This is a genomic window from Methylobacterium sp. JK268 (assembly GCF_054052225.1).
The window spans coordinates 55,146-108,157 of the sequence record NZ_JBSVZN010000006.1 but is presented as its reverse complement, the minus strand read 5'-3'; the positions used below and the strand labels follow the sequence as shown (position 1 = coordinate 108,157).

Here is a 53,012-nt window from a genome sequence, read left to right as displayed (position 1 = left end):
AGCCTGGCCTCATGTCTGCGCCGGCGCAACTCGAGTGAGGTGGTCATGAGCACCGTCATCGCACGGCTCGTCGCGAAGGCGATCCGCGACCTCGACCTCCGCCTCGACGTCCCGTACGGCCTGGAGCCGGCCGACGCGGAGGCCTTCGCCCGCGCGGCGATCGCCGCCTACGGGGATGCTCTGGCCTCCGCCGGCCTGGCGATCGTCCCCCTCGCCGCCGCCGAGCGCCTGCGCGCGCAAGACGGCCGGCCGCACGACGACCGCCCGGCCGTCCGCGACGAGCGGCAGGTCTCCGGCCGCAAGATCCTGAACGCGCGGCTGCGGCCCTATCGCGCGGTCGGCGGCCGGCGTGGGTGAGGATCCAGGTGAATGAGCCGGAGCGGGAACCGGCGCAGACCGGTCCGCAGGGAGAAAAGGCCGAGTAGGGGGCACGCCGTCACCGCCCTGAAGGAACGTCCATGCGCGTCCTCCTCCGATGCGTCGCCGTCTCGGTCCTGATCCTCGCCGCGGCGCTGGTCCTCACCGGCCGTCCCGGTCCCGCGCCGGCGCAAACCGGCTCCTGTCCGCCCGGCACGAAGTTCGCGGCCGGCGCCTGCGTGCGGTCCTGTCCGGGCGGCTACGAGGATACCGGCCGCAGCTGCGTCTACCGCAACGAGGGGCACTGAGGCCTCCGATCCTTGCGCCCACGCAACACGGGAACCGCCGGACGCAATCCTGCTGAAACGCCGGATGGGCAGGGATGGACGGCCGGCGGATGGGCCGGCTGCTTGCGACGGAGGGCGCGGATGACCGGCACCGAGGCTCCCACGCTGGCCGACCTGTTCAAGGCCCGCTCGCTGACCGACCAAGATCTGAGCGCGGCCGTGACGGCCTACTTCTCCGATCCGCGGCCCGGCCCGCGGGAGATCGCCCGCGGGATCCGGCTCGACATCGCGGCGGCGATCGCGGCGCACGACTGGGCGCGGACCGTCGTCGCGGACGAGACGATCATCGCCACGGCGCGCCGGAACGCCGTGCGCGCGGCGATCCTCCGGGCGCGCCCGCTCTGATCCGTCAGGGCGCCTCTCCCTCGCCGTCGATCACCCGGCGCGCGAGGCTTGGCGCGAACCCCGCCCGTGCCAGCGCGGCGACGTCCCGCTCGCGGGCCTCGGCCCGCGCCTCGGCGCGTCGCCAGGGGCCGAGGCGGCGCCGACGGGCCAGCGCCCGCGCGGCCGCCTCCTCGTCGTCGCTCCCGGCCTCCTCGCCGTGGGCGGCAAGCGCCGCCCGGACCGTGTCGCGGTCGACACCCTTCGCGGCGAGCCGCGCCTCGATCGCCCGGGCGGAGCCGCCGCGGCGGCGCAGGCTGCGCACCTTGGCATCCGCGAAGGCCGCGTCGTCCACGAGGCCGGCCCGGACGGCCTTGGCCACGACCTCCTCGACGAGCGGGGCGTAGGCGGCCGGGTCCTCCTGCCGCAGGCGGCAGCGGGACTCGACCCGGCGCAGCAGCACCCGCCGCAGCATCGCGGTCGAGGCGCCGTAGCGCTCGAGATAGGCCAGGGCCGACCGCTCCAGCGCGGCGGCGGTCGGGGCCCGCGCCGTCTTTCCGCCATCCCGGTCGGCATTGTCTCTCGTCGCCGGGATCGCGGACGGGTCCTCCGGGGTTCTGGTCCGCATCCGGTGCGAGGCGCGATGTCCGGGATATTCCACAGGCGCGACACCTTTCTGCTGGCCGGCTGCCTGGTGATGGCGGCGCTCGCGGCCCTGGTCTTCGTGATGACCCGCCCGACCACCCTGCGGGTGGCGGTGGGGCCGCGGGACGGCGTCGAGGCGCGGCTGATCGAAGCCTACGCGGAGGCGCTCGCCCGGGGTCAGGAGGATATACGCCTCAAGGTCGTGCCCTACGACGACGTGCGCGACAGCGCCGCGGCCCTGCAGGAGGGCCGCACCGACCTCGCGGTGGTGCGGCCGGACGTCAAGCTCCCGGAGAACGGCCTGACCCTGGCGATCCTCCACGACGAGGCGCTCGTGGTGGCCGCGCCGAAAGCCGCCGGCATCACCGATGTCCCGGGCCTGACGGGCAAGCGACTCGGCCTCGTCGGGCGGCACGGGGCGGACCTGCCCTTCGTGACCAGCCTCCTGACCTACTACGACCTCGCGGCCGCGCCGGCCGATCGGGCCGGGACGCCCGGGACCGTGGCCCTGGTGCCGCTGCGGGCCGAGGAGGTGACGGCGGCGGTGGCGAGCGGGCGCGTCGACGCGGTGGCGGTGATCGCCGCCCCCTCCTCCCGCTGGGCCGGGCACGTGGTGCGCGCCGTCGAGGCCGCGGCGCCCGAGCACAGCGCCGACCTCGTGGCGGTGCCCGACGGCGACGCGATCCTCCAGCGGCTGCCCGAGCTCCAGACCGTGACGATCCCGGCCGGCACCTTCGGGGGCCGTCCCAAGCGCCCGGCCGAGGAGGTGCACACGGTGGGAGCCTCCTACCGGCTGATGGCCCGCGCCTCCCTCGACCGCGACACCGCCGCGCGGGTGACCCAGCACCTGTTCGAGCTGCGCTCGCGGCTCGCCGCCCGCACCACCGCGGCCAATCTCGTCAAGGCGCCCGACTTCGACAGCTCGGTGGCCGCGACCAGCGCCCGGCTCCCCAACCACCCGGGCGCCGTCGACTATTACGAGCGCGAGCAGCAGACCTTCCTGCAGCGCTACGAGGACTGGATCTACCTCGTGGCCTTCTTCGGCGGCGGCCTCGGCTCGGCCGGCGCCTGGATCGGCCAGCGCCTCGCCCGCGAGAAGCGCGCCCGCATCGACGGGGTGCTCGACCGGCTGCTCGGCATCCTGTCGGAGGCCCGGGCGGCGTCCGACCTCGCGACCCTCGATGCGCTCGCGGTCGAGATCGACGGCCTCGTGGTCGACGTCGTCGGCCACGCAAGGGCGCACGACACGGACATCCGCACGATGAGCGCGCTGATCCTGGCGGTCGATGCCGCCCGCGCGGCCATCGCCGATTGCCGCCGCGGCCGCGATGACGCACCGTCGCGGGAGCGCTCGGCGCAGCTGCTGACGCTGCACGCGCCGGGCGCCTGATCCCGCGCCCTCCCTCCGCAGGTCTCCCACGCAATGGCCGATTCCCTCGACTGGACGGGGCCGCCGCTCGTCGCCCTCTACGGCGCGCTCGCCTGTGCGGCGCTGGTCCTCGTCCTCGTCCTGCGCAGCGCCTGCCGAGGCTCCGCCGAGCTCCCGGCCGGCCCCGGGATCGGGCTCCTCGACCTCGCCTACCTGGCAGCGGGCCCGCAGCGGGCAGCCGACCTCGTGGCGCTCGCCCTGGTGGCGCGCGGGGGCGCGTCGGTGGCGCCGGCCGGGCAGCGGCTCCTGGTCTGGCCCCACCGGCCGCCGCTCCCGGCACAGCTCGAACCGCTTCGGCCCGGGCCCGGGGACCGCAGCCGGGCGGAGCTGACCGCGTCCCTCGGCGATCCGCTGGCGCGGCTCGCTGCGGAACTCGCGGCGCGCGGGGTCGCGCCGGCGCCGGCGCGGCTGCAACGGACCCGCCTCGCCGGGATCGCGATCCTCGGGGCGGTCGTGGCCCTCGGGGCGGCCGGGACGGCCCTCGCCCTCGCCCGCGGCCGCCCGGCCGGTCCCCTGGCTCTCCTCACGGTCGCGACCGGTCTCCTCGGCGGCACGGCGCTGCTGCGCCCGCTCCGGCGCACCCGGGCGGGCGACCGGGTCGTCCGCGCCTACCGCGCGCGGCAGGCGCGCGCCGCGCGGGCGCCGCGCCCCGACGAGGTGCTGTTCGCCTTCGCAGTGTCCGGGGTGCTGGCGCTCGCGGGCACCGACCTCGCGGGCTTCGCCGCCTTTCTGCGCGGGGGTGACGGGAGCGGCTGACCGCCGGCGCCGGCTCAGGGCGGGCCGGCCCAGAGCCAGATCGCCAGCAGGGCGGGGGCCAGGAGGGCTCCGAAGGGAATCTTGTCGGTCCGCCGCAGGGGTCGCGCCCGCAGGCGGCCGATCCCCACGAGGGCGAGGCCCGCGAGGCTCGCGAGCAGGAGGGCCCAGGCGAAGCCTTCCGGGCCGACGAGCAGGCCCCCGGCCGCGGAGAGCTTCACATCGCCGAGACCGATCCCGTCGTGGCCGCGGCGCCGGTAATAGGCCTCGCGCACGAGCCAGATCGCGCCGCCGCCGAGCAGGGCGTCGAGGAGGAGCGCCGCCCCCTCCCCGGCGGTCCCGCCCGCGGGCAGCCGGGCGACCGCGCCGGCAAGGCCGATCGCCAGGACCGCGCCGTCCGCGATGGTCAGGCTCGCCACGTCCTGCCAGACCACCTGCGCCGTCGCCAGGAGCAGCGCCAGGACGAGGGCCGCGGCCGGCACCGGGGCGGGGCCGAGCCAGAGGGCCGGACCGATGAGGAGCAGGCAGAGCGGCAGGATCCAGCGTCCCGCCCGGCGGGCGGGCGGGAGGGTCGCCACGGGTTCGGCGGCGGGCGGAATCATCCTCGAAGCCGGGTCGCGGCAGAGGCCGGAGCGTGACGGATCGGGGTCAAGCGCGGATCCCCGCGGTGCCGGCGGGAGCTCCGACTCAGTGCCGGGCGCCGGCCAAAGCCGCGACCGCGTCGTCCTGCCTCCGGATCCGGCGCGGGATTCCGACGCTGCGTCCGAGATCCTCCGGCCGCGGCAGGCGGGCGTGACAGGCCTTCATCACCGCGAGGTTCGTCAGGATGTCGGGCGGGAAGGGCGCCACCCGGCGGGTGGTCGCATCCACGTGAAGCGACAGCGTCTCGGAGGCCGCCGCCACCCAGCCCTCCTGGGCGTGCCGGATCTCGGAGTAGAAGTGGATCCGCTTCTCGTCGAAATCGACCAGTTGCAGGGTGACCCGCACGCGGTCCTCCAGCACCAGCTCCCGCCGGTAGCGCACGTGGACCTCCGCGGCGAAGATGGTGGCCCGCCGCTCCTCGATGTATTCGGGTCCCAGGCCGACGATCTCGAAGGCCTCGTCGACCGCTCGGTCGAAGAGAACATGGTAATAGGCCATGTTGAGATGGCCGTTATAGTCGATCCAGCCAGGTTCGATCGGCATCGTCGAGGAGACGAACGGCGCGAAGAAGAACACCGAGGCGTGACGCTCGTCTGCCATGGGGGGCCTCCGGGCAGGCGCGGGGGGATCTCAGGTCAACGGCATCCGGGGTAGCACGCTCATCCGAAAGGTCTACCCCCCGGGAAGACCGGTCCTATGCGGCCAAGCTGGCTGGCCAAGGCTTGACCGTGATATTTGCACAACAATCCGGCACCGGCGACATTGTGCCGCAAGTGGTGTGACAGGCGGGTGAAGGGCGCGTAGGAGGCGTGGGAGACGAGCCGGACGCCGCAACGCGCCGGACGCGGACCGGGAGGAGAGTGAGGAAACATGAACGCACCGAGCCCTGCCCCCTCCCGCGAGCGCGCGAGCCCGGAGACCGTGGCGGCGGTCACGGCCGCGCTGGCCGCGCAGTTCGGGAACCGCCTCGTCACGTCGCAGGCCGTGCGCGAGCAGCACGGCAGCACGCTCACCTGGGTGCCGAACCAGCCGCCGGACGCGGTGGTCTTCGCGCAATCCACCGAGGACGTGCAGGCGATCGTCCGGATCTGCGCGGCGCACCGGATGCCGGTGGTCGCCTTCGGCACCGGCACCTCGCTCGAGGGCCACGTGAACGCGCCCTACGGCGGCGTCTCGATCGACCTCTCGGAGATGAACCGGGTGCTCGCCGTGCACGCGGAGGACCTGGACTGCGTGGTGCAGCCGGGCGTGACCCGCAAGGCCGTGAACGAGCACCTGCGGGACCAGGGGCTGTTCTTCCCCATCGATCCGGGCGCGGATGCCTCGCTCGGCGGCATGGCGGCAACGCGGGCCTCGGGCACCAACGCGGTGCGCTACGGCACCATGAAGGACAACGTGCTGGCGCTCACCGCCGTGCTGCCGAACGGCGAGATCGTCCGCACCGGCTCGCGCGCGCGCAAATCCTCGGCGGGCTACGACCTGACGCGGCTCCTCGTCGGCTCGGAGGGCACGCTCGGGATCATCACGGAGCTGACGCTGCGCCTCGCCGGGATCCCGGAGGCGATCTCGGCGGGCGTCTGCCCCTTCCCGACCATCAAGGCCGCCGCCGACGCGGTGATCATGACCATCCAGTCGGGTCTGCCGGTGGCGCGGATCGAGCTCCTCGACGAGGTGCAGGTCGCGGCCTGCAATGCCTACTCGAAGCTCACCCTGCCCGAGACGCCGCTGCTGCTGGTCGAGTTCCACGGCTCGGAGGCCGGCGTCGCCGAGCAGGCGGAGCGGTTCGGCGAGATCGCCGCGGAATTCGGGGGCGGCCCCTACGAGTGGGCCACGAAGGCGGAGGAGCGCTCGCGCCTCTGGCAGGCCCGCCACGACGTCTACTGGGCCGCGAGCGGGATGCGGCCCGGCGCCAAGGTGATCGCCACCGACGTCTGCGTGCCGATCTCGCGGCTCGCCGAGTGCGTGGACGCGACCAAGCGCGACATCGTGGAGAGCGGGATCATCGCGCCGATCGCCGGCCATGTCGGGGACGGCAATTTCCACACCTCGCCGCTGGTGATGATGGACGACCCCGACGAGATCGCCCGGGTCACCGGCTTCATCGAGCGCCTCGTCGCCCGGGCGATCGCCATGGAGGGGACCTGCACGGGCGAGCACGGCATCGGCCAGAAGAAGATGCGCTTCATGGAGATCGAGCACGGCCCCGCCGCCCTCGACCTGATGCGCAGCCTCAAGCGGACGATCGACCCGGACAACATCATGAATCCGGGGAAGGTCGTGGCGTTCTGACGGCAAGGGGCGCCATCACCCTCCCCCGCAGAGGGGGGAGGGGTCGCGGCGCGCTCACCTCACCGCGCGCCGCCCCCACCGGCCGTCGGAGGTCGACAGGGCGCCCTGGCGGCGATCGATCATCGCGACGAGGAAGCGATGGACGGGATCGCCGCGCCTTGCACGCGAGCGATCGTCGTAGCCGTGCAGCACGGCCTCAAGCGCCACGATGCACTCCGCGGGACGGCCGAAGGCCGATTCGAGCTCGTCCAGGGCGTCGGCGATGAGGGCCGTCACGCCCGTATCCGTGAGGAAAGAGGCGTGGTCGAGCCTGCGCAGGCAATGGGTCACCGGATCCGTCACAGCCGTTACCTGAGTGGCCGCCCCCAACAAAGGTAAATAGCCCTAGACGCCGATCGAATCCACCCGCGTCCGGGCCTGACGGCCCGGCCCAGCGGGCGCGCGGGCGCGGGCTCCCCGGCCGCATCCTTATGCGTCCTTTATAAGATCGTCCCCCGGTTCGTCTCGATTCCTAACGGGCTCCCGCACCATCTTCCGCGACGGCCAACCCGCCGGACGCAGTCGTCCGGAGTGCAAGGGCCGACCTGATCGGACAACAACCATGCTCGACATCGTCTTCGTCGCGGCGGGACTGGCGTTCTTCGCCGTCTCGGCGGGCTTCGTCGCCCTCTGCGACCGTCTCTGAGGGCGCGCGATGACCCTCGATCTCGCGCTCGGCGCCCTCGTGACGGCGGGGCTCCTCGTCTACCTCACCTACGCCCTCCTCCGCCCCGAGCGGTTCTGAGGGACGAGAGACTTGCCATGACCCTCAACGGTTGGATCCAGATCGCGCTCTATTGCGCGGTCGTCCTGGCGCTCGTCAGGCCCCTCGGCCTCTACATGACGCGCGTCTTCACGGGAGAGCGGACCTTCCTGTCCCCGCTCCTCGCGCCCATCGAGCGCGTCCTCTATCGGGCCGCCGGTCTCGACGCCCGCCAGGAACAGACCTGGCTCGGCTACGCGGGCGCCCTGGTGCTGTTCCACGTCTTCGGCTTCCTGGTGCTGTACGGCATCCTGCGCCTGCAGGGCGCGCTGCCCTGGAACCCGGCCGAGCAGGGGGCGGTGGCGCCCGACCTCGCCTTCAACACGGCGACGAGCTTCATCACCAACACCAACTGGCAGAATTACGGGGGCGAGAGCACGCTCTCCTACCTCTCCCAGATGCTGGGGCTCACCCATCAGAACTTCCTCTCGGCGGCGGCCGGCATCGCCGCCGCGGTGGCCCTGATCCGCGGCTTCGCCCGGGCCTCGACGCGCACGCTGGGCTCCTTCTGGGTCGACCTCACCCGGGCCACCCTCTACGTGCTGCTGCCGCTCTGCATTCCCTACACGCTGTTCCTGGTCTGGCAGGGGATGCCGCAGACGCTCAGCGCCTACGCGGACGCCACCACGCTGGAGGGCGCCAAGCAGACGATCGCGCTCGGGCCGGTGGCGAGTCAGGTGGCGATCAAGATGCTCGGGACCAACGGCGGCGGCTTCTTCAACGCCAACGCGGCGCATCCGTTCGAGAACCCGACCGCCCTGTCGAACTTCGTCCAGATGGTCTCGATCTTCGCGATCGGGGCGGCGCTCACCAACGTCTTCGGGCGCATGGTCGGCGACGAGCGCCAGGGCTGGGCGCTGCTCGCCGCCATGGGCGTGCTGTTCCTCGCCGGCACCGCACTGACCTACTGGGCAGAGGCGAATGGCAGCCCCGTCCTCTCCGCGCTCGGCCTGTCGGGCGGCAACATGGAGGGCAAGGAGGTCCGCTTCGGCATCGCCGCCTCGGCCCTGTTCGCGGTGGTCACCACCGCGGCCTCCTGCGGCGCCGTCAACGCCATGCACGATTCCTTCACGGCGCTCGGCGGCCTCGTCCCGCTCGTCAACATGCAGCTCGGCGAGATCATCGTCGGCGGCGTCGGCGCGGGCCTCTACGGCATGCTGATCTTCGTGGTGGTGGCGATCTTCGTCGCCGGACTGATGGTCGGCCGCACTCCCGAGTACCTCGGCAAGAAGATCGAGGCCAAGGAGGTGAAGATGGCGATGCTCGGCATCCTCTGTCTGCCGCTGATGATGCTGGGCTTCACCGCGCTCGCCACCGTGCTGTCGGCCGGGCTCGCGGGGCCCGCCAATGCCGGCCCGCACGGCTTCACGGAGATCCTCTACGCCTACACCTCGGCGGCGGCGAACAACGGCTCGGCCTTCGCGGGCCTCTCCGGCAACACCCTGTTCTACAACACCACGCTGGCGATCGGCATGCTGGTCGGGCGCTTCTTCGTGAAGATCCCGGCGCTCGCCATCGCGGGCTCGCTCGCGGCCAAGAAGACGGTGCCCGCCTCCGCCGGCACCTTCCCGACCCACGGCGGCCTCTTCGTCGGCCTCCTCGTCGGCGTGATCCTGATCATCGGCGGCCTGACCTTCTTCCCGGCCCTGGCGCTCGGCCCGATCGTCGAGCACCTCGCCGGCGCGGCCGGCCAGACCTTCGCCACGGGAGGCTGAGATGGCGGACATCGTCACGCTGAGGGCGGCGCGCCGGCGCGCCGCCCTGCGCCGGGGCCTCGCCCTGCACCGGCCGCGAGCCGGGACGGCCCCGCCCCGCACGCTCGACGTGGTGCTGGCGATGGTGGGGGTCAGCCTGCTCGGCGCCCTCGCGCTCTCCGCCGCCATCCTGCTCGCCGGGCGCGGCCTCGCGCCCTGACCGCGCGGCCTCACCCATCAAGTATCGGGACAGAATCTTCAGGCTTCCATGTCCGCCTCCTCCCCTGTTCCGGACGACTGAAGCGACAGCAGAAGGAGATCCGGAAACCAGCGCAAGGACTCGCCGCGAAGCGGCTCCTGATCGACCAGGGCGCTCAAAGCAGTCGCCTCGCGGAGTCTTGTGCTGGTTTCCGGGTCGCATTCCGCTGGCGCTGCATGCGCCCGGAAAAGGGGGAGAAGGATGTGAACTTTCCAAAAGCCTCTTCCAGGCCTTCACCCCTTTCCCTTTCGGACAACCCTCATGCCCCGCCAGACCTCCTCCCTCCTCAGCGCCGCCCTCGTCGGCCCAGCGCTCATCGGCGCGGTCCGCAAGCTCGACCCACGCCTCCTGATCAAGAACCCGGTGATGTTCGTGGTCGAGGCGGTCGCCGCGCTCACCACGATCCTGTTCGTCCGCGACCTCGCCGCGGGCGCGCCGAACCTCCTGTTCACCGGCCAGATCATCCTCTGGCTGTGGTTCACGGTGCTGTTCGCCAACTTCGCCGAGGCGATCGCGGAGGGCCGCGGCAAGGCGCAGGCCGAGTCCCTGCGGCGCACCCGCACGGAGACGACTGCCAAGCTCCTGACCGGCCCCGCCGCCCTGCCGGGCGGCCCCCGCGGCGTGTCCCGGGTCGTGCCCGGCACCGGCCTCAAAGTCGGCGACGTGGTGCTGGTCGAGGCGGGCGACCTCATCCCCTCCGACGGCGAGGTGATCGAGGGCGTCGCCTCGGTCAACGAGGCGGCGATCACGGGCGAGTCGGCGCCCGTCATCCGCGAATCCGGCGGTGACCGCTCGGCGGTCACGGGCGGCACGCAGGTGCTCTCGGACTGGATCCGGGTGCGCATCACCGCGGCGGCGGGCTCGACCTTCGTCGACCGGATGATCGCCCTCGTCGAGGGTGCCGCGCGCCAGAAGACCCCGAACGAGATCGCGCTGAACATCCTGCTCGCCGGGCTCACGCTCATCTTCGTGTTCGCGGTGGCCTCGATCCCGAGCTTCGCCGCCTATGCGGGCGGGGCGATCCCGGTCGTGGTGCTGGTCGCGCTGTTCGTGACCCTGATCCCGACCACGATCGGGGCGCTCCTGTCGGCGATCGGCATCGCCGGCATGGACCGGCTGGTGCGCTTCAACGTTCTCGCCATGTCCGGCCGGGCGGTCGAGGCGGCGGGCGACGTCGACACGCTCCTCCTCGACAAGACCGGCACGATCACGCTCGGTAACCGGCAGGCCACCGCCTTCCACCCGGTGCGGGGCGTCTCGGCGCAGGACCTCGCCGACGCGGCCCAGCTCGCCTCGCTGGCCGACGAGACCCCGGAGGGCCGCTCCATCGTGGTCCTCGCCAAGGAGATCCACGGGATCCGCGCCCGCGACATGAGCGGCCTCAACGCCACCTTCGTGCCCTTCACCGCGCAGACGCGGATGTCGGGGGTCGACCTCGACGGGTCCTCGATCCGCAAGGGGGCGGTCGATGCCATCATCGCCTCCCTGGCCGGCCCCCCCGCGGCGAGCCGGGGCTCGAACGCGGCGCTGGCGTTCCGGCCGGAGGTCGAGGGCACGGCGGTGGCGGAGATCCGCGCGATCGCGGAGGAGATCGCCAAGGCCGGCGGCACGCCGCTCGCGGTGGCCCGGGACGGGCGGCTCCTCGGCGTCGTGGCCCTGAAGGACATCGTGAAGGGCGGCATCCGCGAGCGCTTCGCGGAGCTGCGCCGGATGGGCATCCGCACGGTGATGATCACCGGGGACAACCCGATGACCGCGGCCGCCATCGCGGCCGAGGCGGGGGTCGACGACTTCCTCGCCCAGGCGACGCCGGAGGACAAGCTGGCGCTGATCCGCCGGGAGCAGGCCGAGGGCAAGCTCGTCGCCATGTGCGGCGACGGCACCAACGACGCGCCCGCCCTGGCCCAGGCCGATGTCGGCGTCGCCATGAACACCGGCACCGTGGCGGCCCGCGAGGCCGGCAACATGGTCGACCTCGATTCCGACCCGACCAAGCTCATCGAGATCGTCGGCATCGGCAAGCAGCTGCTGATGACCCGCGGCGCACTCACCACCTTCTCGATCGCCAACGACGTGGCGAAGTACTTCGCCATCATCCCGGCGATGTTCGTGGTGCTCTACCCGCAGCTCCAGGCGCTCAACGTGATGGGGCTGGCCTCGCCGCAGAGCGCGATCCTATCGGCGATCATCTTCAACGCCCTGATCATCGTGGCGCTGATCCCGCTGGCGCTGCGGGGCGTGCCCTATCGGGCGATCGGCGCGGCCGCGCTGCTGCGGCGCAACCTGCTGATCTACGGGTTGGGCGGCATCCTGGTGCCCTTCGCGGGGATCAAGCTCATCGACCTCGCGGTCAGCGCCCTGCACCTGGCCTGAACCTCACCCTCCTCACTCTGGCGCCCCTTTTCCGGGCGCATGCAGCGCCAGCGGAATGCGACCCGGAAACCAGCACAGGAAGACGCGAAGCGACCGCCTTAATGCAACGGTGCAAAAGCAGAGCCGCTCCGCGGCAGATTCCCGTGCTGGTTTCCGGATCTCCTTCCGCTGTCGCTTCAGTCGTCCGGAAAAGGGGAGTGTGTGAGGAAGGTTACCTGCCAATCTCTCCGAGACGTCAACACTTCGTCCATCCGAAAGCCACTCCCATGCTGCAGCACCTTCGCCCCACCCTGGTCGTCGGCGTCGCCCTGACGCTCCTCACCGGCCTCGCCTACCCGCTCGCCATGACGGGGCTCGCGGGCCTGCTGTTCCCGGCCCAGGCCGCCGGCAGCCTCGTCGCGCGCGATGGGACGGTTGTCGGCTCCGCCCTGATCGGCCAGTCCTTCGCGAGCGAGCGCTATTTCCAGGGCCGGCCCTCCGCCACCACGGCCCCCGATCCGGCCGACGCGTCGAAGACCGTGCCGGCCCCGTACAACGCGGCGAATTCCGGCGGCTCCAACCTCGGCCCGACGAGCGCCGCCCTCGCCGACCGGGTCAAGGCCGACGTCGCGCGGCTCAAGGCCGAGAATCCCGGCGCGCCGGTCCCGGTCGACCTCGTCACCACCAGCGGCTCGGGCCTCGATCCCGACATCTCCCCCGAGGCCGCCCTGTTCCAGGTGCCGCGCATCGCCCGGGCCCGCAATCTCCCGGAGGATCGCCTGCGCGCCCTCGTGGCGGGGCAGGTGCAGGGCCGCAGCCTCGGCCTTCTCGGCGAGGCCCGGGTGAACGTGCTCGCCCTCAACCTCGCTCTCGACGGGCTTGCCCGCAACTAGGCGCCGCGCCACGCTCCCGGACATGTCCACGCCCCGCGACCCTGCCCGCCCCTCGCCCGACGCGCTGCTCGCCGCCGCGCGCCGGGAGGAGGGCGCGCGCGGGCGCCTCAAGGTCTTCCTCGGGGCGGCGCCCGGCGTCGGCAAGACCTACGAGATGCTGACGATCGGGCGGGCGAAGCGCGCGGCCGGCCTCGACGTGGTGGTGGGCGTGGTCGAGACCCACGGAAGGGCCGAGACCGAGGCCCTCCTCGACGGGTTCGAGGTGATCCCGCGGCGGCGCGTGCCCTATCACGGCGCCGTGCTGGAGGAGATGGACCTCGACGCGCTCCTCGCCCGCGGGCCGCGGATCGCCCTCGTCGACGAACTCGCCCACACCAACGCCCCGGGCTCGCGCCACCCGAAGCGCTACCAGGACGTCGAGGAACTGCTCGATGCCGGCATCGACGTGCTCACCACCCTCAACATCCAGCACGTGGAGAGCCTGAACGACGTCGTCGCCTCCATCACCCGCATCCGCGTGCGCGAGACGGTGCCGGACGGGGTGCTCGACCGGGCCGACGATATCGAGGTGGTGGACCTCAACCCGGACGACCTGATCCAGCGTCTGAAGGACGGCAAGGTCTACGTGCCGGCCAACGCCGAGCGGGCACTGCGCCACTACTTCTCGCGGGGCAACCTGACGGCTCTGCGCGAACTGGCGCTGCGGCGCACCGCCGACCGCGTCGACGACGAACTTCTCAGCCACATGCGGGCCAACGCCATCGCGGGTCCCTGGGGCGCGGGGGAGCGGGTCCTGGTCTGCGTCAGCGAGGATCCGCGCGCGGCCGGGCTGGTGCGCTACGCCAAGCGCCTCGCCGACCGGCTGCACGCGCCCTGGACGGCGCTCGCCGTCGAGGGGCCGCGCAGCCTCGCCCTGAGCGAGGCCGAGCGCGACCGGGTCGCGGACACGCTGCGCCTCGCCGACCGCCTCGGAGGCGACGCGGTGACGGTCCCGGGCGGGCGGCGCATCGCCGACGACATCCTGGCCTATGCGCGCTCGGCCAACGTCAACCACGTGGTGGTGGGCAAGTCGGACCGCTCGCGCCTGTTCGAACTCGTCAACGGCTCGGTGGTGCACGACCTCGTGCGGCGCTCAGGCGTGATCAGCGTCCACGTGGTGGCGGGCGAGGCCGCGGAGGCGCCGCCCGTCCCGCGCAAGACGGTCGCGACGGCCGCCCCCTCCTCCGCCCTCGCGCCGCGCCCCTACGGGATCGCGCTCCTGGCGGTGAGCCTCGCGCTCGGCGCGGCGCTCCTCGGCGAACCCTATCTCGGCGTCGAGAACGCCGACCTGTTCCTGCTCACCTCCGTGGTGGCGGTGGCGGTGCGCTACGGGCTCGGCCCCTCGCTGCTGGCCGTCGTCGCCGCCTCGCTCGCCTACAACTTCTTCTTCCTGCCGCCGGTCTACACCTTCACCATCGCCGACCCGACCAACGTCGCGGCCTTCGTGCTCTTCACCCTGGTGGCGGTGCTGGTCTCGAACCTCGCGTCGCGCTCGCAGCGCATGGCCGCGGTGGCGCAAGGTCGCGCCCGCGCCACCGAGCGGCTCTACGGCTTCTCGCGCAAGCTCGCGGGCTGCGGCACCCTCGACGACGTGCTCTGGGCGACCTGCGCGCAGGTGGCCGCGATGCTGAAGGTTCGGGTCGTGCTGCTCCTGCCGGAGGCCGGGCGCCTCTCGGTTCAGGCCGGCTACCCGCCCGAGGATCGCCTCGACGAGGCGGACGTGGCGGCGGCGAAATGGGCATTCGACAACGATCGGCCGGCGGGACGGGGCGCCGACACGCTCCCGGGCGCCAAGCGCCTGTTCCTGCCGATGCGCACGGGGCGCGGCACGATCGGGGTGATCGGGCTCGACGCGGACGGGGCGGGCCCGATCCTGACGCCGGAAGGCCGCCGCCTCCTCGACGCGCTGGCCGACATGGGGGCGCTCGCCATCGAGCGGGTGCGCCTCGTGCAGGACCTCGACCGGGCCGAGCGCGCCGCCGAGACCGACCGGCTGCGCCAGGCCCTGCTCACCTCGATCTCCCACGACCTGCGCACGCCGCTGGCCTCCGTGCTCGGTGCGGCGACGACCCTGCGCGACCTCGATGCCGCCCTGCCGGCGGAGGCGAAGGGCGACCTCCTGGCGACGGTCATCGCCGAATCGGAGCGGCTCAATCGCTTCATCGCCAACCTCCTCGACATGACGCGGCTGGAGGCCGGCGCGGTGGCGCCGAACCTCGGGCCCCAGGATGTCGGGGAGATCGTGGCGACGGCCCTGCGGCGGAGCGAGGGGGCGCTCGCCGGCCACCGGGTGGCGCTGGATCTCTCCCCCGACCTGCCGCTCCTGCGCCTCGACCCGGTGCTGTTCGAGCAGGTGCTGGTGAACCTCCTCGACAACGCCGCCAAGTACGCCCCCGAGGGCACGACCGTGACGATCCGCGGCCGGGGGGAGGGGGCGATCCTGCGCCTGCAGGTGCTCGACGAGGGCGAGGGCCTCCCCGAGGCCGACATCGAGCGCATCTTCGACAAGTTCTACCGCGTCCGGAAGGGCGACCGGGTGCGGGCCGGGACGGGGCTGGGTCTCGCCATCGCCCGCGGCTTCGTCGAGGCGATGGGCGGCACGCTCACCGCCGCGAACCGCCGCGACCGGGCGGGCGCGGTCTTCACCCTGATGCTCCCGGTCCCGGCCCGGGACGCCGCCCCGACCATCGCCGCGTGAGGTCATGAGCATCCAGATCCTCGTCATCGACGACGAACCGCCGATCCGCAAGTTGCTGCGCACCGGCCTCGCCACCCAGGACTACGCGGTGCTGGAGGCGCCGAACGCCCGCCGGGCGCTCGAGATCCTGGGCGAGGAGCGGGTCGATCTCGTGATCCTCGACCTCGGCCTGCCGGACATCCGCGGCCTCGAGCTGCTGCGGCGCCTGCGCGAGAGCCACCGCGACCTGCCGGTGGTGGTGCTGTCGAGCCGCACCGACGAGTCCGGCAAGGTCGAGGCCCTCGACCTCGGGGCGGACGACTACGTGACCAAACCCTTCGGCATGGGCGAGTTGCTGGCGCGGCTGCGCACGGCGCTCCGCCACCAGCTCGCCCAGCAGGGGGAGCGGCCGGTCTTCGTGGTGGACGGGCTCAGCGTCGACCTCGTGCGCCGCATCGTCCGGGTGAACGGGGCCGAGGTGAAGCTCACCCCGCGCGAGTACGATTTTCTGCGCGTGCTGGTGCAGAATGCCGGCAAGGCCATGACCCACGCGCAGCTGATGGATCAGGTCTGCGTGAATTCCGAGCCGCAATACCTGCGGGTCTACATGCGCCAGCTGCGCCAGAAGCTCGAAGCGGATCCGGAGCGCCCGCGGATCCTGCTCACGGAGACCGGAATCGGCTACCGGCTGCGGGCGCCCGACGACGCGCCCCGGCCGTGAGCGACCGCGTCCCGCCCGACGACGCGGTGGTGGCCCTGCGCGTGGGCGGCCAGGACGCCCTCTTGGAGGAGCTGTCCCGGCGGGCGTCCCGCGCGACCGGACTTGACGCGGAGCGGATCCGCGAAGCGCTCCGGTGTCGCGAGGCGCTCGGCTCGACCGGCATCGGCGGCGGCCTCGCCCTGCCCCACGCGCGGCTCCCCGGCCTCGCCCGCTCCTTCGTGCTCGTCGCCTCCCTGCGCAACGCGATCCCCTACGAGGCGGTGGACGACCGGCCGGTCGACCTGGTCGTGCTGCTGCTCCTGCCGGAGGATGCAGGCCCCGCCGCTCTCGCCGGGGTGGCGCGGCGCCTGCGCGAGCCGGGCGCCGCCGCCGCGATGCGGGCAGCGCGGGACCCGGCGCAGCTCGCGCTGGCCTTCGCGGGCCCGGCGCCGGTCAGGCCGTTGCCAGGGTGAGCGCGCCGAGGCCGCCGAAATCGGCCCGGAGGCGCTGACCGGGCAGCACCTGGACCAGGGCCGTGCAACTGCCGGTCGCGACGACGTCGCCGGCATCGAGGCCGCGGCCCTGCGCGGCGAGGCGTCGGGCGAGCCAGACCAGCGCCGCGAGCGGTCCGCCGAGGCTGTCCGCGCCCCGTCCGGTGGCGAGCACGTTCCCGTCGACGGCGAGCGCGACGGCGGCCCCGGCGAGGTCGCGATCCCGCCCGAGGGCGACGCGCGGACCGAGGACATGGACGACGTCGAGGCCGAGATCGGCGGTGGCGGCCCGCTCGTCGAGGGGCGGGCTGCCCGGCACCCGGCGCCCGAGCAGGTGGAGGTCGAGGTGACAGGAGAGGCAAGCCGCGGCCGCCCTCTCCGTCGTGAGCGGCTCGCCGTCGACCGGGAAGGGCCGGCCGAGCCGGAGGCAGAAGCCCGCGCCGGCGCCGATGAGCCCGAGCGGCAGCCGATACCGCACGCCCTCCGGGAGGAGAGCCTCGCGCAGCAGGGGCGCGGCGACCGGCTCGCGGCAGCCGAGCTGGCGCGCCGCGAGGGGGTTCGTGGCGGCGAGCACGTAGCCGGCGGGCGTGCCGCCGAAGTAGTGCAGGGCCGCCTCCGCCACGGCCTCTGCCTCCTCGAGATTCGCGAGGCGGCCGAGATCGAGGCGGGTGGCGACGGCTCCGGCGCGGCGCGCGGCGGCGAGGTGCAGCCCGAACGCCTCGATGGCGGAGGGAACGAGGGGCATGGGATCCTCCCGGACCTCGCTCAGATTCGGAACTCGATCGGCTCGGCCGAGAGCGCGACCGCGTCGGGACGCCGCCCGGTCTCGCCTTCAGCGTAGTGGAGCGCGTCCCGGCGGCTGCGGAACAGGCCGCCCGCGCGCCCGTGTGTGGCGAGGGCGACCCAGCGCCCGAGATGGTCCTGGCCGATGAGGAAGGCCGGGAGGCTCGCCCGCGGCGACGCGGCGTGGAGGGCGGCGGGTTCGAGGGGGAGAGGCAGCGGTTCGAGCATGGGACGATGGGGTTCGCGCGGTCCTCTCGGGGCCGCCCCTGCAATCTCGTCGCGACCGCATAAGGGATCGAGACGGAGAGGGACCCAACCGCATCAGTCTCTCGTTAGGAGGGCGCGGTCCCGGCGGAACGGCGGCATGCGTCGCCGCGTCGGTGGCCATCAGGGTCGATGCGAGAACGTGAAACCCATGGCGAGCCTTCCCGACATCACGCCCGACCAGATCCGGGAGCGGGCCCACGAACTCTGGGAGCGCAACCACAAGCCCGAAGGGTTCGACCTCGAATTCTGGCTGCTGGCGGAGCGCGAGCTGAAGGCCGAGCGCGCGCGGGCGGCGCGCGAGAGCGAGGCCGCCGCCCAGGAGCGGGTTTCGGAGGGCTGAGGACGGCGCGGGCCGCGTGCGCCAGCGCACACGGTTCGGCCCGCCTCCCGGCACTCAGGCGCATGGGACGGAAACGTCCCCCGTTCCAGCCGGAGCCGGACCATGACCACTCTGACCCACGCCGCCCTGCCCGCCCTCGAGATGCGCCTGCGCGAGGCCGTCGACACGCTGATCGGGGCGGCCGCCCTGCTGGTGCTCGGGCTGATGATGCGGGGCGCGCCCCGCGCCGTGCTGGCGGCGATCCCCGGCGGGCCGGGCCAGGCCGATCTCGGCTTCGGCCTCGGCGAGGCCCGCCGCGGCGTCAGCCGCTGAACACCGAGGTCAGTTGCTGCCCGCCGCGGTTGATCGTCACCTCCCAGGCCGAGAGGCTGTTGCGGGTGACGCGGTCGAGGTCCTTGGTGGTCGTCACCGGGACCCCGTTCACCGCCACGATCACGTCGCCCTTCTGGAAGCCGGCCCTCTGGGCGATGGTGCCCCCGTCCACGTCGGCGATCACCACGCCGTCGCCCGGCAAGTCGAGCTGCAGTTCCTCCGCCACCGCCGGGGACAGGTTCACCGCGGTGGCGCCCAGGAAGGGGGAGCGGGCGCGGACCTTCAGCGTGTCGCGCGGGCGCGTCTCGGGGGCGGGCGCGAGCTTCACCGGCACCGTGACGCGGTTCGTGCCGCGCAAGACGGCGAGCTTCGTCTCCCCGCTGATGCCCTTGAGGGCGAAGCGGTAGCCGAAGGCCTCCGGGTCGTCGACCGGCTGGCCGTCGACGCTGAGGATCAGGTCGCCGCGCTTCAGCCCCGATTCCTCGGCCGGGCTCTTCGCGATCATGCCGGCCACCAGCACCCCGGTCGGGTGGTCGAGGCCGACGCTCTCGGCGATGTCGGGGGTGACGTTCTGGAGTCGCGCCCCGAGCCAGGGCCGGCGCACCAGCTTGCCGCCGCCCTTGGCGGTCTCCACCACCGCCTTGACCATGCTGGCCGGGATCGCGAAGCCGATGCCGTGGCTGCCGCCCGATTGCGAGAAGATCGCCGTGTTGATGCCGACGAGCGCCCCGTTCAGGTCGACGAGGGCGCCGCCCGAATTGCCCGGGTTGATGGCCGCGTCGGTCTGGATGAAGAACTGGTAGTCGGCCGAGCCGACCTGCGTGCGGGCGAGCGCCGAGACGATGCCCTGGGTCACCGTCTGGCCGACGCCGAACGGGTTGCCGATCGCGATCACGAAGTCGCCGACCTGCAGGGACTCGGAATCCCCGAACTCCATCGGCGAGAGGCCGCCCGGGGCCTTGATGCGCAGCACCGCGAGGTCGGTGCGGGGGTCGCGCAGGACGATCTCGGCGGGGAATTCCCGCCGGTCGCTGAGCGCCACCTTCACCTCGTTCATGTTCTCGATGACGTGGTTGTTGGTGACGATCAGGCCCGCCGCGTCGACGATCACGCCCGAGCCGAGGGAGCGCTGCGCCCGCTCCTGCGTGCCGCCCGGCCCGGACTCGCCGAAGAAGCGGCGCAGGAACTCGTCCATGGCGTTGCGGTTGGCCGAGCGCTTCTCGACATGGGCGCCGTAGACGTTGACGACGGAGGGCGCCGCCTTGCGCACCAGCGGCGCGAAGGAGAGCTGCACCTGGCCGCGGCTCTCGGGCAGCGCCCGGGTCGGGGGGGCGGGATCGGCCAGGACCGCCGGGGCGGAGAGCGTGGGGCCGAGGGCGAGCGCGGCGACCAGGGCAAGGCGCGACGGAGGGCGCATCGGGCAGGGCTCCGGAAAGGAAACGGGACGGCGCCGCCCGGGCCGGGACCGGGGCGGGGCTTTCCCCATCCTTCCCTAAACAGCACTGCGCTGAAAAGATGGCGCCCTGGCCGTCGGGTGGGCCGTGCGGGCGCGCTCGATCAGGGCGGCGTAGAGCCGCGAGGCGGCCGTCGCGTGGGCGGCGAGCGTCGTCGGCGCGGCCCAGTAGCGGGCATGGGCGGCCCGGCCCATCCGCCGCACCAGGGCGTCGTCCTGGAGGTCGTGGAACACCCGGGCGAGCAGGCCCGCCTCCGGCCGGGTGACGAAGCCGGTCTCGCCGGACAGGATCCGCTCGGCCGCGCCGGCCCGGCTCGACGCGACGGCCGGAATGCCGCAGGCCAGGGCCTCGTAGACGGTGAGCGGCCCGGTCTCGAGCCAGCGCGAGGGCGCCACCACCGCCCGGGCGCGGGCGCGCAGCAGCGCCTCGACCTCGGCGGGCTCGCGCCAGCCCACCACCTCCACGCCCGGCATCCCGGCGAGGTCCGCCGCGAGCGGCCCGTCGCCGACGAACAGGGCCGGCATCCCGGCCGCCCGCGCCGCCGCGGCGACGAGGTCCGCCCCCTTCTCGCGGGTGAAGCGCCCGACGAAGGCGACCGCGTCGCCCCGCGCCGGATCGGCGGGGTCGCGGCGCTCCACCCGCACCGGGTTGTCGATCCGGTGATGGTGGAAGGTCCCGGCGGGCAGGAGGGGGGCGAGACGCGCGCGGCTGCTCTCGCAGACATGGACGAGGTCGAGGGGCCGGTCGCGGAAACCGCGCAGGGCGAGCCGCGTCGCGGCCTGGCGCAGCACCCGCACCGCCTTGTGCGCCCGCGATTGCGGATCGCAGGGGGCCGCGAGGCAGGCGGCGCTCAGGGGATCGAGGGTGCAGGCCTCGGCCCGGTCGAACCGGTAATAGACCCCGTTCGGGCAGACCAGGAAATAATCGTGCAGCGTCACCGCGACCGGCAGCCGGCTGCGCGCCAGCGCCGCCAGCACGGAGGGGGACAGGCTCCGGCTCCAATTGTGCAGGTGGACGCAATCGGGCCGCAGGTCGGCGAGCGCCGCCGCGAGGCGCCGCCCCGCGGCGCGGTTCCAGATGCCGTCGCGCGCCCCGCGCCAGGCGGGCTCGTCCCAGACATCCGCGAGCCCGAGCCCGACCCGGCGGATCGCCGGGTGGTCGAGCAGCGGATCGGCCGGCCCGTCGGCGCCGTGGATCAGGCTCACCGCGACCCCCGCCTCGGCCAGCCCGCGCGCCGATTCGATCGCGACCTTCTCGCCGCCGCCCCGCGGCAGGCAGAAGTTCGTCAGGATGGCGACGTGCATCGGAGCGGTCCCGCGCCGGCCGAGAGCGGCCGAGATCTGTTTTACCGCCTCTCAACTGCCAGCTCGTAAACAAACGGTTCGGCGGAGACCGATCTCATGGATGTCGTCCTCATCCTCGACCACGGGCACGTCAATGGCGGCCAGGCGAAGGTCGCCATCGATTCCGCCCTCGGGCTCGCCGGGCGCGGCCACCGGGTCACGCTGCTGGCGGCGGTCGGGCCGCTCGATCCGCGCCTCGCCGCGGCCGGGATCCGGGTCGTCGGCCTCGGCCAGACCGACATCGTCTCCGCGACCTCGAAGCTCGCCTTCGCGGGCCAGATGCTGTGGAACCGCCCGGCCGAGCGGGCGCTCGACGCCCTGCTGGCGGGGCGCGATCCCGGCCGGACGCTCGTCCACGTCCACGCCTGGGCGAAGGCGCTCTCCCCCTCGATCTTCGCGGCGATCCGCCGGGCCCGCCTGCCCGCGCTCTACACGATGCACGAGTTCTTCCTCGTGTGCCCGAATGGCGGCTTCTACGATTACCGCCGCCACGCCATCTGCCACCGCACCCCGCTCTCGGCCGCCTGCATCGGCACGAATTGCGACATGCGCAGCTACCCCCGCAAGGCCCTGCGGGTCGCCCGGCAGGTGCTGCTGGAGCGGGTGGCGCGCTGGCCGGAGGCGGTCCGCGACGTGGTCACGATCAGCGACCTGCAGGAATCCGTGGTCGCGCCGCTGCTGCCTTCGGGAATCCGCCTGCACCGGGTCGACAACCCGATCGCGGTGACCGATCCGGGCCCGAAACCCGCGGGCGCCCCGGGACCCGTCACCTATGTGGGCCGGCTCTCCACCGAGAAGGGCGTGCTCCTGTTCGCGGAGGCCGCCCGGCGCGCGGGCGTGACGCCGGTCTTCGTCGGCGACGGGCCGGAGGCCGCCACCCTCGCCGCCCGCTACCCGGAGGCGCGGCTCCTCGGCTGGCGCGACCCGGCGGGGGTCCGGGAGGCGCTGCGGGCCGCCTCCTGCCTCGTCTTCCCGTCGATCTGGTACGAGGGCCAGCCGCTGACGGTCTACGAGGCGCTGGCGCTCGGCACGCCGGTGGTGGTCAGCGACGCCTGCGCGGGCCGCGAGGCGGTGGCGGACGGCGAGACCGGCTACTGGTTCCCCTCCGGCGACGCCGAGGCCCTGGCCGAGCGCCTGAGGCGGCTCGGCGACCCGGCCACGGTGACGCGGATGAGCGCCGAGGCCCATCGCCGCTACTGGGCGAACCCCCTCACCCTGGAGCGCCACTGCGCGCGGCTGGAGGAGGTCTACGGCCTCGTCCTGCGCCGGCACGAAGCGGCCACCGCGGCGGAGGCGGTGCGCCTCGCACCCGTGGTCTGAGGTGCCCGCCACCCGGCGCGCCGAACCCCGGCGGCGACCGGCGCGTTGAGGGGGCAAGCCCGCACGCGATGCGGCCCCGAAACCGGAGATCCGCCATGCCGACGACCGACGACCGGCGCGACGCGCCCGACCTGCGCCAGGACGGCGCCAAGACCGACGACCACCGGCCCGACGACCACCTGCCCGACAACCGCAAGGAGAAGCTCGACCAGCGCCTCGACGACGGCCTAGAGGAGACATTCCCGTCGAGCGACCCGGTCTCGGTGAAGATCACCAAGTAGGCCCGCCCCTCCCCACCCGGGCAGGTGCCGCGCGCGGCCTCGATCCCCATCATCGGGGCACCGACAGGAGCCCCGCCATGCCCGATTCCCCGACCACCTTGCAGGTCTTCTCGCAGGACCTCGCGGCCCTCTCCGCCGCGGCGGCGCCGAGCGTCGTCGCGGTCCACTCGCACCGGCACCGCGCCAGCGGCTTCGCCTGGAAGCCCGGCCTCGTGGTCACCGCCGACGAGGCCCTGGCCGAGGAGGGCGAGATCGCCGTCCAGGCGCCCGACGGCGCCACGCTGGCCGCGACCCTCGTGGGGCGCGATCCCGCGACCGACATCGCGCTGCTGCGTATTCCCCGCACCGACCTGCCGCCCGCCCCCCTCGATCCCGCGCCCGTCGCCCTCGGCCAGCTCGCCGTGGTCGTCGGCGCGGCCGAGGCGACGCCGACCGTGGCGCTCGGCCTCGTCTCGCGGGCCGGGCCGGCCTGGCGCAGCCTGCGCGGGGGTGAGATCGATGCCCGGATCGAACTCGACGCGGCCTTGCGCCGCTCCGCCGAGGGCGGCCTCGTCCTCGACCCCGGCGGCCGGGCGATCGGCATGGCGGCGTTCGGGCCCCGCCGCCGGGCGCTGGTCATCCCGGCCGCCACGATCGCCCGCGTGGCGCCCCTCCTCGAATCCCGCGGGCGCATCCCGCTCGGCTATCTGGGCCTCGGCCTGCAGCCGGTGCGCCGGGAGGATCGCAGCCCCGGCCTGATGGTGATGAGCGTCGAGCCGGACGGCCCAGGCGCGCGGGCGGATCTGCGGCAGGGCGACGTGATCACGGCCTGGAACGGCGAGCCGGTGCGCGGCCTCGGGATGCTGCAGGCGGCGCTGGGCCCCGGCAGCGTCGGCACCAGCGTGGCGCTGACGGTGAGCCGGGCGGGGGCGCCGCTCGCCGTGTCCCTCACGGTCGGCGAGAGGCCGTGAGCGAGGTCGTCATCGGCCTCAGCGTCGCCACGCCCGATCTCGCCGACCGACTGGTGGCGCTCCTCGCGGACGTGCCGGGCCTGCGCCTCGCCCGGCCCGGCGAGGCGGCGGACGCGGTGCTGACCCTGCCGCCCGGGAGCGCGGTGCCGGAAGCCGGGCTCACGCCGCGGGAGGTCGAGGTGCTGGGGCTCCTCGCCGAGGGTGCCTCCAACAAGGCGATCGCGCGGCGGCTCGGGATCTCGGTCCACACGGCCAAGTTCCACGTCGGATCGCTTCTCGACAAGCTCGACGCGACCGGCCGCACCGACGCCGTCGCGCAGGCGGCGCGGATCGGCGTGATCCATCTGTAGGGCGGAGCGTCAGTCCAGGATGCGCTGGCGCAGGCCCATCAGGCCGGGCTCGACCGGCGCCAGGGGTGGCGGCGCGGGAACCGGGCGCACCGGCATCATCGCCCGGAACTGGTCCCGGAACTCGCCGGCGATGCGGTCGGCCTCCCCCGTCCCGCGGATCACCTTGGGGCGCAGGAAGACGATCAGTTCGGTGCGGGTGCGCGTGTCGGCCCGGTTGCGGAAGGCGGAGCCGATCAGCGGCAATTGCCCGAGCACCGGCACGGCCTGGTTCTCGAGCTGAGCCTTCTCCTGCACCATGCCGCCGATCGCCAGGCTGTGCCCGTCCGAGACCGCCACCGAGGTCGCCACGCGCCGCTGGCGGATGGTCGGCGAATTGATGGTGGAGGTCGTGGTCGGCACGACGTCGCTGACCTCCTGGTTGATGTCGAGGACGACGAGCCCGTTCTTGTTCACCCGCGGAGTGACCGACAGGATCACGCCCGTGTCCTTGAGCTCGATCTGGTTGAGGATCGGCGCGTTGGCGCTGAGCGCGCTCTGCCCGGTCTGTTTCACGATCGGCACCTGGTCGCCGATCTGGAGCTTCGCCGTGCGGTTGTCGAGCACGGTGATGTTGGGCGAGGAGATCACGTTGACCCGCGTCACGCCCTGGAGGGCGTTGAGCACGACGTGGAAATCCGCGTCGTTGAGGAGGTAGTTGAACCCCGGCACACCGCGCATGGCGGCGGTCACCAGGGCGGCCGGGCCGCTGGTGGCGCCCGTCGTCGCGCTCTGCATGGCCCCGACCGTGTCCGATTGGGCGAGGTTGAGCCGCGAGCCGCCGTTCTTCAGGAACCACTGCACGCCGAACTGGAGGGCGTCGTTGAGGGTCACCTCGGCGATCACCGTCTCCAGCAGCACCTGGGTCGGGCGCGCGTCGAGACGGCCGAGGATGCGCAAGATCTTCTCGTACTGGGCCTGCGTCGCCGAGATCACGAGGCTGTTGTTGGTGTCGTCGGCGACGATCCCGATCCCGCCGCGGCGCGTTCCGCCCGCGCCGTAGCCGCCGCCATAGCCGCCGAGATCGGCCCCCCCGTAGCCCATGCCACCGGCGGACCCGGCATCGGCGAAACCGCCGCCGAGGCCGGAGCCATACCCGGAGCCTTGCCCGGCCGCGCCCCCGAAGCCGGCGCCCTGGCCCGCGGCTCCGGACGAGGCCCAGCCTCCCGTGCCCGAGGCCGCGCCCATCGGCCCGCCGCCAGAGCCTCCCATCGCACCGCCCCCGCCCGTGCCGCCGCCGGACGGGCCGGTCGACGTCCCGCCGAAGGCGGATCCCGCGCCGCCGAGCCCGCCCCCCGCGCCGCCGAAGCCGCTCGCGGCGGAGAGTCCCCCGCCGCCGAACCCGGCCGTGCCGTCGCTCCCGGTGCCCGACACGCCGCCATAACCGGATTGGGCCCCGTAGCCGGAGGCGCCCATGGCGTTCGACGAGCCCATGGTCGGGTCCGACGCCACCACGCCCTGCAGCACCGCGGCCAGTTCCTTGGCCGAGCGGTTCTGGATCCGATAGACGAAGAGCTGGCGCTCGCGCTCGGCCGCCACGTCCTCCAGGCGGGTGATCCATTCCCGCGCCCGGTCGAGGTAGATCGCGCGCGAACTCACCACCAGGATGGCGCCGAGCGCCTCGTTGGGCATGAAGCGGATCATCGCGCCGGTGCCCGCGGCCTCGCCGCCGAACACCTCCGTCAGGTCGCGCGCGATGGCCGAGGGATTGGCGCGCTTCACCGGCACCATCGCCACCGAGAGCCCGCGCATCCAGTCGACGTCGAAGACCGCGATCGTCTGGCGCAGGGCCGCGATCTGCGCCTTGTCGCCGGAGACGATCAGCAGGTTGCGGGTGCGATCGGCCCGCAGCACGACCTCCCGCGGCGCCACCGCGGAGAGGATGCCCTGCATCTCGCTCGCCGAGATCCAACGCAAGGGAATGACCTGCGCGCCGGGCTCCAGCCGCCCCTCGGCCGGGTTGCGCACGGGCTCGGGGAGCGGAGGAGCGCCAGCAGGCAGGATCTGCGCGGTGGTTCCGCGCCGCCGGAGGGTCATGCCGCGGGCCGCCAGGGCATCCTCGAACATCCCGAGGAGCGCCGGACGGCTCACCGGGCCGGGCGTCTGGAGGGTGACGGTGCCGCCGACGCGCTCGTCGAGGGTGAAGCTCCAGTGGAGGGCGTCGACCAGCACGGCGCGGGCCGCGACAGCAACCGGTGCCTCGACCAGGTTGAGCGAGACGGTGCCCTCCGGGATCGGGGCGGCCGCGCCAGTCTCCTCGCGCACGAAGACGTCGCTGCCGCGGCGCAGCACGGTCGGGGCGCGGCTGCCGGCCCAGGATTCGAACGGGTCGGGATCGGCGGCGTGCGCCTGACCGCCGGCCAGGATCTCACCGGCGATGCCGACGGCGACGAGGATGGCGCGGACAGACGCCGCCTTGCCCCGCATCCCCGTCTCCATCGTCCTCGGACTCGTAGGGCATCATTGGCGGTCAGTATACTTAACCAACAGTAAAGATGCGGATATCGTCGCCCATCATTCGTCCGAACAGCCCCCGCGCGCCGGCGTGTCTCGGCTCACCCTACGAGACCATCCGAAGGTTCGGCCGCCCTCCCCTTGGGGCGGCCGTCGTTAGGGGAGCCGGGGCGCCGCGGCCGCCCGGAGGCGTCGCGCGTGGCGTCAGGCGTTCATGCCGCCATCCACCGTGATGCCGGTCCCGGTGATCTGCCGGGCAGCGGGACTCGCCAGGAAGGCGACGGCCGCCGCCACGTCCTCGGCCGTGCCGTAGCGGCCGAGCGCCATCCCGGCCCGCTGCCCGTCCGCCCGCTCGCCGTCGGCCGGATTCATATCCGTGTCAGTGGGGCCCGGATGGACGAGGTTGACGGTGATCCCCCGCGGCCCGAGTTCGCGCGCGAGGCCGCGGGTGAAGGCGAGGAGTGCGGACTTCGACATGGAATAGACGGTCACGCCGCCGAAGGCGACGCGCTCGGCCAGGCAGGAGCCGATCGAGACGATTCGCCCGCCTTCCGGGAGGTGCGGAATCGCAGCTTGGGCCGCGAGCACCACCGCGCGAATGTTCACCGCCAGGATGGCGTCGAGATCTGCGAGACTCATCGTCTCGACGGGGCCGTTCCGGACGATCCCGGCATTGTTGACCAGGATGTCGAGCCCGCCGAGCTGCTCGGCCGCCGCCTCGACGGAGGCGGTCACCGCTGCGGCGTCGGCACTGTCCGCCCGCAGGGCGACGCCGCGCCGGCCCGTCGCTGTGATCCGGCGCACGACCTCTGCGGCGCGTTCCTCGGAGCGTTCGTAGGTGATGGCCACGTCCGCACCGCGCTCGGCAAGGGTGCGGGCGATCGCCGCTCCGATGCCGCGTGAGCCGCCCGTCACCAGAGCACGCCGTCCCGTCAGATCACTCATCGCTCGTCTCTTCTGTATCGATCGACACAAAAATGGGTACCGGCGTAGCGACGACGGGTCAACGGATTTATATATCGATCGATGCAGAATCATCGGCCGGGCGCGCCGCCGCCTCCCTGCGTCCCGGGTCGGTCCCGAGGACGCCCGCGCGCCTTCGACCGGGACGAGGCCCTCGCTCGGGCGATGCGCCTGTTCTGGCGCAAGGGCTACGCCGCCACATCGATCGCCGACCTCACCGCCGAGATGGGCATCGGCTCCCCGAGCCTCTACGCGGCCTTCGGCTCCAAGGAGGCGCTCTACGCGGAGGCGCTGCGGCGCTACCGGGACGAGATCGAGCCCCTGATCTGGGGTCGGTTCGACGTGGAGAGAACGGCCCGTGGTGCGGTCGAGGCGCTTCTCTCCGATACGATCTCCACGCTGAGCCGGGTGCGCGGATCGGAGGATCCCCGCGGCTGCATGGTCGCGCTCTCGGCGGCGGCGATCGAAGGGCCGGCCGGCCTCGGCAGCCTCCTTCAGGAGGCGCGGTCTCGTGGATGCGAGCGCCTGGCGTCGCGCCTGCGTCGCGCCGTGGCGGAGGGGGAGTTGACGGACGAGATGGATCCTGAGGACCTCGCTCGGTTCCTGATGGCTGTTCTCGGCGGCCTCTCGCTCCTGGCCCGGGACGGCGGGGATCCCTGCGAACTCGCGGCGGTGGCCCGCGTGACGATGGCGATGTGGGAGGCGCGCACCAGTCCGAAGGATCCTCGGATGGAGTGAGTTAGTCGGCAATATAGTTTAATAAGGCGGCAAAAAGGAATATCGTGCAGGGCGAGCGCCCTGGATCCCCACCGGGTTTCGAACCACGCCGCCATCCCGTAGGGTCCCGACCGGCCGAATCCGGAGCGCAGCATGTCCCTCCCCTTCCCATCCCCGGACGCAGCGGGCGTCGCGCGGCTCGGCGATGTCCCGGCCCTGCGCGCGGCCGCGGCGCGCTGGCGCGCCGCCGGCGAGGCGGTGGCGCTGGTGCCGACCATGGGCGCCCTCCACGAGGGACACCTCGCGCTGGTCCGCCGCGGCCAGGAGACCTGCCGGCGGACCATCGTCAGCATCTTCGTCAATCCGACGCAGTTCGGCCCCTCCGAGGATTTCTCGCGCTACCCGCGCGACGTCGAGCGGGACATCGCGCTGCTTGCCGAGGCAGGGGCCGACGCCGCCTACCTGCCCGACGTCGCCACCATGTACCCGGCGGGCTTCGCCACCACGGTCAGCGTCGCGGGGCTGACCGACGTGCTCTGCGGCCCCCTGCGGCCCGGCCATTTCGCGGGCGTCGCCACAGTGGTGACCAAGCTCCTCCTCCAGGCCCTGCCCGACCGGGCGCTGTTCGGCGAGAAGGATTACCAGCAGCTCCAGGTGATCCGCCGCACCGTGCGCGACCTCGACGTCCCGGTGACGATCGAGGGCGTCGAGACGGTGCGGGAGCCGGACGGGCTCGCCCTCTCCTCCCGCAACCGCTATCTCTCGGCCGAGGAGCGGGCGGTCGCTCCGCGCCTGCACGCGGTGCTGCGCGACATCGCCCAGGCGGTGCGTGGCGGTGACGCAACGGCGCCGGCCCTCGCGCGGGGGATGGCCGCCCTCGCGGCGGCCGGCTTCGCGCCCGTGCAGTACCTCTCGGTCAACGATGCGGAGACCCTGGCGCCCCTCGACCGCGTCGCCGGCCCCGCCCGGGTGCTCGTCGCCGCTTATCTCGGCCGCACCCGGCTCATCGACAACATCGCCGTCTGACCGCGCTCAGGCGCGGCGCAGGCGCAGGGCGTTGCCGACCACGAAGACGCTCGACAGGGCCATGGCCCCGGCCGCCAGGACCGGCGAGAGGAACGGACCGCCGAACAGCCCGAGCACGCCCGCCGCCACCGGGATCAGGGCCGCGTTGTAGGCGAAGGCCCAGAACAGGTTCTGGCGGATGTTGCGCATCACCGCCCGCGACAGGTGCAGCGCCTCGACGACGCTGCCGGGATCGCCCGCCATCAGCACCACGTCGGCGCTCTCCACCGCCACATCCGTGCCGGTGCCGAGCGCGATGCCGACATCCGCCTCGGCGAGCGCCGGCGCGTCGTTGATGCCGTCGCCCACGAAGGCGGTGGGGCCGTGGGCGGCGCGCATCTCCGCGACGGCCGCCCGCTTGTCGGCGGGCAGCACCTCGGCGAGCACGCTGGCGATGCCGAGGGTGCGGGCGATGCCGGTGGCGGCGCGATGATCGTCGCCGGTCACCAGGGCCACGGCCACGCCCTGGCGCTGCAGGGCGGCGACCGCCGCGGCGGCCCCGGGCTTCACCGGATCCGCCACGGCCAGGAGAGCGGCGAGCCGCCCGTCGAGGGCGAGGTAGAGGGGCGAGCGCCCGGCCTCGCCGAGCCGGGAGGCGGCCGCGGCGAGGGGCGCCACGTCGATCCCGAGCCGGGCCATGTGGCGCGCGGCCCCGACCGCGACGGCCCGGCCGCCGGCGCGCCCTTCGAGCCCGAAGCCCGGCACCGCCGCGAAGGCCTCGACCGGCGGCAGGGCGAGGCCGCGCTCCGCAGCTCCCGCCACGATCGCGCGCCCGAGCGGATGCTCGGAGCGGGCCTCCAGGGCGGCCGCGTGGGCGAGCGCCGCGCCGGCCTCCGCCGCGCCGAGATCCGGCGCCGGGACGAGGTCGGTGAGGACCGGGCGTCCCTCGGTGAGCGTGCCGGTCTTGTCGAAGGCGACCGCCCGCACGCCCTCCAGCGCCTGGAGGGCGGCGCCGTTGCGGAACAGCACGCCGCGCTCCGCCGCCCGCCCGGTCCCGACCATGATCGAGGTCGGCGTGGCGAGACCCATCGCACAGGGACAGGCGATGATCAGCACCGCGATGGCGTTCACGAACGCGAGCGCCGAGGAGCCGTCCGGCACGAGAAGGAGCCAGCCGAGGAAGGTGAGGAGCGCGATTCCCATCACGGCGGGCACGAACCAGCCGGTCACCCGGTCGACCAGGGCCTGGATGGGGATCTTCGCGCCCTGCGCCGCCTCGACCATGCGGACGATCTGGGCGAGCACGGTGTCGGCGCCGACCCGCTCGACGGCGACCTCCAGGCTGCCGGTGCCGTTGATGGTGCCGCCGATGACCGCGGCCCCTTCGGCCTTCTCGACGGGGATCGGCTCGCCGCTGATCATGCTCTCGTCGACCGCGGAGACGCCGCCGACCACGCGCCCATCGGCCGGCAGGCGCTCGCCCGGGCGCACGCGGACGCGGTCGCCGGGCCGGAGATCCGCCAGCGGCACCTCGACCTCGCCGCCGTCGCGGAGGATCCGCGCGGTTTTCGGCGCCAGCGCCACGAGCCGCGCAATCGCCGCGCCGGTGCGCCCCCGGGCCCGCGCCTCCAGGAAGCGGCCGAGCAGGATCAGGGTGACGATGAGCACGGCGGGCTCGAAATACAGGTGAGCGGTGCCCTCCGGCAGCCGGTCGGGGGCGAAGGCCGCCACCAGGGAGGCGCCGTAGGCCGCGCCCGTCCCCAAGGCCACGAGGGCGTTCATGTCCGGGTGCCCGCGCAGCAGGCCCGGCACGCCGCGGCGGAAGAAGCGGCGGCCGGGCCCCGCCAGCACCAGGGTGGCGAGGAGCGCCTGGAGGCCGGCGTTCCAGGCCGGCGGCAGCAGCGCGTGCAGGGCGTGCTCGCCCAGGAGATGGCCGCCCATGTCGAGGAGCACGACCGGCGCGGCGAGGAGCGCCGCCAGGATCAGGTCGCGGCGCAGGGAAGCCGCCTCGGGGGACGGGGCGGGCGCCTCCAGGACGGCGGGGGCGAGGGGCCGCAGCGCATAGCCGGCCGCGTCCACCGCCTCGGTCAGGGCCGCGTCCTCGACCAGCCCCTCGGGATAGCGCACGCTCACCCGCCCGGTGGCGAGATTGGCGCTGGCGTCGATCACGCCCGGCACCACCTTCAGCACCCGCTCGACCCGGGCGACGCAGGAGGCGCAGGTCATGCCCTCGACCGCGAAGGTGGCGGTGCGCTCGGGGATCGCGTAGCCGGCCCCCGCCACCGCCTCGGCGATCGCCACCGGGTCGTTGTCGGGGGAGAGGTCGATGGTGGCCCGGCCGGTGGCGAGGTTCACCGCCGCCGCGGCGACGCCCGGCACCGCCTTCAGCACCCGCTCGACGCGGCCCGTGCAGGAGGCGCAGGTCATGCCCTCCACGGGCAGGGTGAGGCGGCGGGCGGTGGCGGTCATGGCCTTGTCCCTCGGGTACCCCCGACGATATGGGCGTTTCGCGGCGTTGCGGGCAGACGGCCCGGCTTCGCGCCTCCCCTGCACACGCAACATGGTTTCGCCGCGCTTGCCCGCCAGACGGCCGCAGGAGCGGAGGCGGGCGCATGGGCGGCGGCAAGGGCGGCGGCAAGGGCGGCGGACGAGGCAGCGCGACGGGCGGACGGGACGCCGGGCGCCGGGCGGCGCTCCTCGCGCTCGGGCTCGCGCTGGCGCCCGCCCCCGCCCGCGCCCACCCGCACGTCTGGGTGCAGGCGCGCACCGAGATCGTCGTCGACGAGGCGCGCGCCCTCTCGGCTCTGCGCCTGTCCTGGACCTTCGATCCCGACTACACCGCCTTCGCGGTGCTGAACCTCGATTCCCGGCGCGACGGCGTGCCGGATCCCGACAAACTCGCGGCCCTCGCGCGGGACCGTGTCGCGGCGCTCGCGGAGACCGGCTACTACCTGCAGGCGAAGCTCAACGGCCGGTCCCTCGCCTTCGGCGCGGCGCGCGAGGCGCGGGCCGAGGTCCGGGACGGCCGGCTCACCCTCTCGTTCACGCTCGCGCCCGCCGAGGCGTCGGGGCCGCTGCGGACCCTGGTGCTGACCACCGCCGACCCCGATTTCTACGTCGCCTTCGGGCTCGCCCCGGGGGCCGAGGCCGGGCGGCTCTCGGGTCCGGCCGGTTGCGTCGTGAAGGTGACCCATCCGGCCAAGGAGGCGCGGATCGGCGAGCAGCTCGTTCCCGACAGCGAGGTGGCGGCCCGGCCGGGCAGCGCGGCGGCCACCGGCGCCGACTATACGGGGCGGCTCCTCGTCGCCTGCCCGTAACACGGGCGCCCCCCACAGAAACCGGCTCGCCGATCTCCACCGCCCCCTTTTCGGGCCCGTTCCGGGCCTGCGCGCATGCAGCGCCAGCGGAATGCGACCCGGAAACCAGCGCAAGACTCCGCGAAGCGTCCGCTTGTCAGCAACGGATCAGGAATGCGGAGCCGCTTCGCGGCAGATTCTCGTGCTGGATTCCGGATCTCTTCCGCCGACGCTGCCCTCGTCCGGAAAAGGGGAGTGTGGCTTCAAGCGGGTATTTCCTGGTTTCATCCGCTTGGCCCGAACCGAAACCGTATCACTCCGGATGGGCCGGAGCCGCGCGCGCGGGGGGAGCGACCGCCTCGTCCACGGCCGGGAGCAGCGCCCGAAAGGTCGAGCCCTCCCCCGGCACGCTCTCGATGGCGAGCCGGCCGCGGTGGCGGTTGAGGATGTGCTTGACGAGAGCGAGGCCGAGCCCGGTGCCGCCCTGCTGGCGGCTCGACGCGGCATCGACCCGGTAGAAGCGCTCGGTCAGGCGCGGCAGATGCTCGGGGGCGATGCCCGGCCCGTCGTCGGAGACCGCGATCTCGATCTGGGGCGGGCGCCCCGCCCCGGCGGGCCGGCGGGAGAGGCGCACGGTGACGCGGCCGCCGTCGCCGCCGTACTTCACGGCATTCTCCACGAGATTCTCGACGAGGCGCAGGATCTCGTCCCGGTCGCCGAGCACGGTCAGCGGGGTGGCCTCGGTCTCCAGCGTGACGGTGGCGCCGCGCTCCTCCGCCAGGGGATCCAGGGAATCGACGATCTGGCGGGCGAGGGGCTCGACGTCGATCGGGGTGGTCGGCGGGACGTGGGCGCGCAGCTCGATCCGCGAGAGCGAGAGCAGGTCGTCGATGAGCCGCGTCATCCGCAGGGCCTGCTCGCGCATGATGGCGAGGAAGCGGTCGCGGGCGGCCGGGTCGTTGCGGGCCGGACCCTGCAGGGTCTCGATGAAGCCGAGCAGCGAGGCGAGCGGCGTGCGCAGCTCGTGACTGGCATTGGCCACGAAGTCGACCCGCATCGTCTCCAGGCGCTTGGCCGAGGTGAGGTCGCGCAGGAACAGGACGAGGTTCGGCTCGCCGCCCTCGTCCGCCGAGCCCTTCATGGCGCCGATCTGCACCTCGAAGGTGCGCTCCGTCGGCACCCGGGGGCTGTAGAGGATCTTCAGCGGCTCGCCCGCGTGGAGGACGGTCTCGATCCCGTCGAGCACGCCCGGGTCGCGCAGCGCGAAGGAGAGCGGGTATTTCGGCCGCAGGGCCGGCAGCAGCGCCCGGGCGGCGGCGTTCGCCTCGATCACCAGGGCCCGCCGGTCGATCAGGATCACCGGATCGGGGATGTTGGCGAGGAGAGCCTCGGCGAGGCTCGCCCGCCCGTCCCGGGTGCCCTCGCGGCGCGGCAGCGAGCCGACCGTCCGCGGGGCGGCGAGCCAGCCCCCGAGCAGGATCGCCGCGAGCGTGCCGAGGCCGAGCCAGAGGTCCGAGGTCCGGTCCCAGGCCGCGGCCGCCGCCACGATCAGGGCGGAGACGAGTGCCGCACGCCACGCCGCCCGGCGCGCGGCGGCTCCCTTGTGCGGATCGAAGGGCAGGGACGGCATGGTCACGAGCCTACGCCGAACGCGTGACGGGTTCGCGATGCCATCGCTCGCCGGTCGATGGCAGGCCGGTGTCCCTCACGCGCCCGGATCCTCCTCGTCCTCGCGGCCTTCCCGCGGCGTGAGCCGGACGCGCTTGGCGATCTCGTAGGCACCCAGCGCCGCCAAAGCCACCACGAAGGGGACGAGGTAGTAGCAGACCCGGAACAGCAGGAGCGCGCCGAGGACGGATTCCCGCGGCAGCCCCGAGAGGGCGAGGAGGACCGTGGCCTCGAAGACGCCGAGGCCGCCCGGCGCGTGGCTGGCGATGCCGAGCATCGCCGCCACCACGTAGATCGCCACGAAGGCCTCGAAGCTGACGCCGTGGCCGGCCGGCAGCAGCACGTAGAGCACGCCCGCCGCCGCGCAGACGTCGCAGGCGCCGATCAGCATCTGGCTGAGCGACAGGCCAAGCCCCGGCAGTTCGAGGCGCCAGCCCTTCACCCTCACGCTGCGGCGGCGCTGCGTGACCCAGCCCAGATAGGCCAGCACCGTCGCGATCGCGGCGGCGCCGATCGCCTGGTTGATCGGGCTGCTCACCGAGGTGAGGCGCGACAGGGGTTCGGCCTCGCGCAGGAGGCTCAGGCCCAGCACCGCCCCCATCCCGAGCCAGAAGGTGATGCCCGCCACGATGGTGAGCGCCGCGATCCGCCCCGGGCTCAGACCCTTGGCCGAGTAGATCCAGTACCGGATGGTCCCCGCGGTGAGGAGCGGGAAGCCGAGGTTGAAGCTCACCGCGTAGCTCGTGAACGAGGCGAGCGCCGTCGTCCGGTAGGGCACCCGGAGCTTGAGCTGGCGCAGCGCCAGCGCGTCGTAGCAAGTGAGGAACAGGTAGCTCACCGCGACGAGCAGGATGGCGAGGCTCACCTGCTCGCCGGTGGCCGCCATGAAGGCCGCACGCAGGTCCGCCCACGTCACCGTCGCGACGAGGCGGTAGAGCACGCCGAGCGAGATCAGGAACAGGATCGCGCTCGCCGCGGTGCCGATCCAGGCGAAGCGTCGGCGCCGGCGCCCCGCGCGGGGATCGGGCTCCCGCGTGGGGTCGCCGGGTGCGAGCGCGGTCGGCTCGGCGCCTGCGAGCCGCTTGTCCTGTCTGGCGAAGTTCATGTCGTCGGCGTCCGGCTCCGCGGGCCGCCGGCACGGCCCCCTTGCGGGCGACCGCCCGGCCCCTTCGGCGGCACTCCGACCGAGCCCCGCTTGCGCCCGCCATTTAGGCATTCCCATCCCGGAACGCCAGACGAGGCAAGGGGCTGGCGCGAGAGCCGCACGGGTCGGCCGCCCGTGTCGGCCGCACGGGTCATGGCTGGAAACGCAGGTGGGCCGCCGCCTCGGCGAGGCCGGCGGCGATCCGTGCGGCCACGTCCGGGCTGGTGCACACGTAGGTCGGGCTCGGATGCGGCACGCCGACCACGGGCAGGTCGGGCCGCAGGGTCCGGAGCACCGCCGCCGATCCCTGCGCGACGCGGCCCGCCAGCACGATGACCGCGAGGTCGGGCATCAGGTCGAGGAGCTCGCCGAGGTAGGGACCACCCGCGCGGATCTCGGCCGGGCGCGGCGCACGGTTGCGGGCGCCCGGGGCGTGGATCACCCACGGCACGGCATTCCAGATCAGCGTATCGGCGCGGGCGATGCGCGCTTCGGCGAGGAGGCGGAACAGGTTCGCGGCGGTGCCGGTCGGGTTGTCCCGGGACACGAAGGCGGTGCGCCCGGTGGCCGGCCCGGGCGTCTCCAGGAGCAGGAGCAGCCGCGCCGCGACCCCGCCGTCCAGGGGATCCGGCTCGGGGACCGGGGCCTCCCGCTCGGCGGCGATGCGGGCCGCGAACGCGCGCAGCGGCGCGAGGTGCGGCGCGCCGAGGAGGGCCCGGCGGGCGGCGAGCGCGGCCGGGTCGGCGAGGGATTTCGGGGCGTCGGGGAGGAGCAAGGCGGGACGGGCGGCGGGCGGCGCGGAGGGTCGCGGGTCTATGGATCCGCAACGCGGGCGATCGACCGGACGTTTCGCGACAGGCCGCAACATGCCGCGGCCTTGCGCCGGGGCAGCCGCATGGCGGGCTCGGACGGCGCTCACGCCACGGAGCGCGGCGGGCCGAAGCCGCCGGGGCGCTCGGCCCGAAAGACGTTGGCCTGCAGGCCGGCGATCCACTGCCGCCCGCTCACCGTCACTTCCAGATACTTGAGCGCGCCGTCCAGGTGGGAGGACACGCTGCGCCAGAAGAACTCCGGGTAATGCTCCACGAGGTCGGCCGGCGAGGTGTAGCCGAGCGCCGCGTTGGTGCCCGCCTCCTCGAATTCGTGGAACAGGGCGTTGGCTTTGCGCAGATAGAGGGGATCGCCCATCTGCCCGATCAGATCCGCCGCCCGCACGAGGCAGGCCTCGTCCGCGAGGTCGCCCGGGCAGGTGTCTTTGGCCGGGAAGCGGGTGTGCTCGATCGATCGCACGATCCTGTCCGCGTCGAGCAGGTCCGACGACCCGAGCCGCGCGGCCACGAACAGCTTCGAGCGCTCGACATGGTGGATGGTGAGCGCCGCATCCGAGGCGCCCCGCGCCAGGATCACGCGATGGCCGGCCGCGTCGATGACGTAGCCCTCGGTGGCGGAATCGCCCTTCAGGGTGCCGCGCACGTAGCCGATGTCGTGCATCAGGCAGGCCACGAGCAGGTGGGCCCAGTCGCCGGGTGTCACCGGCTCGAGCAGCGTCCGCCCGCGCAGGATGTCGAGGCCGACCTGGGTGACGAGGAGCGTGTGCTCCAGGTCGTGGTAGAGCGCGTCGGAATTCGCCAGGCACTCGAGGGCGAGGCGCGCGACGGACCCGACCATCTCGGCGAGGGGCGCCTGGCTGGCCCCGAAGGTGCCCTGCAAGGCGCCCGCGAGCTGGTCGCCCAAGGCTTCGGCGGCGAGGCGCGCGGTCGTGATCATGGCCGGGCCCGGGGAGCGGCCGTCACGAGGCCACCGGCCGGGTCGGGGGATGGCGGAGCACCTCGGCGACCTCCTCCCGGGACTTGCCGTGCACGTCGTAGCCCATGGCGGCGAAGCGCTCGATCAGGGACGGGCTCTCTTCGGCGGAACAGGCCGCCCACTCGGCGAGGCGGTCCGTCATCGTGGTGAGATCCGCCGTCGATCGTGGAGTGACCTGCCGGTCGTCGTCGTTCGTCATGACGCACCTCATCTCCCCGCGTTGGTGGGATGCCGGCTGGCGCATTCCGAACGCGTCTGCTGGCGTCATGGTTGTGTCATGCCCACCATGACGGGCGAGCCGGCGACGGTCGCGCTTCGCCCTTCTCGCCGGGGCCGCGACCGACACCAGCGCCGGCCGGCTTCGGTCGTGATGCGCGGATGAGCGGCCCGGAGGCGACCGGCCATGAGTGCAATGGCTCGCCGCGCGGATCGGTGATGAGAGTGGCGGACCGGGCCGAGAGTGGTCCAGACTGTAGCCCGGCCCGCCTGCCACCCCGGTCGCACCGGACCGGAGCGGCCGGACACCTTAACGCGGGCGAACGTCCATCGATGCGGCGGAGCGAGAAGCACCGCCGCAACACGGCCTCGATCGCGCAATTGTGAACGTTGCCAGTACGCGTGGGATAGCGACGGAAAGGCTGTTCTGTTCGCCGCGCCATGGACGGGATGCGACGCGATCGCATGCGGGAGTAGCTGGATGCCGAAGACCCGCCGATCGACGGACTGATCCCCGCGCGCGGCAAGCCGAACGACGCCGCTCGTTGCGGTCCGGTGGATAGGGCGCATCTCCGCGGCGCGATCCGACCCGCCGCGCCGAGAGGTCGGCATGACGGGATCTAGGCCGAATGGCCAGATGCCGGCATGCGGGCGCGCGCCACGTGGCGGTGATGTGCATCCTCTACCCAGAGACCGGCATCCTCGTCACCGTCACACAGGCCGACGTGTTCGCGCCCCGGCCCGCAGCGCCCGGGGATGCCGCGTCGAGGCCGCACCGCCGTGCGCCGGTCGAGGCCGTGTCACTGCCGGGAGCCGGGACGGCCTTGCCGCTGCTCGGCCGCGGAGACTGGCCGGACCCGATCCGTTCGGGCCGGTGAGGTCCCGCGAGGCGAGGAGGGGCCGCCGCGCCGCGCACCATCCGCCCATGACGCCGCGGAGGGCGCGTCGGGGTCGCATCGAACCGCGGCGGGACGTCCCGCGCCTGCCGCTCCGGCTGACGAGGTGATCGGATGGATCGATGGCCCCATCGGCGGCCGCGGAGCGGCCACGGCGTGAGCCGGCGCCGGACCCTCCTGGCCCTGCTCGGCGTGGCGCTCCCCGCCGCGACCCGTGCGGCCACCCGGGAGCGGGCGATCCCGGTGATCGGCGTTCTCTGGCACGCGGCCACGCCCGAGGACGAGGCCGTCTACGCGGCCCCGCTGCGGAAGGGTTTCGCCGATCTGGGATACGTCGAGAATCGCGATTACCGCCTGATCGAGACCTATGCGGCCGAGGACTACGAGCGCTTCAACGCCAACGCGCGGCACCTCCTGGACCAGGGCGTCGACGTCATCCTGGCCGTGACCGGGCCTGCCGCCGCTGCCGCTCAGCGCGCCACGACGACCACGCCCATCGTCTTCCTGGTCGTGCCGGATCCGGTGGGCCGCCGGTTCGCCCGAACCCTCTCGCATCCCGGAGGGAACCTGACAGGCCTCTCGACGGTCGCCGTCGATCTCAGCCCGAAACGGCTCGAGCAGCTGAAGGCCGTCCTGCCGGATCTGTCGCGCGTGAGCCTCCTCGTGAACACGAAGGACCCGGCCGTGAGCCGGTCCGTCGAGGAACAGACCCGCGCGGCCGCGGCCAGGCTCGGCATCGCCGTCGAGGCCGATCGGATCGGCCGCCCGGACGAGCTGGAGAGCGCCTTCGTCGCCGTGCGCAGCCGCGGGATCCCGGCCGTCATCGTCATGCAGGACCCGTTGTTCTTCAACGAACGCCGCCGGATCGCGCGGCTGGGCCTGGCGCAAGGCGTCGCCACGATGGTGGCGAACGGCCTGATGGTCAGCGAGGGCTGCCTGATCTCCTACGGCCCGAACTTCCCGGCGCAGTTTCGCCGGGCGGCCGCTTTCGTGGACAAGATCCTCAAGGGGCACAGCCCGGCGGAGATCCCCATCGAGGAGCCCGCGCGCCTCGAACTCGTCCTGAACCTCAGGACGGCCCGCGCGCTCGGCCTCGCGATCCCGGCCCCGCTCCTCGCGCAGGCGGACGAGGTGATCGAGTAGGCCGGGGCCCGCCGGCGCCGGAGGCGTCCGCGACGGGAGCCCACCAGCCGCGACGGGTGGAGGCCTCGTCGGCGCGGGATGCGCCGCCGGGGCACTGGACCGCGCCGCCGGAAAACAGGTATATGCCTGCAACTGCGAGAATGACGCGCCGATGCGGCGCCGCGGAGGACGACGCCCGGGACGCGGCTCGCGACCCTCGCCACCGGACATCGCCCATGCGCACCATCGGCCTCGTCGTCGCGCCCAGGGTGCAGCTCATGGCGCTCGCGGCCCTCGCGGCCTTCCAGGCCGCCAACACGATCGCCGAGCGGCATTGCTACGCCATCCGGGTCGTCTCGGAGGCGGGCGGCCCGGTGCCGACCGCGGCCGGCTTCTGCATCGCCACGGAGCCGTTCCCGGAAGCCCCCTTCGACACCCTGCTCGTCGGCGCCTTCGCGGCACCCTGGGAGGTGTCGCCGGGCCTCGCCGCGCTGGTGGCGCGGCAGGCGGACCACGCCCGGCGCGTGGCGGCGACTTGCACCGGCACCTTCGTGCTCGGGGCGGCCGGCCTCCTCGACGGGCGCCGGGCGACCACCCACTGGCGCAATGCGGCCGACCTCCAGGCCCGCCATCCGGCGGCGCGGATCGAGACGGACCGCCTCTTTCTGCGCGACGACACCCTGTGGACCTCCGCCGGCATGGCCGCGGGCATCGACCTCGCCCTGGCGCTGATCGAAGAGGATCTGGGCCCCGAGGCCGCGCGGGAGGTCGCGCGGCGGATGCTCCTCGACCGGCGCCGGAGCGGCGGGCAGCCGCAGCTCTCGGCCCTGCTCGATCTCGACCCGCGCCCGGACCGGATCCGGCGGGTGCTCGACTACGCCAAGCGCCACCTCCGGGAGGATCTCACGGTGGCGCGCCTCGCCGAGGCCGCGCGGCTCTCGCCTCGCCAGTTCAGCCGCGCCTTCCGGCAGGCGGTGGGCCAGCCGCCCGCCAAGGTGGTCGAGCGCCTCCGGGCGGAGGCCGCCCGCGCCATGCTGGTGGAGGGAACCGAGTCGCTCGGCGTGATCGCCACGGAAGTCGGTTTCGCCGACCGGGAGCGGATGCGCCGCGCCTTCCTGCGCCTCTACGACCAGGCGCCCCAGACCCTGCGCCGCGGCGACCGCGCCGTCGAGGCGGCCTGATACCTGACGGGCACCCCGTCTCGGGCCCGCACGGGTCCGAGACGGGGTTCCGTCGATGGGATCCGGCCCGCGGACGGACGGTCCCGCGCCGGTGTCCCTCTACGTCTCGACCAGCCCCGTCGTGCTGCCCGACGCCTCCGAATCCGGCCGCCCGTGCGGCAGCGCGAGGTACTCCTCCGAGCGCATCTCGATCAGCCGCGACACCGTGCGCTCGAATTCGAAGACCTCGCGGCCGCTCTCGGCGTCGTAGAGGTCCGGCGCCTCCGCCGCCGCCGAGGCCAGGAGCTTGGTGCGCGTGTCATAGAGGGCGTCGATCAGCGTGATGAAGCGCTTGGCCTCGTTGCGCTGCGCGAGGCCCATCACCGGGATCCCCTCCACGATCAGCGTGTGGAAGCGCTGGGCCAGCGCGAGGTAGTCGGAGGCGCCGAGCGGCCGCGCGCAGAGATCCGCGAAGGTGAAGCGCGCCACGCCCGCGGCCGCCTCCGGGATGAACACCTCGTGGCCCTTGACGGCGATCGTCGCCGGGCGGCCCTCGGCCTGCCCGGTCAGCGCCCGGAAGGCCCGCGTCAGCGCGGCGGCCGCCGCCTCGTCCGCCGGCACGTGGTAGACGGGCGAGCCGCCGAGCTTCTCCAGCCGGAAATCCGTGCGGGAATCGAGCCGTACCACCTCCACCCGCTCCTTGAGGAGCGCGATGAAGGGCAGGAACAAGGCCCGGTTGAGGCCGCCCTCGTAGAGCCGGTCCGGCTCCACGTTCGAGGTCGCCACCACCACGACCCCGCGGCCGAACAGGGCGGTGAAGAGCCGCCCGAGGATCATCGCGTCGGCGATGTCGGTGACCGTGAACTCGTCGAAGCACAGGAGCCGCGCCTCCTCGGCGAGGTCCTCGGCGACCGGCGCGATAGGGTCGTCGCCCTTGGCGCGCCCCGCCTTGACGGCCTGGCGGTGGCGGTGGATGCGGTCGTGCACGTCCGCCATGAAAGCGTGGAAGTGCACCCGGCGCTTCGTGCCCGGCGCCGCCTCGTGGAACAGGTCCATCAGCATCGTCTTGCCGCGCCCGACCAGCCCCCACACGTAGAGGCCGCGCGGCCCCGGCGCCGGCTCCGGCCGCCGCCCGAACAGGCGGCCGAGGGTGCTGGGCTTCGGGGGCGGGAGCGCCTCCGCCAGGGTCGCCACAAGGGCGTCGAGGCGGGCGACGAGGTGCTGCTGGGCGGGATCGCGCTCGATGGCGCCCTCGGCGACGAGCGCGTCGTAGCGGGCCGCGACCGGGCCGGGGGAAGCGGTGCCGTGTGTCACGGGCCCCGCTTAGCCCGCGCGCCCGGGGCACGCAATGCGGTGGTTTTGGGGCGGATGCATGCGCGGGAAGCGGGGCGGTCCGGCCGGAACGGCCCGGATCCTGCTGCATTGCACCATCGCGCCGCGGCAGGTTCGCGGCGGGGAGGCCGACGTCCGGGACGGAGCGCGCGAGCGCGATCCTGGAGTGACAGACATGATCCACATCCTCGACGGAATCCCGTCGATCCGCCGCCTCGGCATGGGCGACCGCGCCGCTCTGGCGGCGCATTTCGGCCGGCTCGACCCGGCCTCGCGCTTCAACCGCTTCATGGGCGCCGTGAGCGAGGCCGGCGCCCGGGCCTACGGGGAGGCTGCCCCGGCCCGCGCCGGGCTCGTCTACGGCGCCTTCGTGGCTGGAACCCTGCGGGGCGTCGCGGAATTGCGGCCGACGGGTCCGGGCGGTCTCGCCCCGGAGGCGGAGGCCGCCTTCTCGGTGGAGCCCGGATTCCGGCGGCGCGGCCTCGGCACCGCCCTGGGACGGCGCCTCTGCGCGGCGGCCCGCCAGGCGGGAGTCGGGGCGATGCACCTGCGCGCGCTCCCGACGAACGCCGCCCTCCTGGCGCTGGCCCGCCGGCTCGGCGCCGAGCCGGTCATCGCCGGCTACGAGGCGCACGCCCTCGTACGCCTCGCTCCCGCCCCGCCGCCGCGGGCGGGAATCGCGGCGTGGCTGCTCGGCGCCCTATCTGTGGGCGAACACGGGAGACATCGGACATGGCCAAGCAGGGCAGGTCGGCACTGATCATCGGCGCCTCGCGCGGGCTCGGACTCGGGCTCGTCGAGGCGCTCCTCGCCCGCGGGTGGGACGTCACCGCCACCGCCCGGGGCCCCGCGCCCGGGCTCGCGGCGGCCGGATCCGGCGCGGCCCGGGTCGAGACGGTGGACATCGACGACGACGGGTCCGTCGCGGGCCTGCGCGGGCGGCTCGACGGGCAGTCCTTCGACGTGGTGTTCATCGTCGCGGGCATCGCACCGGACGCGCAGGTGCCCGCGCCGCAGATCGACCGCGCGGTGGCCCTGCGGGTCTACGAGACCAACGCCCTGAGCCCGGTGCGGGCGGCCGAGACCCTGGCCCCGCTGGTCGCGCCGGGCGGGCTCGTGGTGCTGATGAGCTCGATCCTCGGCAGCGTCGCGCTCAACGACGGCGGCACCTGGGAGACCTACCGCGCCAGCAAGGCGGCGCTCAACACCCTCGCCCGCAGCTTCGAGGCGCGCCACCGGGGCGATCCCTTCGGCGTGGTGCTGATGCATCCGGGCTGGGTCCGCACCGAGATGGGCGGACCGGAGGCGGATATCGACGTGCGCACCAGCGTCGAGGGGATGGCGGAGGTGCTGGAGCGGCAACTCGGCCACAAGGGCTGCCTCTACCTCGACTACCGGGGCGAGACACTGCCCTGGTGAGGGCGGCTCACAGGCCCGCCCAGCGCCCCAGCGCCACCACGGCGAGCCCGGCGGCGATGGCCGCGAGTTCGATGCGCGTCAGCGCCATCACGGCGGCGGCCGCGACGAGGCCGGCGATGCCCGGCCCCCCCGCGGCGAGCCCGGTCGGGAGCGCGGTCGCGACCACGATCGAGCCCGGGAGCGCCCGCAGGGCCCGCTCGACCCGGGGCGTCAGCCGCACGCGGCTCATCAGCACGACGCCGGAGGACCGGCACAGGTAGGTGACCGCGGCGAGCGTGGCCGCCGCCAGCACGGAGCCGGCCGGGCCGGCGAGAAGGTCGGCGCTCACCGGGGCGTGCCGTCGTCGAGGAGGGCCCCGGTGACGAGGCCGGCGAGCGCGCCCGCGGCGATGAAGCCGTAGCCCGGCACGAGGCGCTGCACGCCGAGCGCGACCACGCCCGAGACGAGCCAGGGCAGGGCCGGGCGGACGCCCCGCCACAGGGGCGCCAGCATGGCGGCGAAGAAGATCGGCATGATCATGTCGAGGGCGTAGGCGCGGGGATCGGTCGCCAGCCCGCCCGCGAGGTGGCCGCCCGCCGTGGCGGCGATCCAGAGCGGCCACATCCCGAACCCGGCCCCGAACAGCACCCCGAGGTCCCGCCCGCCCTCGGAGCGGTGGCGCATCCCGATGAGCCAGCCGGCATCGACGAGGAAGAACAGGGTCAGCGCCGTGCGCCAGACCGGCGTGCCGCGCAGCCAGGGCTGCACGGTGGCTCCCATGAGGATCATGCGGGCGTTGATGAGCGCCGTGACGCTCATCGCGGCGAGGAGCGCGCTCACCGACCAGGGCCGCGACCAGACCTCGAGCGTCACCATCTGGGCGGCCCCCGCATACACGAAGGCACTCATCCCGACCGCCTCGCCGAGGCTCAGGCCGCGCTGCGCCGCGGCGGCCCCAAAGGCCGCGCCGAACACCGCGATGCTCGGCCAGACGGGCAGGCCCAACCGGATGCCCGCGAGGATCCCGGCGCGGGTGAAGGGAGCCGCCTCCCGCCGCAGGGCCGGCGCGGGTGCCGCCCCGGTCACGCGGCCGGCGCGAGCCGGCGGACCGCCGTGACCGGTCCCCCGCCCGCCGCGAGGATCCGGGCCTCGGCCTCGGCGAGCGGCTCGATCGCCACCGCCATGTGGTGGCCGTTGGCGTGGACGAGGCGCTCCGCGTCGAGCATCACCCCGACATGGCCGCGCCAGAACACGAGGTCGCCGCGCCGGATCCCGTCGCGCGCCACCGGCGCTCCCAGCTCCGCCTCCTGCAGGTCGGCGTCCCGGGGCGCCGCGAGGCCCGCCGCCCCCAGGGAGAGCTGCACCAGCGCCGAGCAGTCGAGGCCGAGGCTCGAGCGGCCGCCCCAGAGGTAGGGTGTGCCGAGGAAGCGGGCGGCGGTGGCCGCGTGATCGCTCTCGCGCCGGGACAGGTCCGCGAGATGCGCCGCGTAGACGTAGCCGCCCCCGGCGAGCCGGGCATAGGCGCCCTCGCTCCCCTCGACGGCGAGGCGCGCCCCGAAGCTCACAGGCGCGAGCGGGGGGCGCTTCAGGTCGGGGGCCGGGTAGACGAAGCTGCGCAGGGCCGCGACGCGATGCGTCGGGACCGGGTCCGGCGCCCCCAGGGCGGCGGCCGGCAGGTAGCCCACGTAGCCGTCGGCGTCGAGCTGCGCGTAGGCCCAGCCCTCCGCCACCTCGAACACGGTGACCGCCTCCCCGCGAAGGGCCTCGGTGTCGAGGGCGGCGTCGTCGCGGGGCGCCCGCCGGAGCGGGGCGAGCGCCGCCGCCACCCGGCGGGGCATCCCGTCGACAAATCGCGCCGCCTCCACGAGGCCGCGCAGGCGCGAATCGGCGAGGTCGGGGCGGGCCGGCATGAGCCGGGGATCCCGGGTGAGGGTCGATGGAGCGGGCGCGGTCACGCGGACGAGTTTTGCAACGTCGCGGCGGCCCGGCAAGGGCGGCGGGCCGGGGGCGGTCAGGACCGGAGCGCATGGGAAGAGCCTGCGACCATATGACCGGGTGCCACCCGGACGGTCCAGACGTGTTGCCGGGAAGGAGCGGATTCGCGAGGCGCTTGGGGCGGATAGCGTCCGGCCAGGCTGGACGGGCGGGTGACCGCCCCGCCACGGTCGGCGGCAAAGCGTCGTGCTGCACTGCAATATCAGGCGCGGACGCGCTATAGTCCCCTCATGACGATGAGCCGCCCCGTGAAGAAGCCGACCGACAAGACCCGCCCGCTGCCGCCGATCCGCATCCGCAAGGAACCGCCGACGGTGGCCGAGGCCGTTGCCGCCGCGCAGGATCTCGCCGACGACCTGGAGCAGCAGGTCGAGATCGCCGCCGGGCTGATCGGCCTGCCGCCGGACGAGGTCCGGCCGCACGTGCTCAAGGCCGTGAAGCCGAAGGCCGATCGGTCGCCCGAGCGGATCATCAGCACCGGCTCCGGGATGCGCGGGCCGCGGACGGTGATCGTGGAGCGCAAGGTCGTGCGTCCGCTGGTCGAGCGGCGCATCCGGCCCCTCGACGGGCGCCGCTGACCGGGCCGACGACGGCGCCGCGATCCCCCTCGGCGAGATCTCCTTCGGAGAGATCCCCTTCGGAGAGATCCTCTTCGGCGAGATCCCCTTGGCGGCGCGGGCAGCGCCCCCACCTATCTGTCCGCGGCGGCGGTTCCGGTACCGGGCGCGTCGCGGATCCGAGAGGGTGACGATGACCGAGAGCCGCCGCGCCGATCCCGCCCGCCCCGCGCCGGCGTGAGGGCCGCGGCCCGGATGGACCTCCCCTCCCCCACCCGGCTCCCTGCCGTGGAGCGCCTGCTCGGCCACCCGGATCTCGTGGTGCGGGCGGGCGAGCACGGCCGCAGCTTGGTGACCGAGGCGGTGCGGGCCGTGCTCGCGGAGATCCGGGCGGCGCGGCTGCCCGCCCCGCCGCTCGACGCCCTGGCGCAAGCCGCGCAGGATCAGCTCGACGCGTGGCTCGCACCCTCGCTGCGGCCGGTCTTCAATCTCACCGGGACGGTGCTGCACACCAATCTCGGCCGGGCCCTCCTGCCCGCCGAGGCCGCACGGGCCGTGACGGCGGCGATGACCCGGCCGACCAATCTCGAATTCGACCTCGCGACCGGTCGGCGCGGCGAGCGCGACGCGCACGCGGAGGCGCTCGTCTGCCGCCTCACGGGCGCCGAGGCCGCGACCGTCGTCAACAACAACGCGGCGGCCGTGCTCCTCGTCCTGACCGCCCTCGCGCGCCGCCGCGAGGTCCCGGTCTCCCGCGGCGAACTCGTCGAGATCGGGGGTGCCTTCCGGATGCCCGACGTCATGGCGCGGGCCGGATGCCGCCTCGTCGAGGTCGGAACCACCAACCGCACGCATCTCGCCGACTACGCCGCCGCCCTCGGGCCGCGCACCGGCCTGGTGATGCGGGTGCATCCGAGCAACTACGCGATCCACGGCTTCGCGGCGGCGCCCGAGGCCGCCGCCCTGCACGCCCTCTGCCGGGAGCGCGGCCTGCCCTTCGCGGTCGATCTCGGCAGCGGTGCCCTCGTCGACCTCTCGGCCTACGGCCTGCCCCGGGAGCCGGTGGTCGCCGAGACCCTTCGGCACGCCGACCTCGTCCTGTTCAGCGGCGACAAGCTCCTCGGCGGCGTGCAGTGCGGGATCGTGGCCGGGCGCGCCGACCTCGTGGCGCGGGTGCGGCGCGACCCCCTCAAGCGGGCCCTGCGCGTCGACAAGATGACCCTGGCGGCCCTGGAGGCGGTGCTGCGCCTCTACCTGCAGCCCGAGCGGCTGCGCGAGCGCCTGCCAACCCTGCGCCTCCTCACCCGTCCGCAGGCCGAGATCCGGGAGGAGGCCGAGCGGCTGGCGCCCGTCCTGTCCGCGGCGCTCGGCGCGGGGACGCAGGTCGCCGTCGAGGCGTGCCTGAGCCAGGTCGGCTCGGGCTCGCTGCCGGTCGAGACGCTGCCCAGCGCCGCCCTGGTGCTGCGGCCGGCGGGCGGACGCGCCTCAGGCGCCTGGCCGGAGCGGCTCGCCGCGCGCTTCCGGGCGCTTCCGGTGCCCGTGCTCGGCCGGATCGCGGACGGGGCGCTGCGCCTCGACCTGCGCGCCCTCGACGACGAGCCGGCCTTCGCGGAGCAGCTCCGCGACGCCCACCCGTGACCGGGAACCTCGTGCGGCAAAACGGATTTTCCGATAGCGCACCAGCAAATCAGTTCGTCGGCCGGCGATTTCGTGCTATCGACATCGTTTACGCGCGTGATCTGTTCAATCCGCGCGATGAGTTCCCAGGCGCGGGCGGCCCGAGGCTCTGCGCGTGAATCGTATGGTGTGGCGAATGACGTCTCTTGAGCCCATCGTGTCGGGGGTGGACACGCTCCGTCTCGACAACCAGCTCTGCTACGCGCTCTACGCGGCCTCGCACCGGATGACGAAGTGCTACCGGCCCCTCCTGGAGCGGCTGGGGCTGACCTACCCGCAATACCTGGTGCTGATCGTCCTGTGGGAGACTGACGCCCTGACGGTGTCCGAGATCGGGCGTCGCCTGCGCCTCGATTCCGGCACCCTGACCCCGGTGCTCAAGCGGCTGGAGACGGCCGGCTTCGTGCGGCGGACCCGGCGCCAGGAGGACGAGCGCGAGGTGGAGATCGGGCTGACACCGGACGGGCTTGCCCTTCGGGACGAGGCGGTCGCCGTGCGCCGGGAGATCGTTCGCCAGCTCAAGATGAGCGAGGCGGAGATCGCCGAGCTGCGGATCCGGCTCGACGACCTCATCACCACGCTCAGCGCGGAGGCCTGACCCGGCGGCTTTTTGTTAGCCGGGAAATGAATACCGCTTGAGTCTTTGGGCGTCCCTGCCCTATGGAGGACCGTCGCCTCGTCCCTCCCCCGCGCCGCCCGCCCGTCCCGTGATTTCCGCTCCCCCTCCCCCCGCGCGCCGCTCCCCGCGATGCCGGCGGGCATCGGCCCGGGTCGGTTGGCCGCGAGCGACTCGGGTCCGGTCGGATCGCGCCCGGCTAGCCTCGGCCCGGATTGAGGGATGAGGAGCTTGCGCAATCTCACGGCAGCCGTCCTGGGCTGGGCCGAGGGCGCGGCGGCCCCGCGGCGGCAGGTCGGCGCGCTCCCGGTGCGCAAGGGTCCGGATGGGAACCTCCAGGTTCTCCTGATCACATCCCGCGAGACCCGCCGCTGGGTGATCCCCAAGGGGTGGCCCATGAAGGGTCTGAAGCACCACGAGGCCGCCGCCCGCGAGGCCTACGAGGAGGCAGGGCTGATCGGGCGGGTCGAGAAGCATTCCCTCGGCAGCTACTTCTACGACAAGCGCTTGAAGAGCCGCGACAAGGTGCTCTGTCAGGTCCTGGTGTTCCGCCTGGAGGTTCGCAAGCAGCTCAAGGACTGGCCCGAGCGTCACGAGCGTGAGGGCCGCTGGTTCTCTCCGTCGGAGGCGGCCGAGGCCGTGAGCGAGCCCGGCCTCGCCGGCCTCATCCGCGCCGTGGCCGGCCGCGGTCGGGCCGAAGGCAAGAGACGACCGGCCTGAGCGCGCGGGGCGGTCTCCTGGCTCCCCGCGCGCCCGCCGTCACGCGGGACTCAGCCTTACTCGACGCCATAGGCCGGCCGGCGCCAGCGCGGCGGGCGCACGACCACCGTGCCGGTGGCGATGTCGCGGTCGGCGGAGAAGCCCCGGACGGGAATGCCCTGCCGGTCCTCGATGGCCTGGGCGGCGTTGCGCCACCCGGCCGCACCCTCGAGACCACCCGGGGCGGTGGCTGCCGGAATGCCGGCGGGGGCGGTGTAGCTCTGGGCGAGAGCGCCGCCGGTCGAGAGGGCGAGGGCGGCGAGGGCGGTGGCGAGACGAGGAATGCGCATGACGATCGGTCCTTCCCGGCGGGCGGGCTGCCCCATCAATCGCAGCAGATGGGGGACGTTCCCCCGGCCGGCGAGGGTCGATGGCGTCGAGGTGAGCAGGGGCTGAGCACCGATCAGGCACCCGGCGCGCGGGCCCGCGCGCGCCGCAGGACCAACAACGTATTGCCAGATCATGGTATTCCAGGACCGCAGGCCGACCTGCGACCGCCCTCGTCACGGACCTGTGCCCATCCGTTCGGCATGTGCGCGAACGCACGGGCCGATCCGCGCCGCGCCCCGGGCCGGCGGGATCGGGAGCCTTCCGGCGCCGGGATCGTTGCCGTGCGCGGGACGCCGCCCCCGGGTCCCGCGCCGAGGAGTGCCATGCCCCGTCCGATCCTGCTCTCCGCTCTCGTCTCCGCACTCCTGGGCGGCGCCCTGCTCTTCGCCCCGCTCGCCGCCGCGCAGGGCACGCTGACGCCGCCGGCCGGGCAGCCCCGGGTCACGGCGCCCGGCGGGCTCGCGGGCAGGGGCGTCTGGCGCCGGCCGGGCGTGCGGCACGGGCACCGGCGGCATCACGGACACCGCGGGCACGCTCGTTAGAGCGTTGTCTGACGAAGTGGATGCCGGTTCGTCGCAGAAAATGCGTAAAATCAAAAGCCCAGAGCAGTGTCCGATGACACCATGATCGGACACTGCTCTGGCGGTCAGTTCGGCAGCTTGTCGTCGATCCCCTTCACGTACCAGTTCATGCCGAGGATCATCGGGTCGGGGGCGACCTCGCCCGCCTTCACCGCCAGGGTCCCGTCCTGCTTGGTGATCGGCCCAGTGAAGACGTGGAAGCTGCCGTCCTTGATCGCCTTGGCGCGGGCCTCGGCCGCCGCCTTGACGTCGTCGGGCATGTTGGCGAACGGCGCGAGCACCACCGCGCCCTCCTTCATGCCGTCCCAGACGTCCCGGCTCTTCCAGCTGCCGTCGAGGACCGCCTTGGCGCTCTCCACGTAGTGCGGCCCCCAATCGTCCACGATCGAGGTGAGTTGCGCCTTCGGGGCGAAGCGCATCATGTCGGAGGACTGACCGAAGCCGAGCTTGCCCTGCTTCTCGGCCTCCTGCAGCGGGGCGGCGGAATCCGTGTGCTGCGAGAGGATGTCGGCGCCCTGCGCCAGCAGGGCCTTGGCGGCCTCCGCCTCCTTGCCGGGGTCGAACCAGGTGTTCACCCAGACGATCTTGACCTTGATGTCGGGCTTCACCGACTGCGCGCCGAGCATGAAGGCGTTGATGCCGCTCACCACCTCGGGGATCGGGAAGGAGGCGATGTAGCCGAGTGTCCCGGTCTTGGTCATCCGGGCGGCGATCTCACCGCAGACGTAGCGTCCCTGGTAGAACCGGGCCGAATAGGTGCCGACGTTGGCCGCCCGCTTGTAGCCGGTGGCGTGCTCGAACTTGATCTTCGGGAACTTCTTGGCGACCCGCAGGGTCGGCTCCATGAAGCCGAACGAAGTGGTGAAGATCAGGTCCTGGCCCGAACGGGCGAGGCCCTCGATGGCGCGCTCGCTGTCGGCCTCGGGCACGGATTCGAGGAAGGTGGTCTGAACCTTGTCGCCGAGCGCCGCTTCCAGCGCCTTGCGGCCCTGGTCGTGCTGGAACGAGTAGCCGTAATCGCTGACCGGCCCGACATAGACGAAGCCGACCTTCAGCTTGTCCGCCGCCCGCGCCGGTGCCGCGGCGAGGCCCAGAGCCAGCAGTCCCGCCGCCGCGCCCCGCAGCGCGCCCTGGACGATCCGTTTCATGCGTGAGTTCCTCTGGCAGGCCGCGGCTAGCGCGGCGGGGTGAAGACGCGGCCGAGCGCGGCCGGTGCGGTCGAGCCGCCCGCCCGCCGCCCGAGCGAGAGCGCGACGAGGGCGAGGATCGTGGCGAGGTAGGGCAGCGCCGAGAGGGCCTGGCCGGGGAGACCGATCCCGGCCGCCTGGGCGTGGAGCTGCAGCACCGTGGCGCCCCCGAAGAGCAGCGCACCGCCGATCAGGCGCCCGAGCCGCCAGGAGGAGAAGACCACGAGGGCGAGCGCGATCCAGCCGCGGCCCGCCGTCATGGCGGGCGCCCAGAACGGCGTGTAGGCCAGCGACAGGTAGGCCCCCGCGAGGCCGGCGCAGCCGCCCCCGAACAGCACCGCCAGCACGCGGGTGCGCCGAACGGGAAGGCCGAGACCGTGGGTGGCGTCGTGGTCGTCCCCGATCGCCCGGAGCGCGAGGCCCGCACGGCTGCGCCACAGGAAGGCCCCGACCCCGGCGACGAGGGCGGCCGCCGCGTACACGAAGGCGTCCTGCCCGAAGATGAGCCGGCCGATCCCCGGCAGATCTGTGAGGACCGGGAGGTGGAGGTGGGGGGCCGGGTCGCGCTTGAGGCCGACGTAAGGCGCCCCGGCGAGGCCGGAGAGGCCGAGCCCCAGGATGGTCAGGGCGAGGCCGGAGGCGACCTGATTCGCCGCGAGCCCGACCGTCAGCAGGGCGAACAAGGCGGCGAGCGCCATCCCGGCCCCGATCCCGGCGAGCGCGCCCACCAGCGTCGAGCCGCTCTCGACCGCCGCCGCGAAGCCCAGCGCCGCACCGAGCACCATCATGCCCTCGACGCCGAGGTTGAGCACGCCCGCGCGCTCGGCGACGAGTTCGCCCGTGGCGGCGAGGAGGAGCGGGGTCGCCGCCGTGACGATGGTGAACAGCACCATCTGGACGAGGTCGAGACTCACGCGGCCGGCCCTCCCGGCACGAGGCGCACCCGGTAGCGCGCCAGGGCGTCGGCGCCGAGCACCAGGGCGAGGAGCAGCCCCTGGAAGGCCCGGGTGAGGTCGAGGGGCAGCTTCAGGGCGATCTGCGCGCCCTCCGCGCCGATCGTGGTGAGCGCGATGACCAGGGAGGCCAGCACGATCCCGACCGGGGAGAGACGGCCGAGGAAGGCCACGATGATCGCCGTGAAGCCGTAGCCGGGGGAGATCGAGGGTTGCAGCTGGCCGATCCGGCCCGCCACCTCGGCGATGCCCGCGAGCCCCGCGGCGCCTCCCGAGACCGCGAAGACCGCGAGCGTCAGCCGCGCCTCGCTGAACCCGGCGAAGCGCGCCGCCCGCGGGGCGGCGCCGACCGCCCGCACCCGGAAGCCGAACAGGGTGCGAGCCAGAAGGGCCGCGGCGAAGACCACCGCCAGGAGAGCGATCACCACGCCCGCGTGCAGGTTCTCGCCCTCGATCAGCGGCGCGAGGCGGGCCGCGTCGTCGAAGCTCACGCTCTGCGGGAAGTTGTAGCCCGCCGGGTCGCGCAGGGGGCCGCGCACGAGATAGTCGAGCAGCAGCTCCGCCACGTAGACCAGCATCAGGCTGGTCAGGATCTCCGACACGCCGAGGGTCACCCGCAGCACTGCCGGGATCAGCGCGTAGGCCGCACCCGCCAGCGTGCCGGCGAGGAGCATGGCGGGGAGGATCCAGGCCGTCGCCAGGGGGCCGCCCTCGATGCCGTGGGTCGCGACGGCGACGATCCCGCCCGCGAGGCCGCCGACCACGAACTGGCCCTCGGCGCCGATGTTCCAGAGGTTCGCGCGGTAGCAGAAGGCGAGCCCGGTCGCGATGAGCGCCAGCGGCGCGGCCTTGAGCGCCACCTCCTCCAGGGACCACAGCTCGCTCAGGGGGGCGACGAAGTAGGTCGCGAAGGCGGCGGCGGGGGAGCGGCCCATCGCGGCGACCGCGATGCCCCCGACGAGAACCGCGGCCAGGAAGGCGAGCGCCGGGCTCAAGCCCTCCATCAGCCGCGAGCGCCGGGGGCGGGGCGCGAGGTCAAGACGCACGGGCCGCC

The 53,012-nt window shown here is 73.7% G+C and carries 58 protein-coding genes (1 of these 58 only partly in view); 33 read left to right on the top strand and 25 right to left on the bottom strand.

From position 1 onward, the window contains the following. Nucleotides 1-45: 45 nt before the first annotated feature. The 3 genes from ACW9J6_RS08255 to ACW9J6_RS08245 all read left to right on the top strand — a co-directional run bounded on the left by ACW9J6_RS08255 (nt 46) and on the right by ACW9J6_RS08245 (nt 1,049). Nucleotides 46-357, top strand: coding sequence for a hypothetical protein (locus ACW9J6_RS08255; protein ID WP_457115975.1), 312 nt, complete (start codon nt 46-48; stop codon nt 355-357). 101 nt (nt 358-458) lie between these two features. Next, nucleotides 459-665: a hypothetical protein gene (locus ACW9J6_RS08250; RefSeq protein WP_457115974.1), complete on the top strand. Its 207-nt coding sequence runs from the start codon at nt 459-461 to the stop codon at nt 663-665. Nucleotides 666-785: 120 nt separating this feature from the next. After that, nucleotides 786-1,049, top strand: coding sequence for a hypothetical protein (locus ACW9J6_RS08245; protein ID WP_457115973.1), 264 nt, complete (start codon nt 786-788; stop codon nt 1,047-1,049). A 4-nt stretch (nt 1,050-1,053) separates the two neighbouring features. Here ACW9J6_RS08245 and ACW9J6_RS08240 read toward each other — a convergent pair whose 3' ends face one another. Further along, entirely contained in the window at nt 1,054-1,653 is a 600-nt protein-coding gene (locus ACW9J6_RS08240) for a regulatory protein RecX (RefSeq protein WP_457115972.1), read from the bottom strand. Nucleotides 1,654-1,668: 15 nt separating this feature from the next. On the opposite strand from ACW9J6_RS08240, the gene ACW9J6_RS08235 reads away from it, so the two are divergent. Both ACW9J6_RS08235 and ACW9J6_RS08230 read left to right on the top strand, forming a co-directional pair. Then, on the top strand, nt 1,669-3,060 hold the full coding sequence (locus ACW9J6_RS08235; protein ID WP_457115971.1) for a TAXI family TRAP transporter solute-binding subunit: 1,392 nt from the start codon (nt 1,669-1,671) through the stop codon (nt 3,058-3,060). A 33-nt stretch (nt 3,061-3,093) separates the two neighbouring features. Beyond that, nucleotides 3,094-3,855 (top strand): TIGR04222 domain-containing membrane protein, encoded by a 762-nt coding sequence (locus ACW9J6_RS08230; protein ID WP_457115970.1) that lies wholly within the window; start codon nt 3,094-3,096, stop codon nt 3,853-3,855. A gap of 14 nt (nt 3,856-3,869) precedes the next feature. Here ACW9J6_RS08230 and ACW9J6_RS08225 read toward each other — a convergent pair whose 3' ends face one another. Beyond that, entirely contained in the window at nt 3,870-4,454 is a 585-nt protein-coding gene (locus ACW9J6_RS08225) for a prepilin peptidase (RefSeq protein ID WP_457115969.1), read from the bottom strand. A gap of 85 nt (nt 4,455-4,539) precedes the next feature. Continuing rightward, a complete protein-coding gene (locus ACW9J6_RS08220) occupies nt 4,540-5,094 on the bottom strand; it encodes a thioesterase family protein (protein WP_457115968.1) in 555 nt (184 codons plus the stop codon). Between the two features lie 270 nt (nt 5,095-5,364). Here ACW9J6_RS08220 and ACW9J6_RS08215 point away from each other — a divergent pair, with 270 nt between their 5' ends. Continuing rightward, nucleotides 5,365-6,783 carry an FAD-binding oxidoreductase gene (locus tag ACW9J6_RS08215; RefSeq protein ID WP_457115967.1) on the top strand — a complete coding sequence of 473 codons (1,419 nt, stop codon included), beginning with the start codon at nt 5,365-5,367 and terminating at the stop codon, nt 6,781-6,783. 54 nt (nt 6,784-6,837) lie between these two features. On the opposite strand, the gene ACW9J6_RS08210 is transcribed toward ACW9J6_RS08215, so the two are convergent. Next, nucleotides 6,838-7,059 carry a hypothetical protein gene (locus tag ACW9J6_RS08210; RefSeq protein ID WP_457115966.1) on the bottom strand — a complete coding sequence of 74 codons (222 nt, stop codon included), beginning with the start codon at nt 7,057-7,059 and terminating at the stop codon, nt 6,838-6,840. A 418-nt stretch (nt 7,060-7,477) separates the two neighbouring features. Between ACW9J6_RS08210 and ACW9J6_RS08205 the strand changes: the two genes are divergently transcribed. From ACW9J6_RS08205 to ACW9J6_RS08170, 8 genes are all read left to right on the top strand, one after another. Continuing rightward, nucleotides 7,478-7,567, top strand: coding sequence for a K(+)-transporting ATPase subunit F (locus ACW9J6_RS08205; RefSeq protein ID WP_457115965.1), 90 nt, complete (start codon nt 7,478-7,480; stop codon nt 7,565-7,567). A 17-nt stretch (nt 7,568-7,584) separates the two neighbouring features. After that, the gene (gene kdpA / locus ACW9J6_RS08200) at nt 7,585-9,300 is read left to right on the top strand and encodes a potassium-transporting ATPase subunit KdpA (protein WP_457115964.1); all 1,716 of its coding nucleotides are present in this window, start codon (nt 7,585-7,587) and stop codon (nt 9,298-9,300) included. 1 nt (nt 9,301) lies between these two features. Beyond that, entirely contained in the window at nt 9,302-9,499 is a 198-nt protein-coding gene (locus ACW9J6_RS08195) for a hypothetical protein (protein ID WP_457115963.1), read from the top strand. Nucleotides 9,500-9,799: 300 nt separating this feature from the next. Continuing rightward, a complete protein-coding gene (gene kdpB / locus ACW9J6_RS08190) occupies nt 9,800-11,911 on the top strand; it encodes a potassium-transporting ATPase subunit KdpB (RefSeq protein WP_457115962.1) in 2,112 nt (703 codons plus the stop codon). Nucleotides 11,912-12,177: 266 nt separating this feature from the next. Continuing rightward, entirely contained in the window at nt 12,178-12,783 is a 606-nt protein-coding gene (locus ACW9J6_RS08185; RefSeq protein ID WP_457115961.1) for a K(+)-transporting ATPase subunit C, read from the top strand. Nucleotides 12,784-12,805: 22 nt separating this feature from the next. After that, on the top strand, nt 12,806-15,520 hold the full coding sequence (locus tag ACW9J6_RS08180; RefSeq protein WP_457115960.1) for an ATP-binding protein: 2,715 nt from the start codon (nt 12,806-12,808) through the stop codon (nt 15,518-15,520). A 4-nt stretch (nt 15,521-15,524) separates the two neighbouring features. Then, a complete protein-coding gene (locus ACW9J6_RS08175) occupies nt 15,525-16,220 on the top strand; it encodes a response regulator (RefSeq protein ID WP_457115959.1) in 696 nt (231 codons plus the stop codon). After that, a complete protein-coding gene (locus tag ACW9J6_RS08170) occupies nt 16,217-16,672 on the top strand; it encodes a PTS sugar transporter subunit IIA (RefSeq protein ID WP_457115958.1) in 456 nt (151 codons plus the stop codon). The genes ACW9J6_RS08175 and ACW9J6_RS08170 overlap by 4 nt, the downstream gene beginning before the upstream one ends. Here the strand turns inward: ACW9J6_RS08170 and ACW9J6_RS08165 are convergent. Then, nucleotides 16,653-17,435: a 2-keto-4-pentenoate hydratase gene (locus tag ACW9J6_RS08165; RefSeq protein WP_457115957.1), complete on the bottom strand. Its 783-nt coding sequence runs from the start codon at nt 17,433-17,435 to the stop codon at nt 16,653-16,655. The genes ACW9J6_RS08170 and ACW9J6_RS08165 overlap by 20 nt on opposite strands. A gap of 20 nt (nt 17,436-17,455) precedes the next feature. Continuing rightward, nucleotides 17,456-17,701, bottom strand: a complete 246-nt coding sequence (locus tag ACW9J6_RS08160) for a hypothetical protein (RefSeq protein WP_457115956.1) — start codon at nt 17,699-17,701, stop codon at nt 17,456-17,458. A gap of 187 nt (nt 17,702-17,888) precedes the next feature. On the opposite strand from ACW9J6_RS08160, the gene ACW9J6_RS08155 reads away from it, so the two are divergent. Then, on the top strand, nt 17,889-18,080 hold the full coding sequence (locus tag ACW9J6_RS08155; RefSeq protein WP_457115955.1) for a DUF2934 domain-containing protein: 192 nt from the start codon (nt 17,889-17,891) through the stop codon (nt 18,078-18,080). A 102-nt stretch (nt 18,081-18,182) separates the two neighbouring features. Further along, nucleotides 18,183-18,392 carry a hypothetical protein gene (locus ACW9J6_RS08150; RefSeq protein ID WP_457115954.1) on the top strand — a complete coding sequence of 70 codons (210 nt, stop codon included), beginning with the start codon at nt 18,183-18,185 and terminating at the stop codon, nt 18,390-18,392. On the opposite strand, the gene ACW9J6_RS08145 is transcribed toward ACW9J6_RS08150, so the two are convergent. Next, entirely contained in the window at nt 18,382-19,809 is a 1,428-nt protein-coding gene (locus ACW9J6_RS08145) for a DegQ family serine endoprotease (protein ID WP_457115953.1), read from the bottom strand. The genes ACW9J6_RS08150 and ACW9J6_RS08145 overlap by 11 nt on opposite strands. A 75-nt stretch (nt 19,810-19,884) precedes the next feature. Continuing rightward, nucleotides 19,885-21,150, bottom strand: coding sequence for a glycosyltransferase (locus ACW9J6_RS08140; RefSeq protein WP_457115952.1), 1,266 nt, complete (start codon nt 21,148-21,150; stop codon nt 19,885-19,887). A 96-nt stretch (nt 21,151-21,246) separates the two neighbouring features. On the opposite strand from ACW9J6_RS08140, the gene ACW9J6_RS08135 reads away from it, so the two are divergent. The 4 genes from ACW9J6_RS08135 to ACW9J6_RS08120 all read left to right on the top strand — a co-directional run bounded on the left by ACW9J6_RS08135 (nt 21,247) and on the right by ACW9J6_RS08120 (nt 24,090). Further along, nucleotides 21,247-22,509, top strand: a complete 1,263-nt coding sequence (locus ACW9J6_RS08135) for a glycosyltransferase family 4 protein (RefSeq protein WP_457115951.1) — start codon at nt 21,247-21,249, stop codon at nt 22,507-22,509. Nucleotides 22,510-22,604: 95 nt separating this feature from the next. Next, complete coding sequence (locus ACW9J6_RS08130) at nt 22,605-22,790, top strand: hypothetical protein (protein WP_457115950.1); 186 nt, start codon at nt 22,605-22,607, stop codon at nt 22,788-22,790. A gap of 77 nt (nt 22,791-22,867) precedes the next feature. Continuing rightward, a complete protein-coding gene (locus tag ACW9J6_RS08125; protein ID WP_457115949.1) occupies nt 22,868-23,740 on the top strand; it encodes a S1C family serine protease in 873 nt (290 codons plus the stop codon). Continuing rightward, on the top strand, nt 23,737-24,090 hold the full coding sequence (locus ACW9J6_RS08120) for a response regulator transcription factor (protein WP_457115948.1): 354 nt from the start codon (nt 23,737-23,739) through the stop codon (nt 24,088-24,090). Before ACW9J6_RS08125 ends, ACW9J6_RS08120 begins: the two co-directional genes overlap by 4 nt. A gap of 9 nt (nt 24,091-24,099) precedes the next feature. On the opposite strand, the gene gspD is transcribed toward ACW9J6_RS08120, so the two are convergent. Together gspD and ACW9J6_RS08110 are read right to left on the bottom strand one after the other, a co-directional pair. Then, on the bottom strand, nt 24,100-26,553 hold the full coding sequence (gene gspD, locus ACW9J6_RS08115; RefSeq protein WP_457115947.1) for a type II secretion system secretin GspD: 2,454 nt from the start codon (nt 26,551-26,553) through the stop codon (nt 24,100-24,102). A 231-nt stretch (nt 26,554-26,784) separates the two neighbouring features. Then, nucleotides 26,785-27,525, bottom strand: a complete 741-nt coding sequence (locus ACW9J6_RS08110; RefSeq protein WP_457115946.1) for an SDR family NAD(P)-dependent oxidoreductase — start codon at nt 27,523-27,525, stop codon at nt 26,785-26,787. 81 nt (nt 27,526-27,606) lie between these two features. On the opposite strand from ACW9J6_RS08110, the gene ACW9J6_RS08105 reads away from it, so the two are divergent. Both ACW9J6_RS08105 and panC read left to right on the top strand, forming a co-directional pair. After that, nucleotides 27,607-28,281, top strand: coding sequence for a TetR/AcrR family transcriptional regulator (locus ACW9J6_RS08105; protein WP_457115945.1), 675 nt, complete (start codon nt 27,607-27,609; stop codon nt 28,279-28,281). Nucleotides 28,282-28,413: 132 nt separating this feature from the next. Continuing rightward, nucleotides 28,414-29,286 (top strand): pantoate--beta-alanine ligase, encoded by an 873-nt coding sequence (gene panC, locus ACW9J6_RS08100; RefSeq protein WP_457115944.1) that lies wholly within the window; start codon nt 28,414-28,416, stop codon nt 29,284-29,286. Nucleotides 29,287-29,292: 6 nt separating this feature from the next. Here the strand turns inward: panC and ACW9J6_RS08095 are convergent, their stop codons facing one another. Further along, nucleotides 29,293-31,734: a heavy metal translocating P-type ATPase gene (locus ACW9J6_RS08095; RefSeq protein ID WP_457115943.1), complete on the bottom strand. Its 2,442-nt coding sequence runs from the start codon at nt 31,732-31,734 to the stop codon at nt 29,293-29,295. A 143-nt stretch (nt 31,735-31,877) separates the two neighbouring features. Between ACW9J6_RS08095 and ACW9J6_RS08090 the strand changes: the two genes are divergently transcribed. Further along, nucleotides 31,878-32,582: a DUF1007 family protein gene (locus tag ACW9J6_RS08090; RefSeq protein ID WP_457115942.1), complete on the top strand. Its 705-nt coding sequence runs from the start codon at nt 31,878-31,880 to the stop codon at nt 32,580-32,582. A gap of 292 nt (nt 32,583-32,874) precedes the next feature. Here the strand turns inward: ACW9J6_RS08090 and ACW9J6_RS08085 are convergent, their stop codons facing one another. The 5 genes from ACW9J6_RS08085 to ACW9J6_RS08065 all read right to left on the bottom strand — a co-directional run bounded on the left by ACW9J6_RS08085 (nt 32,875) and on the right by ACW9J6_RS08065 (nt 37,378). Further along, complete coding sequence (locus ACW9J6_RS08085; protein WP_457116054.1) at nt 32,875-34,191, bottom strand: ATP-binding protein; 1,317 nt, start codon at nt 34,189-34,191, stop codon at nt 32,875-32,877. A 75-nt stretch (nt 34,192-34,266) separates the two neighbouring features. Then, the gene (locus ACW9J6_RS08080; RefSeq protein WP_457115941.1) at nt 34,267-35,334 is read right to left on the bottom strand and encodes a lysylphosphatidylglycerol synthase domain-containing protein; all 1,068 of its coding nucleotides are present in this window, start codon (nt 35,332-35,334) and stop codon (nt 34,267-34,269) included. A gap of 190 nt (nt 35,335-35,524) precedes the next feature. Then, nucleotides 35,525-36,148, bottom strand: a complete 624-nt coding sequence (locus tag ACW9J6_RS08075; protein WP_457115940.1) for a uracil-DNA glycosylase — start codon at nt 36,146-36,148, stop codon at nt 35,525-35,527. Nucleotides 36,149-36,288: 140 nt separating this feature from the next. Further along, nucleotides 36,289-37,140, bottom strand: a complete 852-nt coding sequence (locus tag ACW9J6_RS08070) for a metal-dependent phosphohydrolase (RefSeq protein WP_457115939.1) — start codon at nt 37,138-37,140, stop codon at nt 36,289-36,291. Nucleotides 37,141-37,162: 22 nt separating this feature from the next. Beyond that, entirely contained in the window at nt 37,163-37,378 is a 216-nt protein-coding gene (locus tag ACW9J6_RS08065) for a hypothetical protein (protein ID WP_457115938.1), read from the bottom strand. 646 nt (nt 37,379-38,024) lie between these two features. On the opposite strand from ACW9J6_RS08065, the gene ACW9J6_RS08060 reads away from it, so the two are divergent. The 3 genes from ACW9J6_RS08060 to ACW9J6_RS08050 all read left to right on the top strand — a co-directional run bounded on the left by ACW9J6_RS08060 (nt 38,025) and on the right by ACW9J6_RS08050 (nt 40,594). Beyond that, the gene (locus ACW9J6_RS08060; protein ID WP_457115937.1) at nt 38,025-38,273 is read left to right on the top strand and encodes a hypothetical protein; all 249 of its coding nucleotides are present in this window, start codon (nt 38,025-38,027) and stop codon (nt 38,271-38,273) included. A 174-nt stretch (nt 38,274-38,447) separates the two neighbouring features. Further along, nucleotides 38,448-39,434, top strand: coding sequence for an ABC transporter substrate-binding protein (locus tag ACW9J6_RS08055; protein ID WP_457115936.1), 987 nt, complete (start codon nt 38,448-38,450; stop codon nt 39,432-39,434). Nucleotides 39,435-39,649: 215 nt separating this feature from the next. Further along, the gene (locus ACW9J6_RS08050) at nt 39,650-40,594 is read left to right on the top strand and encodes a GlxA family transcriptional regulator (protein ID WP_457115935.1); all 945 of its coding nucleotides are present in this window, start codon (nt 39,650-39,652) and stop codon (nt 40,592-40,594) included. 99 nt (nt 40,595-40,693) lie between these two features. On the opposite strand, the gene zapE is transcribed toward ACW9J6_RS08050, so the two are convergent. Continuing rightward, entirely contained in the window at nt 40,694-41,887 is a 1,194-nt protein-coding gene (zapE, locus tag ACW9J6_RS08045) for a cell division protein ZapE (RefSeq protein ID WP_457115934.1), read from the bottom strand. Nucleotides 41,888-42,080: 193 nt separating this feature from the next. Here zapE and ACW9J6_RS08040 point away from each other — a divergent pair, with 193 nt between their 5' ends. Beyond that, nucleotides 42,081-42,665, top strand: a complete 585-nt coding sequence (locus ACW9J6_RS08040; RefSeq protein WP_457115933.1) for an N-acetyltransferase family protein — start codon at nt 42,081-42,083, stop codon at nt 42,663-42,665. After that, the gene (locus ACW9J6_RS08035) at nt 42,638-43,324 is read left to right on the top strand and encodes an SDR family NAD(P)-dependent oxidoreductase (protein WP_457115932.1); all 687 of its coding nucleotides are present in this window, start codon (nt 42,638-42,640) and stop codon (nt 43,322-43,324) included. Before ACW9J6_RS08040 ends, ACW9J6_RS08035 begins: the two co-directional genes overlap by 28 nt. A gap of 7 nt (nt 43,325-43,331) precedes the next feature. Here the strand turns inward: ACW9J6_RS08035 and ACW9J6_RS08030 are convergent, their stop codons facing one another. From ACW9J6_RS08030 to ACW9J6_RS08020, 3 genes are read right to left on the bottom strand one after another with little or no spacing between them, the layout of a single operon-like run. After that, nucleotides 43,332-43,652, bottom strand: a complete 321-nt coding sequence (locus tag ACW9J6_RS08030) for an AzlD family protein (RefSeq protein WP_457115931.1) — start codon at nt 43,650-43,652, stop codon at nt 43,332-43,334. Further along, nucleotides 43,649-44,389, bottom strand: a complete 741-nt coding sequence (locus ACW9J6_RS08025; protein WP_457115930.1) for an AzlC family ABC transporter permease — start codon at nt 44,387-44,389, stop codon at nt 43,649-43,651. The genes ACW9J6_RS08030 and ACW9J6_RS08025 overlap by 4 nt, the downstream gene beginning before the upstream one ends. Continuing rightward, complete coding sequence (locus tag ACW9J6_RS08020; RefSeq protein ID WP_457115929.1) at nt 44,386-45,213, bottom strand: C40 family peptidase; 828 nt, start codon at nt 45,211-45,213, stop codon at nt 44,386-44,388. The genes ACW9J6_RS08025 and ACW9J6_RS08020 overlap by 4 nt, the downstream gene beginning before the upstream one ends. 315 nt (nt 45,214-45,528) lie before the next feature. On the opposite strand from ACW9J6_RS08020, the gene ACW9J6_RS08015 reads away from it, so the two are divergent. From ACW9J6_RS08015 to ACW9J6_RS08000, 4 genes are all read left to right on the top strand, one after another. Next, on the top strand, nt 45,529-45,876 hold the full coding sequence (locus ACW9J6_RS08015; protein ID WP_457115928.1) for a hypothetical protein: 348 nt from the start codon (nt 45,529-45,531) through the stop codon (nt 45,874-45,876). A gap of 234 nt (nt 45,877-46,110) precedes the next feature. Continuing rightward, complete coding sequence (gene selA, locus ACW9J6_RS08010; protein ID WP_457115927.1) at nt 46,111-47,493, top strand: L-seryl-tRNA(Sec) selenium transferase; 1,383 nt, start codon at nt 46,111-46,113, stop codon at nt 47,491-47,493. A gap of 175 nt (nt 47,494-47,668) precedes the next feature. After that, the gene (locus ACW9J6_RS08005; RefSeq protein ID WP_457115926.1) at nt 47,669-48,130 is read left to right on the top strand and encodes a MarR family winged helix-turn-helix transcriptional regulator; all 462 of its coding nucleotides are present in this window, start codon (nt 47,669-47,671) and stop codon (nt 48,128-48,130) included. Nucleotides 48,131-48,370: 240 nt separating this feature from the next. Next, nucleotides 48,371-48,868 carry an NUDIX hydrolase gene (locus ACW9J6_RS08000; RefSeq protein ID WP_457115925.1) on the top strand — a complete coding sequence of 166 codons (498 nt, stop codon included), beginning with the start codon at nt 48,371-48,373 and terminating at the stop codon, nt 48,866-48,868. A 56-nt stretch (nt 48,869-48,924) separates the two neighbouring features. Here the strand turns inward: ACW9J6_RS08000 and ACW9J6_RS07995 are convergent, their stop codons facing one another. Further along, nucleotides 48,925-49,197, bottom strand: coding sequence for a hypothetical protein (locus ACW9J6_RS07995; RefSeq protein WP_457115924.1), 273 nt, complete (start codon nt 49,195-49,197; stop codon nt 48,925-48,927). A 363-nt stretch (nt 49,198-49,560) separates the two neighbouring features. On the opposite strand from ACW9J6_RS07995, the gene ACW9J6_RS07990 reads away from it, so the two are divergent. Beyond that, entirely contained in the window at nt 49,561-49,779 is a 219-nt protein-coding gene (locus ACW9J6_RS07990) for a hypothetical protein (RefSeq protein WP_457115923.1), read from the top strand. A gap of 104 nt (nt 49,780-49,883) precedes the next feature. On the opposite strand, the gene ACW9J6_RS07985 is transcribed toward ACW9J6_RS07990, so the two are convergent. The 4 genes in view from ACW9J6_RS07985 to ACW9J6_RS07970 are tightly spaced (at most 26 nt apart) and all read right to left on the bottom strand, a layout consistent with a single transcriptional unit that may run on beyond the window. After that, nucleotides 49,884-50,966, bottom strand: coding sequence for a BMP family ABC transporter substrate-binding protein (locus tag ACW9J6_RS07985; RefSeq protein ID WP_457115922.1), 1,083 nt, complete (start codon nt 50,964-50,966; stop codon nt 49,884-49,886). A 26-nt stretch (nt 50,967-50,992) separates the two neighbouring features. After that, nucleotides 50,993-51,919 (bottom strand): ABC transporter permease, encoded by a 927-nt coding sequence (locus ACW9J6_RS07980; RefSeq protein WP_457115921.1) that lies wholly within the window; start codon nt 51,917-51,919, stop codon nt 50,993-50,995. Continuing rightward, complete coding sequence (locus ACW9J6_RS07975; protein ID WP_457115920.1) at nt 51,916-53,004, bottom strand: ABC transporter permease; 1,089 nt, start codon at nt 53,002-53,004, stop codon at nt 51,916-51,918. Before ACW9J6_RS07975 ends, ACW9J6_RS07980 begins: the two co-directional genes overlap by 4 nt. Continuing rightward, nucleotides 52,994-53,012, bottom strand: the 3' end of a protein-coding gene (locus ACW9J6_RS07970) for an ABC transporter ATP-binding protein (protein ID WP_457115919.1). It continues 1,568 nt past the right edge of the window; the window shows 19 of its 1,587 coding nt (coding positions 1,569-1,587); its start codon lies off the right edge, out of view — the gene reads right to left on this strand; the stop codon is at nt 52,994-52,996. Before ACW9J6_RS07970 ends, ACW9J6_RS07975 begins: the two co-directional genes overlap by 11 nt.

Bases quoted from the DNA above. Each gene is read 5' to 3' on its own strand.
- ACW9J6_RS08185 (WP_457115961.1), top strand. From the start codon at position 12,178: ATGCTGCAGCACCTTCGCCCCACCCTGGTCGTCGGCGTCGCCCTGACG.
- ACW9J6_RS08060 (WP_457115937.1), top strand. From the start codon at position 38,025: ATGGCCAGATGCCGGCATGCGGGCGCGCGCCACGTGGCGGTGATGTGC.
- ACW9J6_RS08005 (WP_457115926.1), top strand. From the start codon at position 47,669: ATGACGTCTCTTGAGCCCATCGTGTCGGGGGTGGACACGCTCCGTCTC.
- ACW9J6_RS08135 (WP_457115951.1), top strand. From the start codon at position 21,247: ATGGATGTCGTCCTCATCCTCGACCACGGGCACGTCAATGGCGGCCAG.
- ACW9J6_RS08175 (WP_457115959.1), top strand. From the start codon at position 15,525: ATGAGCATCCAGATCCTCGTCATCGACGACGAACCGCCGATCCGCAAG.
- ACW9J6_RS08155 (WP_457115955.1), top strand. From the start codon at position 17,889: ATGGCGAGCCTTCCCGACATCACGCCCGACCAGATCCGGGAGCGGGCC.
- ACW9J6_RS08145 (WP_457115953.1), bottom strand. From the start codon at position 19,809: ATGCGCCCTCCGTCGCGCCTTGCCCTGGTCGCCGCGCTCGCCCTCGGC.
- ACW9J6_RS08000 (WP_457115925.1), top strand. From the start codon at position 48,371: ATGAGGAGCTTGCGCAATCTCACGGCAGCCGTCCTGGGCTGGGCCGAG.
- ACW9J6_RS08085 (WP_457116054.1), bottom strand. From the start codon at position 34,191: ATGCCGTCCCTGCCCTTCGATCCGCACAAGGGAGCCGCCGCGCGCCGG.
- ACW9J6_RS08250 (WP_457115974.1), top strand. From the start codon at position 459: ATGCGCGTCCTCCTCCGATGCGTCGCCGTCTCGGTCCTGATCCTCGCC.
- ACW9J6_RS07995 (WP_457115924.1), bottom strand. From the start codon at position 49,197: ATGCGCATTCCTCGTCTCGCCACCGCCCTCGCCGCCCTCGCCCTCTCG.
- ACW9J6_RS08015 (WP_457115928.1), top strand. From the start codon at position 45,529: ATGACGATGAGCCGCCCCGTGAAGAAGCCGACCGACAAGACCCGCCCG.
- ACW9J6_RS08160 (WP_457115956.1), bottom strand. From the start codon at position 17,701: ATGCTCGAACCGCTGCCTCTCCCCCTCGAACCCGCCGCCCTCCACGCC.
- ACW9J6_RS08105 (WP_457115945.1), top strand. From the start codon at position 27,607: ATGCAGAATCATCGGCCGGGCGCGCCGCCGCCTCCCTGCGTCCCGGGT.
- gspD (WP_457115947.1), bottom strand. From the start codon at position 26,553: ATGCGGGGCAAGGCGGCGTCTGTCCGCGCCATCCTCGTCGCCGTCGGC.
- ACW9J6_RS08070 (WP_457115939.1), bottom strand. From the start codon at position 37,140: ATGATCACGACCGCGCGCCTCGCCGCCGAAGCCTTGGGCGACCAGCTC.
- ACW9J6_RS08255 (WP_457115975.1), top strand. From the start codon at position 46: ATGAGCACCGTCATCGCACGGCTCGTCGCGAAGGCGATCCGCGACCTC.
- ACW9J6_RS08020 (WP_457115929.1), bottom strand. From the start codon at position 45,213: ATGCCGGCCCGCCCCGACCTCGCCGATTCGCGCCTGCGCGGCCTCGTG.
- kdpB (WP_457115962.1), top strand. From the start codon at position 9,800: ATGCCCCGCCAGACCTCCTCCCTCCTCAGCGCCGCCCTCGTCGGCCCA.
- ACW9J6_RS08180 (WP_457115960.1), top strand. From the start codon at position 12,806: ATGTCCACGCCCCGCGACCCTGCCCGCCCCTCGCCCGACGCGCTGCTC.
- ACW9J6_RS08235 (WP_457115971.1), top strand. From the start codon at position 1,669: ATGTCCGGGATATTCCACAGGCGCGACACCTTTCTGCTGGCCGGCTGC.
- ACW9J6_RS08050 (WP_457115935.1), top strand. From the start codon at position 39,650: ATGCGCACCATCGGCCTCGTCGTCGCGCCCAGGGTGCAGCTCATGGCG.
- ACW9J6_RS08240 (WP_457115972.1), bottom strand. From the start codon at position 1,653: ATGCGGACCAGAACCCCGGAGGACCCGTCCGCGATCCCGGCGACGAGA.
- ACW9J6_RS08230 (WP_457115970.1), top strand. From the start codon at position 3,094: ATGGCCGATTCCCTCGACTGGACGGGGCCGCCGCTCGTCGCCCTCTAC.
- ACW9J6_RS08125 (WP_457115949.1), top strand. From the start codon at position 22,868: ATGCCCGATTCCCCGACCACCTTGCAGGTCTTCTCGCAGGACCTCGCG.
- panC (WP_457115944.1), top strand. From the start codon at position 28,414: ATGTCCCTCCCCTTCCCATCCCCGGACGCAGCGGGCGTCGCGCGGCTC.
- kdpA (WP_457115964.1), top strand. From the start codon at position 7,585: ATGACCCTCAACGGTTGGATCCAGATCGCGCTCTATTGCGCGGTCGTC.
- ACW9J6_RS08195 (WP_457115963.1), top strand. From the start codon at position 9,302: ATGGCGGACATCGTCACGCTGAGGGCGGCGCGCCGGCGCGCCGCCCTG.
- ACW9J6_RS08165 (WP_457115957.1), bottom strand. From the start codon at position 17,435: ATGCCCCTCGTTCCCTCCGCCATCGAGGCGTTCGGGCTGCACCTCGCC.
- ACW9J6_RS08220 (WP_457115968.1), bottom strand. From the start codon at position 5,094: ATGGCAGACGAGCGTCACGCCTCGGTGTTCTTCTTCGCGCCGTTCGTC.
- ACW9J6_RS08040 (WP_457115933.1), top strand. From the start codon at position 42,081: ATGATCCACATCCTCGACGGAATCCCGTCGATCCGCCGCCTCGGCATG.
- ACW9J6_RS08215 (WP_457115967.1), top strand. From the start codon at position 5,365: ATGAACGCACCGAGCCCTGCCCCCTCCCGCGAGCGCGCGAGCCCGGAG.
- ACW9J6_RS08110 (WP_457115946.1), bottom strand. From the start codon at position 27,525: ATGAGTGATCTGACGGGACGGCGTGCTCTGGTGACGGGCGGCTCACGC.
- ACW9J6_RS08080 (WP_457115941.1), bottom strand. From the start codon at position 35,334: ATGAACTTCGCCAGACAGGACAAGCGGCTCGCAGGCGCCGAGCCGACC.
- selA (WP_457115927.1), top strand. From the start codon at position 46,111: ATGGACCTCCCCTCCCCCACCCGGCTCCCTGCCGTGGAGCGCCTGCTC.
- ACW9J6_RS08245 (WP_457115973.1), top strand. From the start codon at position 786: ATGACCGGCACCGAGGCTCCCACGCTGGCCGACCTGTTCAAGGCCCGC.
- ACW9J6_RS08090 (WP_457115942.1), top strand. From the start codon at position 31,878: ATGGGCGGCGGCAAGGGCGGCGGCAAGGGCGGCGGACGAGGCAGCGCG.
- ACW9J6_RS07985 (WP_457115922.1), bottom strand. From the start codon at position 50,966: ATGAAACGGATCGTCCAGGGCGCGCTGCGGGGCGCGGCGGCGGGACTG.
- ACW9J6_RS08205 (WP_457115965.1), top strand. From the start codon at position 7,478: ATGACCCTCGATCTCGCGCTCGGCGCCCTCGTGACGGCGGGGCTCCTC.
- ACW9J6_RS08065 (WP_457115938.1), bottom strand. From the start codon at position 37,378: ATGACGAACGACGACGACCGGCAGGTCACTCCACGATCGACGGCGGAT.
- ACW9J6_RS07990 (WP_457115923.1), top strand. From the start codon at position 49,561: ATGCCCCGTCCGATCCTGCTCTCCGCTCTCGTCTCCGCACTCCTGGGC.
- ACW9J6_RS08035 (WP_457115932.1), top strand. From the start codon at position 42,638: ATGGCCAAGCAGGGCAGGTCGGCACTGATCATCGGCGCCTCGCGCGGG.
- ACW9J6_RS08095 (WP_457115943.1), bottom strand. From the start codon at position 31,734: ATGACCGCCACCGCCCGCCGCCTCACCCTGCCCGTGGAGGGCATGACC.
- ACW9J6_RS08140 (WP_457115952.1), bottom strand. From the start codon at position 21,150: ATGCACGTCGCCATCCTGACGAACTTCTGCCTGCCGCGGGGCGGCGGC.
- ACW9J6_RS08150 (WP_457115954.1), top strand. From the start codon at position 18,183: ATGACCACTCTGACCCACGCCGCCCTGCCCGCCCTCGAGATGCGCCTG.
- ACW9J6_RS08130 (WP_457115950.1), top strand. From the start codon at position 22,605: ATGCCGACGACCGACGACCGGCGCGACGCGCCCGACCTGCGCCAGGAC.
- ACW9J6_RS08225 (WP_457115969.1), bottom strand. From the start codon at position 4,454: ATGATTCCGCCCGCCGCCGAACCCGTGGCGACCCTCCCGCCCGCCCGC.